The organism is Eleftheria terrae, from assembly GCF_030419005.1.
In the GTDB taxonomy this organism is placed as follows: domain Bacteria; phylum Pseudomonadota; class Gammaproteobacteria; order Burkholderiales; family Burkholderiaceae_C; genus Caldimonas; species Caldimonas terrae.
Genome location: NZ_CP106951.1, coordinates 684871 through 742541, shown reverse-complemented (window position 1 = coordinate 742541; position 57671 = coordinate 684871). Strand labels below are relative to the sequence as shown.

General features: G+C 71.8%; 36 protein-coding genes (2 of these 36 only partly in view). 23 read left to right on the top strand and 13 right to left on the bottom strand.

Annotated elements, in window-relative coordinates:
• The 5 genes from N7L95_RS03445 to N7L95_RS03425 form a co-directional block, all read left to right on the top strand.
• Positions 1 to 1303 carry the 3' portion of an AMP-binding protein gene (locus tag N7L95_RS03445; RefSeq protein ID WP_301258418.1) on the top strand. It extends 890 nt beyond the left edge of the window, so only the last 1303 of its 2193 coding nucleotides appear in the window; its start codon lies beyond the left edge, outside the window; its stop codon occupies positions 1301 to 1303.
• Positions 1300 to 6753 (top strand): type I polyketide synthase, encoded by a 5454-nt coding sequence (locus N7L95_RS03440; RefSeq protein ID WP_301258417.1) that lies wholly within the window; start codon positions 1300 to 1302, stop codon positions 6751 to 6753. Before N7L95_RS03445 ends, N7L95_RS03440 begins: the two co-directional genes overlap by 4 nt.
• Positions 6750 to 11438 carry a condensation domain-containing protein gene (locus N7L95_RS03435; protein ID WP_301258416.1) on the top strand — a complete coding sequence of 1563 codons (4689 nt, stop codon included), beginning with the start codon at positions 6750 to 6752 and terminating at the stop codon, positions 11436 to 11438. The genes N7L95_RS03440 and N7L95_RS03435 overlap by 4 nt, the downstream gene beginning before the upstream one ends.
• Before the next feature lie 30 nt (positions 11439 to 11468).
• Positions 11469 to 13571, top strand: coding sequence for a condensation domain-containing protein (locus N7L95_RS03430; protein ID WP_301258415.1), 2103 nt, complete (start codon positions 11469 to 11471; stop codon positions 13569 to 13571).
• Between the two features lie 332 nt (positions 13572 to 13903).
• Positions 13904 to 15790, top strand: a complete 1887-nt coding sequence (locus N7L95_RS03425; RefSeq protein ID WP_363324871.1) for an SDR family oxidoreductase — start codon at positions 13904 to 13906, stop codon at positions 15788 to 15790.
• A 193-nt stretch (positions 15791 to 15983) separates the two neighbouring features.
• Here N7L95_RS03425 and N7L95_RS03420 read toward each other — a convergent pair whose 3' ends face one another.
• Together N7L95_RS03420 and N7L95_RS03415 are read right to left on the bottom strand one after the other, a co-directional pair.
• Entirely contained in the window at positions 15984 to 16733 is a 750-nt protein-coding gene (locus N7L95_RS03420; RefSeq protein ID WP_301258414.1) for a helix-turn-helix transcriptional regulator, read from the bottom strand.
• Between the two features lie 778 nt (positions 16734 to 17511).
• The gene (locus N7L95_RS03415) at positions 17512 to 18945 is read right to left on the bottom strand and encodes a phytase (protein WP_301258413.1); all 1434 of its coding nucleotides are present in this window, start codon (positions 18943 to 18945) and stop codon (positions 17512 to 17514) included.
• Positions 18946 to 19167: 222 nt separating this feature from the next.
• On the opposite strand from N7L95_RS03415, the gene N7L95_RS03410 reads away from it, so the two are divergent.
• Positions 19168 to 20457 carry a DUF445 domain-containing protein gene (locus N7L95_RS03410; RefSeq protein ID WP_301258412.1) on the top strand — a complete coding sequence of 430 codons (1290 nt, stop codon included), beginning with the start codon at positions 19168 to 19170 and terminating at the stop codon, positions 20455 to 20457.
• Between the two features lie 307 nt (positions 20458 to 20764).
• On the opposite strand, the gene bcaP is transcribed toward N7L95_RS03410, so the two are convergent.
• Together bcaP and N7L95_RS03400 are read right to left on the bottom strand one after the other, a co-directional pair.
• Positions 20765 to 22204, bottom strand: a complete 1440-nt coding sequence (gene bcaP, locus N7L95_RS03405; protein WP_301258411.1) for a branched-chain amino acid transporter BcaP — start codon at positions 22202 to 22204, stop codon at positions 20765 to 20767.
• A gap of 83 nt (positions 22205 to 22287) precedes the next feature.
• Positions 22288 to 22977: a Rossmann-fold NAD(P)-binding domain-containing protein gene (locus N7L95_RS03400; protein ID WP_301258410.1), complete on the bottom strand. Its 690-nt coding sequence runs from the start codon at positions 22975 to 22977 to the stop codon at positions 22288 to 22290.
• Between the two features lie 183 nt (positions 22978 to 23160).
• On the opposite strand from N7L95_RS03400, the gene N7L95_RS03395 reads away from it, so the two are divergent.
• Positions 23161 to 23877 carry a Crp/Fnr family transcriptional regulator gene (locus N7L95_RS03395; RefSeq protein ID WP_301258409.1) on the top strand — a complete coding sequence of 239 codons (717 nt, stop codon included), beginning with the start codon at positions 23161 to 23163 and terminating at the stop codon, positions 23875 to 23877.
• Between the two features lie 7 nt (positions 23878 to 23884).
• Here the strand turns inward: N7L95_RS03395 and N7L95_RS03390 are convergent, their stop codons facing one another.
• Complete coding sequence (locus N7L95_RS03390; protein ID WP_301258408.1) at positions 23885 to 25942, bottom strand: ATP-binding protein; 2058 nt, start codon at positions 25940 to 25942, stop codon at positions 23885 to 23887.
• Between the two features lie 10 nt (positions 25943 to 25952).
• Positions 25953 to 26708 (bottom strand): winged helix-turn-helix domain-containing protein, encoded by a 756-nt coding sequence (locus N7L95_RS03385; protein ID WP_301258407.1) that lies wholly within the window; start codon positions 26706 to 26708, stop codon positions 25953 to 25955.
• A 243-nt stretch (positions 26709 to 26951) separates the two neighbouring features.
• Between N7L95_RS03385 and N7L95_RS03380 the strand changes: the two genes are divergently transcribed.
• The gene (locus N7L95_RS03380; RefSeq protein WP_301258406.1) at positions 26952 to 30437 is read left to right on the top strand and encodes a CHASE domain-containing protein; all 3486 of its coding nucleotides are present in this window, start codon (positions 26952 to 26954) and stop codon (positions 30435 to 30437) included.
• 40 nt (positions 30438 to 30477) lie between these two features.
• Positions 30478 to 30999 (top strand): endonuclease V, encoded by a 522-nt coding sequence (locus N7L95_RS03375; RefSeq protein WP_301258405.1) that lies wholly within the window; start codon positions 30478 to 30480, stop codon positions 30997 to 30999.
• Between the two features lie 25 nt (positions 31000 to 31024).
• Here the strand turns inward: N7L95_RS03375 and xylA are convergent, their stop codons facing one another.
• From xylA to N7L95_RS03360, 3 genes are all read right to left on the bottom strand, one after another.
• On the bottom strand, positions 31025 to 32341 hold the full coding sequence (gene xylA, locus N7L95_RS03370) for a xylose isomerase (RefSeq protein WP_301258404.1): 1317 nt from the start codon (positions 32339 to 32341) through the stop codon (positions 31025 to 31027).
• A 17-nt stretch (positions 32342 to 32358) separates the two neighbouring features.
• A complete protein-coding gene (xylB, locus tag N7L95_RS03365; RefSeq protein WP_301258403.1) occupies positions 32359 to 33837 on the bottom strand; it encodes a xylulokinase in 1479 nt (492 codons plus the stop codon).
• Positions 33838 to 34020: 183 nt separating this feature from the next.
• Positions 34021 to 35283, bottom strand: coding sequence for an ROK family transcriptional regulator (locus N7L95_RS03360; RefSeq protein WP_301258402.1), 1263 nt, complete (start codon positions 35281 to 35283; stop codon positions 34021 to 34023).
• A gap of 397 nt (positions 35284 to 35680) precedes the next feature.
• On the opposite strand from N7L95_RS03360, the gene N7L95_RS03355 reads away from it, so the two are divergent.
• From N7L95_RS03355 to N7L95_RS03330, 6 genes are all read left to right on the top strand, one after another.
• Positions 35681 to 37048: an SWIM zinc finger family protein gene (locus tag N7L95_RS03355; RefSeq protein WP_301258401.1), complete on the top strand. Its 1368-nt coding sequence runs from the start codon at positions 35681 to 35683 to the stop codon at positions 37046 to 37048.
• Positions 37045 to 38616 carry a DUF5691 domain-containing protein gene (locus tag N7L95_RS03350; protein WP_301258400.1) on the top strand — a complete coding sequence of 524 codons (1572 nt, stop codon included), beginning with the start codon at positions 37045 to 37047 and terminating at the stop codon, positions 38614 to 38616. The genes N7L95_RS03355 and N7L95_RS03350 overlap by 4 nt, the downstream gene beginning before the upstream one ends.
• Positions 38613 to 39692 (top strand): ATP-binding protein, encoded by a 1080-nt coding sequence (locus N7L95_RS03345; protein WP_301258399.1) that lies wholly within the window; start codon positions 38613 to 38615, stop codon positions 39690 to 39692. The genes N7L95_RS03350 and N7L95_RS03345 overlap by 4 nt, the downstream gene beginning before the upstream one ends.
• Positions 39693 to 39702: 10 nt before the next feature.
• Positions 39703 to 42162 (top strand): DUF5682 family protein, encoded by a 2460-nt coding sequence (locus N7L95_RS03340; protein WP_301258398.1) that lies wholly within the window; start codon positions 39703 to 39705, stop codon positions 42160 to 42162.
• A 32-nt stretch (positions 42163 to 42194) separates the two neighbouring features.
• On the top strand, positions 42195 to 43493 hold the full coding sequence (locus N7L95_RS03335) for a VWA domain-containing protein (protein ID WP_301258397.1): 1299 nt from the start codon (positions 42195 to 42197) through the stop codon (positions 43491 to 43493).
• 146 nt (positions 43494 to 43639) lie between these two features.
• A complete protein-coding gene (locus tag N7L95_RS03330; protein ID WP_301258396.1) occupies positions 43640 to 44479 on the top strand; it encodes a metallophosphoesterase in 840 nt (279 codons plus the stop codon).
• 346 nt (positions 44480 to 44825) lie between these two features.
• Here the strand turns inward: N7L95_RS03330 and N7L95_RS03325 are convergent, their stop codons facing one another.
• The 4 genes from N7L95_RS03325 to N7L95_RS03310 form a co-directional block, all read right to left on the bottom strand.
• The gene (locus N7L95_RS03325; protein WP_301258395.1) at positions 44826 to 45197 is read right to left on the bottom strand and encodes a hypothetical protein; all 372 of its coding nucleotides are present in this window, start codon (positions 45195 to 45197) and stop codon (positions 44826 to 44828) included.
• A 187-nt stretch (positions 45198 to 45384) separates the two neighbouring features.
• Positions 45385 to 46824, bottom strand: coding sequence for an aldehyde dehydrogenase family protein (locus N7L95_RS03320; protein WP_301258394.1), 1440 nt, complete (start codon positions 46822 to 46824; stop codon positions 45385 to 45387).
• A gap of 215 nt (positions 46825 to 47039) precedes the next feature.
• Positions 47040 to 47951: a 5-dehydro-4-deoxyglucarate dehydratase gene (gene kdgD / locus N7L95_RS03315; protein WP_301258393.1), complete on the bottom strand. Its 912-nt coding sequence runs from the start codon at positions 47949 to 47951 to the stop codon at positions 47040 to 47042.
• 666 nt (positions 47952 to 48617) lie between these two features.
• A complete protein-coding gene (locus tag N7L95_RS03310; RefSeq protein WP_301258392.1) occupies positions 48618 to 49352 on the bottom strand; it encodes a FadR/GntR family transcriptional regulator in 735 nt (244 codons plus the stop codon).
• A gap of 141 nt (positions 49353 to 49493) precedes the next feature.
• On the opposite strand from N7L95_RS03310, the gene N7L95_RS03305 reads away from it, so the two are divergent.
• From N7L95_RS03305 to N7L95_RS03270, 8 genes are all read left to right on the top strand, one after another.
• Positions 49494 to 50318 (top strand): NAD-dependent epimerase/dehydratase family protein, encoded by an 825-nt coding sequence (locus tag N7L95_RS03305; protein WP_301258391.1) that lies wholly within the window; start codon positions 49494 to 49496, stop codon positions 50316 to 50318.
• Entirely contained in the window at positions 50315 to 51196 is an 882-nt protein-coding gene (locus N7L95_RS03300; protein WP_435870084.1) for an SMP-30/gluconolactonase/LRE family protein, read from the top strand. The genes N7L95_RS03305 and N7L95_RS03300 overlap by 4 nt, the downstream gene beginning before the upstream one ends.
• Positions 51197 to 51299: 103 nt before the next feature.
• A complete protein-coding gene (locus N7L95_RS03295; RefSeq protein ID WP_301260055.1) occupies positions 51300 to 52235 on the top strand; it encodes a TRAP transporter substrate-binding protein in 936 nt (311 codons plus the stop codon).
• A 116-nt stretch (positions 52236 to 52351) separates the two neighbouring features.
• Entirely contained in the window at positions 52352 to 52819 is a 468-nt protein-coding gene (locus N7L95_RS03290) for a TRAP transporter small permease (protein ID WP_301260054.1), read from the top strand.
• Positions 52810 to 54093 (top strand): TRAP transporter large permease, encoded by a 1284-nt coding sequence (locus tag N7L95_RS03285; RefSeq protein ID WP_301258389.1) that lies wholly within the window; start codon positions 52810 to 52812, stop codon positions 54091 to 54093. The genes N7L95_RS03290 and N7L95_RS03285 overlap by 10 nt, the downstream gene beginning before the upstream one ends.
• A gap of 457 nt (positions 54094 to 54550) precedes the next feature.
• Positions 54551 to 56347 carry a protein kinase domain-containing protein gene (locus N7L95_RS03280; protein ID WP_301258388.1) on the top strand — a complete coding sequence of 599 codons (1797 nt, stop codon included), beginning with the start codon at positions 54551 to 54553 and terminating at the stop codon, positions 56345 to 56347.
• Positions 56348 to 56356: 9 nt separating this feature from the next.
• Positions 56357 to 57406 (top strand): polysaccharide deacetylase family protein, encoded by a 1050-nt coding sequence (locus tag N7L95_RS03275; RefSeq protein WP_301258387.1) that lies wholly within the window; start codon positions 56357 to 56359, stop codon positions 57404 to 57406.
• Positions 57403 to 57671 carry the 5' portion of a hypothetical protein gene (locus N7L95_RS03270; RefSeq protein WP_301258386.1) on the top strand. It continues 340 nt past the right edge of the window, so the window shows 269 of its 609 coding nt (coding positions 1-269); it begins with the start codon at positions 57403 to 57405; its stop codon lies beyond the right edge, outside the window. Before N7L95_RS03275 ends, N7L95_RS03270 begins: the two co-directional genes overlap by 4 nt.

Sequence of the window (57671 nt, the reverse complement as noted above, 5' to 3'; positions counted from 1 at the left end):
CTGGCAGCTGGCCTTCTGCGGGGCGGAGCCGATTGCGCGGCACACGGTGGAAGCCTTCCTGCGCAGCGCGGCTCCGCACGGGCTGCAGGCGAAGGCCTTCTGCGCCTGCTACGGCATGGCCGAGGCGACCGTGCAGGTGAGCGGCGCCGGCCGGGGCACGGGGCCGCGTTTCCTGTGTGTCAGCGGCAGCGAGCTGGCCCGCGGCCGGCTGCGGCCCTGCGCCGAGTCGGACCCCGACGCCCGCAGCCTGGTGGGTTGCGGCGACACCGGTGAAGCGCACGAGATCCTCATCGTCACCCCGGCCGGACGGCCGGTGGAGCAGGCCGGCGACATCGGCGAAGTCTGGGTGCGCGGCCCCAGCGTGGGACAAGGCTACTGGGAGCTGCCGCAAGTCAGCCGCGACACCTTCGAGGGCCGGCTGCAAGGCGACACCGACGGCCCCGCCTACCTGCGCACCGGCGACCTGGGCGCCCTGCTGGACGGGCAGCTCTACGTCACCGGACGACTGAAGGACTTGCTGATCATCCGCGGCCGCAACTTCTACCCGCAGGACGTGGAGGAGACGGTGCAGGCCAGTACCGAAGGCCTGCGGTCCGGCTGCGGCGCCGCGGTGGCCGTGCCTGTCGATGGCGAGGAGCAGCTGGTCGTGGTGCAGGAGGTGGCACGTGACCACCGTCGCCATCTCGATGCGGCGACGGCGCTGCGCAACATCGTGCGCGCCGTCGTCGACGAGCACGGTGTGATGCCTTACGAGGTGGTGCTGGTCGAACCGGCCACGATAGAAAAGACCTCCAGCGGCAAGATCGCGCGGGCCTGGTGCCGGCAGGCCTGGCAGCAGGGGCAGCTGCAGCGGGTGGCCAGCTGGCGCGAAGGGCAGCCGATGGAGCCCGGCAGCGCGCCCGCCTCGGCGGACCAGGGCCAATTCCGGCGGCGCGAGATGGAGGACCGGCTGGCTGGTGTGGTGGCCGCCTTCCTGGGCCTGGAGCGCTCGGCGCTGTCGCGCAGCGCGCCGTGGAGCGAGCTGGGGCTGGACTCGGTGCGCGCGGTGCAATTGCTGCTGCAGGTGGAGCGCGCGCTGGGCGTGCCGCTGGAAACCACCCTGCTGTGGGAGCGCGCCACCATCCAGGAGCTGGCGGAGGAGCTGCTGCTGCGCGAGGCCGGCCGCACTGCGGTGGCGGGGCCGCCGCCGGCCGCAGGCCATGGCGCCGTGCCGAACCGGGCCGCGGTCGCCGCCATGAGCGAGGCCGAGGCCGAAGCGGCCCTGCAGCAGATGCTGCAGCCGCAGACGGGGGTCAACGCATGACGACCGTTGCCGCTGGGGCACCGGCGCTGTCGCCCGTCAAGCAGGCCTTGCTGGAGATTCACTCGCTGCGCGAGCAGCTGCAGGCGATGCGGGAAGCGCAGGCCGAGCCCATAGCCATCGTTGGCATCGGCTGTCGCCTGCCGGGCGGCATCGAGAATGCCGCCCAGCTGTGGCGGCGGCTCGCCGATGGCTTCGATGCCGTGACACCGGTACCCCCCGACCGCTGGGACGCGCGCGTGCTTGCCGAGGCCGAGCCTGGCACGCCCGGGCGCAGCTACAGCCGGCACGGCGCCTTCCTGGACGGGGTGGACCGTTTCGATGCCGCCTTCTTCGGGGTCTCGCCGCGCGAGGCGGCGCAGATCGATCCTCAGCAGCGCCTGCTGCTCGAATGCAGCTGGCGTGCCGCCGAGGATGCCGGCTTCTCGCGCGAGGGCCTGCGGGCGCTGTGCACCGGCGTGTTCGTCGGCTCCTGCCTGGATGACTACGCGCGCGTCAGCGAGGCCGCCGCCGGCCCCGGCCGGCAGCTGGCGGCCACCTTCCTGGGCACCGCACGCAGCATTGCGGCGGGCCGCATTGCCTACCTGCTCGGGCTGCAGGGCCCGACGCTGCAGCTGGACACCGCCTGCTCGTCCTCGCTGGTGGCGGTCCACCTGGCCTGCCAGAGCCTGAGGGGCGGCGAATGCCAGCTGGCGCTGGCCGGTGGCGTCAACCTGATGCTGGCGCCGCATGCCAGCGTGGGCCTGAGCGAGCTGCAGGCCCTGTCGCGCCAGGGCCGCTGCCGCACCTTCGACGCCGAGGCGGACGGCTACGTGCGTGGCGAAGGTGCCGCGGTGGTGGCCCTGATGCGGCTCAGCGAGGCGCGCCGCCTGGGCCGGCCGGTGCATGCGCTGATCCGCGCGTCGGCCATCAACCACGACGGCCGCAGCAACGGCCTGACGGCCCCCAACGGCCGGGCGCAGCGCGAGGTGATGCGGGCCGCGCTGGCCCGGGCCGGCATGGCGCCGGCCGAGGTCGACTATGTCGAGGCGCACGGCACCGGCACGCCGCTGGGCGATCCGGTGGAGTTGCAGGCGCTGCACGAGGTCTACTGCAAGGGCATCGACCGGCCCGGTCCGCTCTGGGTGGGCAGCCTCAAGACCAACCTGGGGCACCTGGAAGGCGCCGCCGGCATCGCGTCGCTGCTCAAGCTGGTGTGTGCCCTGCGGCACGGCGAGCTGCCGGCCCACCTGCACCTGTCGCGGCCCACCGCGCATGTGGACTGGCAGCGCAACGGCATCCGCATCACCGAACGGCACATGGCCTGGCCGGCCTCGCCTTCGGGCCGGCGAGTGGCGGGCCTGAGCTCCTTCGGCATGAGCGGCACGAACGCCCACCTGCTGCTGCAGGCCTGGGTGGCGCCGCCCGAGGCGGCTGCGCCGGCGCCTGCGGAGGGCGGCGGGCCGGAGCTGATCCCGCTGTCGGCCCACACCCCCGGGGCGCTGCAACGCCTGGTGCAGGAGCAGGCGGCCCAGCTCGAGCAGCCCGAGCCGCCGGCGCTGCCCGAGCTGGCGCATGCGCTGCGCATGCAACGCGACAGCCAGCGCTGGCGCCATGCGGTGCTGGCCTCCAGCCCGGGCGAACTGCACCGCGAGCTGCAGGCGCTGGGCCTGCCCACCGCACCGGCCGAGGCCCAGCCGCCGCTGGCCTTCCTGTTCACCGGCCAGGGTGCGCAGTACGCCGGCATGGCCGAGGGGCTGTACCGGGCCTTCCCGGCCTTTCGCGCGGTGCTCGACACCTGCAGCGAGGCGCTGGTCGCCAGCGGAGGCGAAGGCCTGCCGGCCGTGCTGTGGGGCGAGCGCCAGGCCTGGCTCGACGACACGCGCTACACCCAGCCGGCGTTGTTCGCGCTGGAGCTGGGCCTGGCCCGGCTGTGGCTGGACTGGGGCGTGCGCCCGGCCGGGCTGCTGGGCCACAGCATCGGCGAATATGCCGCCGCCTGCCTGGCCGGCGTGTTCTCGCTGGAAGATGGCAGCCGGCTGGTGGTGGCGCGAGGCGAACTGATGGCCCGGCTGACGCCGCCCGGCCGCATGCTGACGGTCTTTGCGCCCGCCGCCGTGGTGGCACCCTGGCTGGAGGCGAGCGGTGGCGAGGTCGGCCTGGCCGGTGACAACGCGCCCCGCAGCGTGACCGTGTCGGGCAGCCCCGCGGCGGTGGAGCGCCTGGTGGTCCGGCTGCGCCAGGCGGGCATCGAGTGGCGGGCGCTGAAGGTTTCGCGGGCTTTCCATTCCCCCTCCATGGCGCCGATGCTCGACGCCTTCCGTGAGGTGGCAGCCGGCATCGACTACCGGCCCCCGCAGCTGCCGCTGCTGTCCAACCTCACCGGCCGCTTCGAGTCGGAGCGGTTCACGACGGCCGACTACTGGGTGGACCATGTGCGCCATACCGTGCGCTTTCGCGAAGGCGTGGAGGCCTTGCTCGCGCGAGGCATGCGCGCATTCGTCGAGGTCGGCCCCGGCAAGGGCAGCCTGGGCCTGGCCCGCGCGGTCGCCGCCGAGCGGCCGCCGGCCGTGCCGCCGCTGTGGCTGCCCTGCCTGGCGCCGGGCCAGGATGAGCGCCGCAGCCTGCTGCAGGCGGTGGGCGCGCTCTACACGCTGGGGCAGGAGGTGGACTGGGCAGCACTGGAGGCGGCCGGCGGCGCGTCCCGCACCGAGGTGGCGCGGCCGGTGGTGGCGCTGCCGGCCTATGCGCTGGAGCCGGCCAGCCACTGGATCGGCCCGCGCGGGCCGGTCGGGCTGCTCGGCCCCGCGCTGGCACCGGCCGCGCCAGGCGACGACAGCCTGCTGGGCATCGCCCTGCAGCTGCCCGCCATGGCGGAACGGCGCTATGAAAGCCGGGTGGGCCTGCAGCGGCACGCCTTCCTGGACGGGCACCGGGTGCAGGGCCACGCGGTGCTGCCGGCCGCTGCCTGGCTGGAGATGGCGCTCGACGCTGCCATGCGCTCCGGCCAGGTGCCGGCGGGCCTGCGCGAGGTGAGCTTCGAGCAGCCCCTGGTGTTGCCCGAGGAGGGCGACGCCCTCGTCGCCACCGTGGTGGCGGCCGACGGCCGTGCGCTGGAGTTCTTCTCCCAGGACAGCGCTGCCGGCCAGGCCGACTGGCTGCGGCATGGAGGGGCTTCGTTCGCTGCTGCGCCGGCCGGGCCCGCCGGGCCGGCGCTCTCGTCCTTCGAGCAGGCCTGTACCGACGAAGTCGCGCTGGCACCGCTCTACCGCCAGCTGGAGCAGGCCGGCCTGGCCTATGGCGGCGTGTTTCGCGCCTTGCAGGGCCTGCGGCGAGCCGGCTCGCAGGCATTGGCGGAGCTGGCCGTGCCGGAGCAGGGCTGGCGGCCGCGTGGGGTGCACCCGGCGCTGCTGGATGGTTGCTTCCAGGCGATCGCGGCCTTGCTCGGCGAGGACCTGGCCGGCTCGCCCTGCCTGCCGGTCGGGGTGGACCAACTGGTGGTGTCGCCGGCCCTGGCCGGACTGCGGCGCTTGCGATGCGGCATTTCGCTGCACAGCCGCCTGCCGCTGGTGAAGGCGGACCTGGCGCTGTTCGATGCGGACGGGCAGGCGGTGGCCACACTGCGCGGCTTGCAAATGGCTCGCGCTGGCGGGCTGAAGCGGGCAGCGCCGCCGCTGCAGCAGCACGAATGGCAGTGGCAGCTCGCCGCATCGGCGCCAGCCGCACCAGCCGGCCATGCGCTGCTGGCAGGCGAGGACGGCGCCGTCGCCCGCTCGGCCGCCTCGGCCCTGCAACAGGCCGGCTGGCACTGCGCGAGGCTGGGCAGCGGGGAACAACTCCCCCTGGCCGCCGGCTCGCCCTGCTTGCTGCTCTATGCGTGGCCCGCCACCGACACGACTGACCCGGCCGGGCTGCCCGCCGCCGTCGAGGCGGCGTACCGGGCATTCGCCGATTTCTGGCGCCCGCTGGAGGAGGCCGGGCTGCCGGCCGGCAGCACGCTCTGCTTGCTGACGCAACACGGCCAGTGCCTGCCCGGCGTGGACGAGGACATCGACCCCGCGCAGGCGGCTGCCTGGGGCCTGGGCCGCAGCCTGATGCACGAGGCCGGCGAGCTGCGCGTGCTGCTGCTCGACCTCGGGCAGCCAGGCGACGCTGCGCGGCTGCCGTCCGCCCTGGCCGTGGCCCGCCACACGGCGGAGCGGCAGTTCGCCGTGCGCGGCCCGCAGCTGCAGGTGCCGCGACTGAGTCCTGCCGGGCCGTTGCCGGCGGCGGCCCCGCTGGAGCTGGCGTCCGCCACGGTGCTGGTCACCGGCGGGCGGGGGGCGGTCGGTACCCGGCTGGTGGAGTGGCTGATTGTCCGCGGCACCGGCCGCACGATCTCGGTGAGCCGGCAGCGGCCGGACCCCGACGCGGCCGCTCGCCTGCAGGCGCTCGCCGCGGCCCATGGCAGTGTGCTGGAGTTCCGTTGCGCGGACGTGGCGGATGCCACGCAGGTGCAGCGCCTGATGGACGCGGCTGCCAGCGACCCCGACCGGCCGCTGCGCGGCGTGCTGCATGCCGCCGGCCACCTCGAAGACGGCTGGCTCGGCCGCCAGGCGGGCGACGCGGCAGCCCGCGTGCTGGCGCCCAAGGTCGCCGGCACCTGGCTGCTGGAGCAGGCCAGCGCGGCGTCGGGCCTGGCCTTCTTCATCGGTTTTTCGTCGGTGGCCGCCTGGCTCGGTTCGCCGGGCCAGGCGGCTTATGCCGCGGCCAATGCGACGATGGAAGCGCTGTGCCTGCGCCAGCGGCTGCAAGGCGGCTGCGCGCAAGGCATCGCATGGGGCCCCTGGGCGGGAGCCGGCATGGCAGCGCGGCTCGCCGCCGGGCCGCAGGCGCGGCTGCAGTCCTTGCCGCTGGCCGCCATTGATCCCGACGAGGCGGTGGCCGCGCTGGATGCGTGGCTCGGCGCGGCGCCGACGCCAAGCCGGCTGCTGTGGCGGGTGGATGTGAACGGCCTGGCGCAGCACGATGCGGGCGGTGTGCTGCAGGCCGTGCTGCAGACGTCGGCCGCCGTGCCGGCGCACGGCGAGGGCGCTGCGCCGTCAGCGCTGGCCGCCCGGCTGGCCGCGCTGCCGGCCGCCACGCGCCAGGCCGAATTGCGCCGCCACCTGGCCGAGGGGCTGGCCGCCACGCTGCAGCTGGCGCCGGAGCGCATCGATGCGGCGCGGCCGCTCATCGAGCTGGGCCTGGACTCGCTGATGGCGGCCGAATTCCGCGCCACCATCCGGCGCGCACTGGCGCAGGACATTCCGTTCGGCCGGCTGCTTGAAGGCGCAAGCCTGGATGACGTGGTCCGCCTGCTCGCCGAGCGCCTGGACGACGCGGCGGCGGCGCCCGGGCCGCAGGCGCATGGCCCGGCCGCCGCGCCGCCGAGCCTGGCGGCAGTGTCGGCCGAAGCGAGCTTCGGCGCTGAAATGGAAAGCGGGGATGTATGAGTTCGATCGACTACCTCAACCAGCTCGCCGCACGCGGCATCCAGCTGTGGGCCCAGGACGGCAAGCTGCAGTACAAGGGTCCCAAGGAGGCCATGACACCGGCCTTGCTGGCCGAGCTCCGGCAGCACAAGCCGGCACTGCTGGCGCTGCTGGAGCAGTTCGGCACCTCGGCCGGCACGGCGGGGCTGTCGTACTCGCAGAAGTCGCTCTGGTCACTGCACCGGCTGAATCCGGACAGCGCGGCCTACAACGTGATGTTCGCAGCCCGGCTGGACGAAGGGCTCGACCTGCCGGCCCTGGCCCGCTGCTTCGACTACCTGGTGGCCCGCCACCCCATCCTGCGCACCCGCTACGAGATGGGGCCGCAGGAGCCACAGCAACGCGTCAGCCTGGAGGCGAGCGCCCGGCTGCAGGTGGAACCGGTGCTGGAGGCCGACCCGGCCGGCGTGCTGGCCTGGATCGAGCAGGTCGCCAACCAGCCCTTCGACCTGACACAGTCGCCCATCCGCGCACGGCTGCTGGTCAACCGCGGCGCCGCCGGCGAGGCGCCATCGGCCGGGCCGCGGCATGTGCTGCTGCTCAATGTGCACCACATCGCGGCGGACTTCTGGTCGCTCGAGATCCTGGTGCGCGAGCTGGGCCAGCTCTACCAGCTGGCCTTGCGCGGCGAGCCGCTGCGCCTGCCGCCGCTGACGCTGCAGTACCAGGACTGCGTGCAGCGCGAGGCCGAGCGCCTGCAGGGCCCGCAAGGGCGGGCCCTGGCCGCCTTCTGGGAGCGTGAGCTGCAGGGCGGCCTGCCGCCGCTGGCGCTGGCCACCGATCGTCCCCGGCCGCCGGTGAAGACCGAAAACGGCCGCGTGCTGGAGCTGCCCCTGGGCGAGCGGCTGTCGGCCGCGGTGCGCGAGGCGGCGCGCAGCTGGCAGCTGACGCCGTATGTGCTGCTGCTGTCGGTCTACCAGCTGCTGCTGTTCCTGCACACCGGCCAGTCGCGCCTGTTGATCGGTGCCCCCACCGCCGGCCGCAACGAGCCCGGCAGCGAGGCGCTGATGGGCCACTTCGTCAACACGGTGGTGCTGGCCTCCGACCTGCAGCGCGAGCAAGCCTTTGCCGATCTGGCCACCACCACCCGGGCACTGGTGCTGCGGGCACTGGACCACCAGGACTACCCCTTCCCGCTGCTGGTGGAGCGGCTGCGCCCACCGCGCGACGCGAGCCGGTCGCCGGTCTACCAGGTCATGTACAACTGGAACCAGCGCCGCCTGGCCGGCACGGCCGACGACGCAATGGCAGCGGGGGACGGGCTGATCCGCGAGATCCTGGCGGCCTCCAGCACCGGCACCCGCGGCGCCACCCACGACCTGACGCTGAATGTCCAGGATCGCGGCAGCGACTACCTCTGCGCCTGGACCTACAACACCGACCTGTTCGAGGCTGCCAGCATCGAGCGCATGGCCCGCCAGTACCTGGGCCTGGTGGAGCAGGTGCTGGCCGATCCCCGGCAGCGCCTGGACGACTACCGCCTGGCGCCGCACGCCATCCGGCTGAGGGGGCTCGAGCAGGTGGCCCTGCTCGGCCGGGCGGCCGACACGGCACCCGCGCTGGGCGCCGACTTCGAAGGCCATGCCTGCCGGTTTCCCGACCGGCCGGCCTTCCAGCTGGCCGACCGCTGGCTCAGCCACGCCGAGGTGCAGCAGGCGCTGCATCACCTGCGCGGCGAGCTGGCCAGGCAGGGGGTGGCGGCAGGCAGCGTGGTGGCGCTGGCGACCCGTGAGGTGGCCGGTTTGGCCGTGGCGGCGCTCGCGGCCTGGCAGCTGGGCGCCTCGCTGTGCCTGGAGCCCGAGGGCGGCGAGCTGGTGGTGGCCGACCTGCCGCTGGCGCCGGGCGGCACCGCGGCCGCCTGGCCAGCGCTGCAGCTGCAGCGGCAGTGGCCGGCCGGCGACCGGGTGGCCGTCAGCGCCGCCCGGCTGGGCCGCTGCGTCGAGGCGCTGGCCGGCGTGCTGGGCCTGCAGCCAGACAGCCGGCTGCTGGTGCTGTCCGGTGGCGATCCCCGCCTCGCCTTGCTGCAGGGCCTGGCCACACTGGCCCGTGGTGCCTGCCTGTGCACCCATGCCGCACTGGATGGCGACACGCTGGCCACGCCGGCGGCCGAGCTGCAGGCCTGGCTGCAGCGGCAGGCGCCCACCGCCCTGATGCTGCCAGCGCTGCGGGCGGCCGACCTGCCGGCCGAGGCGCCAGCATCGCTGCAGACGGTGTTGCTGGTCGGCGAGCATCCCCATGCCGTGAGGCAGCTGCTGGCCGCGCAGCCGCGGGTCCGGGTCGGCTTCCTGCCACAGGCGCTGGTCGACGGCTTCATCCCGCCGGTGGCCTTCCGGCCCGAGGGCGACGGATGGCGCCTGCAGGCGGCCCCGGCTGCGTACCCGAAGGCGCTGGCACTGGGCCCATTCCTCGACCTGGCGGACGAGCGCCAGCACGCCCGCCTCGCCTTGCTGGCGGAACCCCGGCGCGGCGCCGCGGCGGCCGATGCGTCGGGGCTCGGCGCACGCTTCCACGGTCACGGCGACCTGTCGAGCGCCTTCGTGCACCACACCCTGGTGGAGACCGGGCTCACGGCGGTGCTGCAGCCGGACGGCAGCCTGCGCTGCCCCGACCCGTCGGGCCGTGTCGCCTCCCACCGCTTCGCGCCGTTTGCGCTGGGGCCGGTCGAGGCGGTGCTGGCGGCCCATCCCCAGGTGCGCCAGCTCGCCTGCCTGGTGCGCCCGGGCGACAGCGGTCCGCGCCTGCAGGCCTTCGTGCAGCCGAGGGGCGGCCTGGCAGGGTTCGATGCAGCGGTCCTCGAGGCCGAGTTGCGCGATCGCCTGCGGCAGGCCTTGCCGGAAGACCAGCATCCGCAGGACCTGGTGTTCGTCGCCTCGCTGCCCCTGGACCGCTGCGGTGCGCTCGACGCCGGCCGCCTGCCGCCGCCCACCAGCCGGCCCACGGCCAGCCGCGCAGCCCCGGCCAACCCGGTGGAGGCCCGCCTGGCGGAGATCTGGCGCGAGGTGCTCGGGCTGCCCTCGGTGGGCATGCAGGACAACTTCTTCGAGCTGGGTGGTGACTCCATCCTGGCGGCCGTCATCGTTTCCAGGGCGCAGCTGGACGGGCTCTACCTGGAGCCCAAGGCGGTCTTCGAGCATCCCAGCATTGCCGCCCTGGCCCGGGCGGTGAGCGACTCGCCGCTGATCCGGGTGGAGCAGGGCGCTGTCACCGGTGAAGCGGCGCCGGGGCCGGCGGCGGCCTGGTTCTTCGAGTCGGTGCAGCAGGACCTGTCGCACTTCAACCTCAGCCTGCTGCTGCAACTGGCCGACGCGCCCGAGCCGGCCCGGCTGGACGAAGCGCTGCGCCTGTTGGCCGAGCAGCACGACGTGCTGCGCTCGCGTTTCGTGCGGGGTCCGCAGGGCTGGCGCCAGCTCTACGGCGCGGCCGATGCAGGCCGGCTGGTGCCGCGCCTGTCGGTGCGGCACTGCAGCCCGGGCAGTGCCGCCTGGCAGGAAGCCATCGCGGCCGAGCAGGCCGGCCTCGACATCGAGCAAGGCCCGCTGTGGCGCATCTGCTGGCTGCAAGCCGCCACGCAGGCCGACAGCCGCCTGCTGCTGGTGGCCCACCACCTGTTGATGGACCGCATATCGGGCACCCTGCTGTTGCAGGACCTGGGCCGCCTGTATGCCGGGCTGCTGCAGGCCGGCGCTGCGCCGCGCCTGCCGCTCAAGACCACCTCGTACAAGACCTGGGTGGAGCAGCTCGCCGAGCAGGCCCGCGGCGACGAGATGGCGGCCGACCGGCGCTACTGGCAGGCCGTCTGCGCAAAGGTGGCTGAGGCGGCCGACGCCGGCCCCGGTTTCGGGCTGCTGCCGCGGCGCCGGCGCGGCGGGCCGCTGTCCGCCGTTTCGGCCGTCGAGGCGGGCGGGCCCTCCCAGGTGGCCCTGTCGCCTGCCGCGACGGCCGCCTTCCTTGCCGCCCAGCAGGCTCACGCCAGCGATGCAGACGACCTGCTGCTGGCCGCCCTGCAGCGAGCGGTGCAGGCCTGGGGCGGCACCAGTGCCTTGTGGATCGAAGTCGAAGGCCATGGGCGGCATGCCGCCCCCGGCACCGACACCAGTCGCACCATTGGCTGGTTCAGTGCCATCTATCCGCTGCTGCTGGAGGCCCCGGCCGGCGAGAGCCTGGCGGCCGCCATCGCCCGCATCCATCGCCAGCGCCATGAAGTGCCGCGCCAGGGCAGCGGCTACGGCGCGCTGCGCTACCTGGCCGACACGCCGGTGGCTGCCGCGCTGCGCGGCTTGCCGCGTCCCGGCCTGCTGTTCACCTACCTCGGTGCGCTGGAGCAGATGGTGGCGGCCGACGGCTGGTTCACCGGCCAGGCCGAACCGGCGCCGGCCATGCGCAGCGCCCGCCAGGCACCGACCCACGGCCTCGACCTGTCGGTGTACCAGCAGGGCGGCAGGCTGGTGCTGGAGTGCCGCTTCGACGCCGCGCTCTACACCCGCCCGGAGGTGGATGAACTGCTCGCCGGGCTGGCCGGCCAGCTGGCCGAGCTGGAGCCACCGGCCAACGGCGCCGGGCCCGCGCCGGCCGCATTGCAGGCGCTGGAGATGGCGCCCGACGAACTGGCCCGCTTGCTCGAAGAAGTGCAGGCGCTGGACGCCTGAGCCCCGCCCGGCCGCCCCGCAGGACGCCCCATGACGCAGAACATCGACACTCTCTACCACCTGACCCCGCTGCAGCACGGCATGCTGTTCCACTCGCTGCGCGAACCGGGCTCGGGCGTCTATGTGGAGCATTTCTCCTGCCGCCTGCAGGGGCCGCTGGACGTGGCCCGCTTCCGCGCGGCCTGGCAGGGCGTGGTGCAGCGGCACGACAGCCTGAAGACGCTGTTCCTGCGGCTGCAGGAGGAAAAGCCGGTGCAGGTGGTGCGTCGCGAGGTGCCCCTGCCTTTCACCGAGCTGGACTGGCGCGATCTCCCCGCCGCCGAGCAGGACCGGCGCTTCGCGCAGCTGCTGCACGACGACCGCCAGCGCGGCTTCGACCCGGCGGTGGCGCCGCTGATGCGGCTCTACCTGATCGCGCTGGGGCAGGGCGGCTGGCGCTTCCTGTGGAGCTTCCACCACGCCATCCTCGATGGCTGGTCCACCCCGGTGGTGCTGCAGGAGGTGTTCCGGCTCTACGGCGGCGGCCCGGCGCTGCCGCCGCCGCAGCGGCGCTTCCGCGACCATGTGGCCTGGTTGCGCGGCCGCGACCGCGGCGACTCGCTGTCCTTCTGGAAGGCCCGGCTGAAAGGCTGGCGGCGGCCGCTGGCCTTCTCACCGGCGCTGCTGGCGCCCGAGTCGGCCCCGGCCGCCGGTCCCCGCCCGGTGCTGCGCCTGCGCACGGCCCTGCCGGCGGCCTGGAATGACGCGGCCACGCGCTGCTGCCGCGAGGCGCAGGTGACCCTCAACACCTTGTGCCAGGGGGCCTGGGCCTTGCTGCTCGGCCTGCTGGCCGACCGCGACGAGGTGGTGCACGGCCTGGTGTTCTCCGGCCGCTTTGCCGAGCTGCCGGGGGCCGACCGGTTGGTCGGCCTGTGCCTCAACACGGTTCCCCTGCGCGCGGCCTTGCCCGCCGGGCAGGGCCTGCACGAGTGGCTGCGCGCGCTGCAGGCCGACACCGTGCAGACCGAGCGGCATGCCGACTGCCCGCTGACCGAGATCGCCAGCTGCGCCGAACTGCCGCCCGGCCAGCCCCTGTTCGACGCCATCTACGTGTTCGAGAACTACCCCGGCCATGCCGCCTTCCAGGCGCTTGCCGGCGCCCACGGCCTGCAGGCCAGCGAAGCCTGCGCGCAGGAACAGACCCATTACGGCCTGGCCCTGGTGGTGCAGCCAGGAGAGGCCTTGCACTGCGAGCTGATCTGCGATGCCACGCGCACGCCGCCGGCGAGCGCCGAGGCGGTGCTGCACCATTACCTGCACCTGCTGCAGTGCATGGTGGACGGCGGCGACAGGCGGCTCGACCAGCTGGGCCTGGACGCCGCGCCGGCTTTCTTCGGCCCGCCCGCGCCGCAAGCCGCCACGGCGGTGTCCTTCCTGTCGCGTTTGCAGTCCCACCCCGGCGACGCCGGCTGCTGGGCCGATGCATCGCAGGCCCTGAGCTACAGCCGCCTGCGGCGCTGGCTGCAGCAGGCTTGCCGGCAGTGGCAACTCGCCGGCGTCCGCCCAGGCCAACGGGTGCTGCTGGTGGCGGACGACGAGCTGCAGTTGCTGGTGCTGCTGCTGTCCGGCATGGCCTGCGGAGTCGACTGCCTGGTGCCCGGCACCGACCTGCCCACGCTCCTCGGCGCCGGCATTCGCGCCTGGGGGGAATGCGGCCCCAGGCCACCGCCGGCTTCGGGCCACTGCCAGACGGCTGGCCCGGCCATCGCTTCGCGCCACTGGCCGATGACGACGACGCGCCCGTCGACCCCGACCCGGCCCGCGGGCCACCCGGTGCCTGCAGCCGGCTCTGTCGCGGCGGGCAGGGGGACTGGCAGTTCCTGCGCTACGGCGAAGGCCAGCTGCTGCAGGCGGCCGACAGCTTCCTGGCTGCCTGCCCGGTGGGCACGGCCCGGGCGGTGGCGCTCACCGGCCCGCTGGCGGAGGGCGCGCACCTCTGGCTGGCCCTGGCGGCCCTGGCTGCCGGGCTGGAAGTGCGCAGGCTGGCGCAGACCGGACCCTGGGGCCCCGGCAACGACCTGGCGCGCCCACTGGTGGCGCCCGGCGCACGCTGGCACAGCGTCGCTTTCGATGCGGCCCAAACCCGCCAGTTGAGCCGTCAGCCGCACTTGCCGGCGCTCGCCGCGGACCACTGGCTGCTCGACGCCGCCGGCCTGACCCCTGGCTTGCAGGGCCGCCTGGCGGCGCTGCCTGCCGGCAGCCGGGCCGTCAGCGAATGGCACTGGCCGGGGGCATCGCTCCCCCATGCCCGGCAAGTCGCCGGCACCGGCCTCGCCCACCCCGTGCCCGGCGGCAGCCTGCAGGTGCTCGATCGGCACCTGCACCCGGCCGGCACCGGCGCCCGCGGCTGCCTGGCCGCCGGAGGCCCCAGCGTGCCCGCCACCCTGCGGCTCAACGGCACGCCCTGGCACGCCGCCCATCTCGCCATGCGCGATGGCACGCTGCTGCTGGCGCCCGTGCACGGCTGGATGGCCCCGGACGGCTGCCATGCCGACTGGCCTGATGCCCATGCCGGCCTCGACACCCCGAGCCCGGCACGGGCCCACCTGCCAGCCGAGCTTCGGGCAGCCTGCCCGGGCCTGCGCGACGTGGCGGTGGTCGAGCGGCTCGACGGGCGGCGCGAATGGCGCTGCAGCGTGTTCTACACCTTGACCGAAGACGCCGATGTCGGCGTCGGCACCAGCGAGCGGCTGCGTGCCACCTGCGAGCAACTCGGCCTGGCAGACGCCGAGCTGATCGAGGTGGTGCCGCCGCTGCCTTCTGCCGCCGCCTTGGTCGAAGGGGACTGGCGGCCGGCCGTGCGCAGCGCCGCCACCGCGCCGCGCACGGCCACCGAGGCCACGCTGCACGGCATCTGGTGCCGCCTGCTCAAGCAGGATCGCATCTCGGTACAGGACAACTTCTTCGACCTGGGCGGACAGTCGCTGCTCGCGTCGGTGATGCTGTTCCAGGTGGAGGAGGCCCTTGGCACCGCGCTCGATCTCGAGACGCTGCTGGCCGCGCCCACCATCGCGGGCCTGGCCCAGGCCATCGAGCTCGGCGGCGAGGCCGCCGGCCCCGCCATGCCCGACCTGGCCACCGAGGCGGTCCTGCCGGCCGATATCCGCCCGCCCGGTCCTGTGCGCCCCACCCAGCCGCGCACGGTCTTCCTGACCGGTGCGACCGGCTTCCTCGGCGTGCACCTGCTGGCCGAACTGCTGCGCCACACCGAGGCCCGCGTGATCTGCCTGGTGCGGGCCCGCGACGCCCACAGCGGCTTGCAGCGGCTAACCGCCGCCTTGCAGTCGCACGACCTCTGGGAGCCAGAAGCTGCCGCCCGCATCGTGGCCCTGCCGGGCGAACTGGGCGAGCCGCGGCTCGGGCTCACCGCCGAGCGCTTCGCCCAGCTGGCGGAGGAGATCGACCTGATCTACCACAACGGGGCCGCCGTCAACTTCCTCTTGCCGTATGCGAAGCTCAAGCCGGTCAATGTGCTGGCCACCGAGGACATCCTGCGGTTGGCCTGCCAGGGGCGGGCAAAGCCGGTGCATTACGTCTCGACCGTGGGCGTGCTCGACCGCGCCCGGCCACGCCTGCCGGAGCAGCTGCAGGTGGAGCTGCATCCGCGGTTGCTGGGTGGCTACGAGCAAAGCAAATGGGTGGCCGAGCAACTGCTCTGCAGCGCCGCGGCGCGCGGCCTGCCAGTCAGCATCTACCGGCCATCACGCGTGGTCGGCCACTCGCTCAGCGGTCGGATGAACCAGGACGACCTGTTCAGCCGCCTCCTCAAAGGGGTGGTGGATTTCGGCATCGCTCCCCGCCAGGCCGGCCACGACAACATGCTGCCGGTCGACCGGGTCGCCGCGGCCATCGTGGAAGCCTCCCTGCAGGGCGAGGTGGTCTGGGGCCGTGCGGTGCATGTGGTCAACCCTCGCTGGCACACGCTCGACGCCGTGCTCGACCAGCTGGAACGCCGCGGCCACCGGCTCGAGCGGATGGATTTCAACACCTGGCTGGCAGGCCTGTCGGCCCGGCTGAAGACAGCGCCGGAACATCCGCTGGCGATGGTGCTGCCCGTGCTGCGCAAGCTCAATCCGATGCAGGACCCCTCGATCGGCGAGCCAATGGCGATCGACCATGCCGGCCTGCTGGAGCTGGCCCCGCAAGCCCTGGCTGGCCTCGGCAGGATGGAGGACTGGCTGGACCGCTACCTGGACCATTTCGCGGCCACCGGCTACTTGGGGTACTCCACGGGAAGGGCTGACGCCGGGCCTGCGTCGGCGGGGCCTGAGGCCGGGGCGGCGGAAGTGATGAGCGTGCCTGCTCGCGCTTGACGCAGGGCTGCTGTGGCCGCGTTTGCGGCGGCGCATGCCGAATAACAGGGCGGTGCCGCGTCACCCACACGGCCCGGCCGCACGGCCTTGCTGCGCTGCCAGTATCACCGCGCCGCGCGCTCCCTCCGTCCCCGGCGGCTGATCAGCGACAGGCGCTGGCGAGTCCGCGAGAACGCCCGCAAGCGGCCGGCCCTTATATCAGTCTCAAGCGGCTCGCCACGGTGACCGCCTGCGCGCGATTGGAGACATTCAATTTCGTGTAGACGTTCTTCAAGTGAAACTTCACGGTGCGCTCAGACATCGAGAGTATCCGGCCAACTTCCCAGGACGTTTTTCCCTCGATCACCCACTTCAACACCTCTTTTTCCTTGGCCGTCAGGTTCACGCCCGACGGTTCATCCTGCCAGGTCGAATCCACCACCCGCAGCGTGAAGCTGGAATGCAGGTAAAAGGCAATGAAGCTGACCATCAGCAGGTGCCGCATGCGCAGCGTGCCGCGCGTGCATTCCAGCTGGAACAGGGTGGCGACATCACCGGTGTCGGAACTGAGCGACCGGACGCTGCCCGCCACCCCTTCGCCGCCCTTCATCTGGTTCCTCAACTCGGCGACACGGGGATCGAAATCCCCATCCATCGTGCCGGTGTCGCGCCAGAAAAATGCATTGTCGAGTGCCTCGCTCTTCTCGAAGCAAGCCAGGTAGCGGCTGATTCCGATCGGCGGGCCGATCCATGAGCGGCCGCGGCTGCCTTCCTCCCGCTCCGACGGCCGGCCGTTGCTGCGATAGATGATGCCGCGCGAGATCGATTTGCCGTCTCGCTCGTGCAGCAACACGCATTTTTTGAATGGAATGACTTCATTGACCTTCGCGGAGAACTGATCGAGCTGGTCGAGCAGATCCCCGGTCGGTTTGATCTCATTGACGATTTTGGAAAGTGTCTCCAACTCCCCCGTCGGAGTAGTTGATCCGTCCATAACTCCTCCCGTGAACATCTTTTACCGGGTTCGCAAATAACTGGACCCGCCGACTAGCCGAATTTCCTGCAGGAGAAAAGATTCGCCGAGCGAGCGGGGATGGTCCCAGCGGACCGTGCCATGCAAACAGCTGCGTTTTGGATAATGTCCAAGTAGTTCCTCCTTCCAGTCATCGTGGATCGGCTGCGCGGGTGCGCCAATGGCGCGCGGCGGGCGGGTGTCTGCCAGGAACCGGCCCGATGGTGGCCGGCACATCGCAGGTTGCGTGTGGCTCGGCCATCCGGAACAGCGCCACGTTGTCGAGGTGGACCTGAAAATCAGGATTCCCCGTGCAGGAGGACACCGGGTGTTGGGGTATGGCAAAGCTTCAAGCAAGTATCCTGACTACGGCCCAAAATAACATCACAACAAATGTTTCCGCAGTGCAGGTTACGCTTGGTGTAATTTTGTAGGCCACAAACTTGCTAGGTGCCTGTGTTGGTGCGGGATGCAGGGAATTGTTGCCTCATTGTCCTGCCTCGACGGGGTGGACAAGTCCTGGCAGCGCCGGGCAGTGAGCACAGACGCTGCCAGCATGGGTAAATTCTGTGAAGCACTCCCATTTGGCGTTGGAAGCGATTCACCTTCCTGTCCTAAGGGACAGGTGCAGACCGCCCGAAGTTCGGCCTGCGCCCGTCAGTTTGCCGTCAGGAAGGCCGCCACGGCGGCGGCCTTCCTTTGCGCGGGCTGGCCGCGCCAGTTGCCAGCGTCAGGGCCGGCGCGGGTTGTAGCCGGTGTCGACCGTCAGCGGGCCGCCCGGGAAGCGTGTGGCAATCGTGTCCCAGGGCACCAGCTTCAGGTTGGTGGCGGTTTCCGAGCCGTCGAACACATCGTTGTCATAGCCGTCCTGCGCGATGAACAGGCCGTGCTTGAAGCCGGGCAGCGCGACATTGCTGACATCCGAGCCATCGGACTCCTGCACGCCGTCGATGCCCTTGCCGGCCTGGGGCTCGACCCTGAAGCTGCCGAGCAGGCGGTTCTGCCCCTGCCGTTCGAAGACCACGAAGGTGTCGTCCAGCCCGGGGGTGGCCTGGGTCGGCGGCTCGCCATGGGCCTTGCCCTGGCTGGAGGCGAGCAGGTAGCCCTTGCCGCCCGCGGCGTAGTAGATCGTCAGGCCTTCGACGTCGCGCGCCACCCGGCTGTTCGGATCGAAGGCGCGTGTTTCGTAGAAGGGGCGGTCTTCAGCGACGCCGGTCTTGACGTTGATGCGCCAGATGCCGACGTCTTCCTGCGCTGCATAGAGGATGCCGGTCTGCTGGTCGACCACCATGCCTTCGAACTGCGGGCTGAAGTCGCGTGCAGGATCGTTCTCGTCTTCCTGCGTAAGGTCCTGGCCGCGGTGGGTGTACGGGAAGCGCCATTCGCGCACCAGGCGGGCGCTGATCTTCTTGTGGCCGTCGTCGACCAGCTCGTACTGCGCGATCACTGCCTCGTTGTTCTGGTTCACGAAGGCGTAGACCTTGCCGCTGGCCTTGTCGCGGTAGAGCGCCAGGCCGTAGGCGGTGTGCTTGCCGTCATTCGGGTTGGGCACGCTGCCATGCTCCCGGTCGTCCGGCGCCGGGCGGGTCGGGAAGAGCCGCGGCATGGTGGCGGAGGTGGCGTCGACCAGGGGCGGCTCCCCGTCGTCCAGGTCGTAGTCCTCGTCGATGCGCCAGACGCGCAGCTTGTCCTGGATGCGGTCGCTGGCCACCGCAATGTCCACATGCTTGCCGCCCAGCTTGAAGCGGTAGGCGACGTCCACGTTGTTGAAGCGGTTCAGCGGCTCGCCTTCGGCATCCAGCTGCGCCGCAATGGTCTGCACCGGCCGGCCCTTCAGGTCGTAGACGCGCAGCCCGCCTTTCTTGGCGGCAGCGACGATGAGCGAGTCTTCCGCATCGTCCTCGTCCGGGTGGACCCACACGGCAGGGTCGTCCATGTCAGCGCCCCCGGTCTCGCGCGGCGTCTCGTGGCTGGCCTGGATGGGGCCGACGGCAGCATGCTGCGCCTGCGCCTCGGCCGGCGCGCCGGGCCCGGCGTCCTGGGCGCTTTCCGCCGTGCCACCGCCGCCGCCGCAGGCGGCCAGCCAGGCTGCGAGCGTGCTGGCGGCCAGCAGCGGAAGGCGGCGCCGCCGGGCGGGGGGGGTGCTGGAATACTGCCGTTGCATTGAAGACTCCTTCGGTCAAGTGCGATGCCGGCGCCCGCCGGCCCTGCACGGGTGGTGGAGGCGTTGCCTGGTGCAGGCAACGGTGGGAAGGCCGGCGCCGGGACGGCTATCCTGGCGCCGGCTGTCATGCCGGGCGAGCCGGCGTGCCGCACCGGCCGGCCCCGCCAGGGTGACAGGCCAGGCAACGGTGATCTACGCAAAGGGATGGAGAAGGTAGAGCGAATGGATGTCAACGGTGTGAATGCCGGCGCTTCGGACGACAAGGCCAGCGGCCTGGCGCGCATGAAGCGCCTGGCGCTGGGCCTGCTGCTGCTGGCGGCCTTGCTGTACGGGCTGTCGACCGCGCTGCAGGGCCGGCATCCGGCCTGGAGCTATGTGGCTGCCTTCGCGGAGGCGGCGATGATTGGCGCCATCGCCGACTGGTTCGCGGTGGTAGCCTTGTTTCGCCGTCCAATGGGCCTGCCGATTCCTCACACGGCCATCGTGCCGGCGAACAAGGCGCGCATCGGCGCGAACCTGGCCAATTTCATCTGCAGCCATTTCCTCAGCACACCGCAGGTGCTGGAGAAGCTGCGCAACTTCGACGCCGCCGGCCGGCTGGCCGGCTGGCTGGCCGCCGAGGGCCATGCCGAGCAGGTGGGCGGCCACCTGAAGGCGGCCTTGCGCTACGGGCTGGATGCGCTGGACGATGAGCGCGTGGGGCATTTCCTGCGCAACAGCGTGCAGCAGCGGCTGAGCCGGGTGGACGTGGCGCGGTTGGCTGGCCGGCTGCTGGATGTGCTGACGACGCAGCGCCGGCACCAGGCGCTGCTGGACGAAGTGCTGCAACAGGTGGCTGCCCTGCTGGAGGAAGAAGGGGTGCGCGAGAAGATCGCCGCCGTCATTGCGCGCGAGGTCAAGTACCTGCGCTACCTGGGGCTGGACCAGCTGGCCGGGCAGGTGGCGACCGGCAAGATCGTCTCCGGCGTCGGCCGCATCATCGGCGAGATGGGGCAGGACCCGGCGCATCCGCTGCGGCTGCGCTTCGACGAATACATGGCCGGCTTCATCGAGCGGTTGAAGGAGGACCCGCAGTTCCGCCTGAAGGGTGAGCAGCTGCGCGAGGAGGTGCTGGCCCACCCGGCACTGGCCGACTACCTCCGAGGGCTGTGGCACGAGCTGCGCGCCTGGTTGCACGACGACCTGTCGCGCGAGGACTCGGGCATCGGCCGCCGCCTCACCGAGGCGGCGCGCACGCTCGGCGCCAAGCTGCAGGCAGACACCGCGATGCGCGAATGGATCAATGCGCAGGTCCTGGCGGCGGCGCCGCCGTCCATCGAGCGCTACCGCGAGGACATCCGGCGCTACATCGTGGCCCGTGTCGATGCCTGGAACACACAGGAGCTCACCCAGGAGCTCGAGCGCAACATCGGGCGCGACCTGCAGTTCGTGCGGATCAATGGCACGCTGGTGGGCGGCCTGATCGGCCTGTTGATCCACACCGTGACGCAGTGGCTGCCCTTCCTGAAATAGCACAGCCGGCCGGAGATCGGCCGGCGCAAGGAACACGGGTGGCAAACACTTCCCCTGTCTGAGCCCGACTGCTCGGGCCGGAGGGCCGTGCACAGTCGCCGAGCTGGCAGACTAACGGGGCCTGCCTTTCGGGCAAGTTACGGAATGAAGGCGCTGTCAGTGCCGGACGATGCGGCCACAGGCGGCCGCAAGCGGCAGCCCGGGCGCCACCCCGGGGACACGCGCCGCAGAGCGGGCCGGCGCGGGGCTGTTACGCCCCGCCGCAAGAGTCACTCCTCGTGCGGCAGGGCAAACGAGGCCGGCCGCCTCAGCGGGCGTCGCGGGCCGTGGCGGCTGCCGCGCCGCCAATGGCCGGTGCGGTGTGCAGCAGCGAGCGCCGCCGCGCATAGCCGAAGTAGACCACCAGGCCCAGCACCAGCCAGATGCCGAAGGCCTTCCAGGTGGCGGGCGTCAGGTGCGCCATCAGCATCACGCAGAAGGCGATGGCCAGCAGCGGCACCACCGGCACGCCGGGGCAACGGAAGGCACGCGGCAGGTCGGGCCGGGTCTTGCGCAGGATCAGCACCGCCACCGAGATCAGCGTGAAGGCCGCCAGCGTGCCGATGTTGATCAGCTCCGCCAGCACGCCCAGGGGCACGAAGGCGGCAATCAGCGAGAAGACGATGCCGACGGTCCAGGTGGCGAACACCGGTGTGCCATGGCGCTCGTTGACCTTGGACAGCCGGGCCGGCAGCAGGCCGTCGCGCGACATCGCGAACAGCACGCGGGTCTGGCCATAGGCCATCACCAGGATCACGGTGGTCATGCCGAGGATGGCACCCAGGTCCACGAAGCCGGCAACCCAGTTCTCGCCGGCATACTGCAGCGCCAGTGACACCGGGTGGTCAATGCCGGCGAACTTCTGGTAGGGCACGATGCCGGTCATGATGGCCGCCACCAGCACATACAACACGGCGCAGACGCCCAGCGAGCCGATGATGCCGATGGGCAGGTCGCGTTCAGGCCGCTTCACCTCCTCGGCGGCGGAGGTCACCGCGTCGAAGCCGATGAAGGCAAAGAACACCAGGGCCGCGGCGCTGAAGATGCCGCCGGTGCCGAACGGCATGAAAGGCTGCCAGTTGGCCGGCTTCACATGGCCGATGCCCACCACGATGAACAGCAGCACCACCGCGACCTTGATGGCCACCATGACGTTGTTGGCCCGCGCCGACTCGCGGATGCCCAGCGACAGCATGGCGGTCAGCACCAGCATGATCAGCAGGGCCGGCAGGTTGAGCCAGGTGCTGACGCCGGGCACCGAGCCGGGGGCGGCTGTCAGCACCACGGGCAGCTTGACCCCGAAGCCGGCGATCAGCGACTGGAAGTAGCCCGACCAGCCGACCGAGACGGCCGAGGTCGCCAGGCCGTATTCGAGCAACAGGTCCCAGCCGATCATCCATGCGACCAGTTCGCCCAGCGTGGCATAGCTGTAGGTGTAGATGGAGCCGGACACCGGGATGGTGGAGGCGAACTCGGCATAGCACAGCGCCGCGAAGCCGCAGGCCAGGGCGGCAATCAGGAAGGACACCGTGAGCGCCGGCCCGGCGGTCAGTGCGCCGGTGCCGGTGAGCACGAAGATGCCGGTACCGATGATGGCGCCGATGCCCATCAGCACCAGGTCCACCGGGCCCAGCACTTTCTTCAGGCCGCCCGGCGCCTGGCCGGTGGCGATCATGGCATCGATGCTTTTTGTTCTGAATAAGCTCACTTCGGGGTTCTCCTCGGTAGGAAGTCGAGGGGCCGCATTGTCGGCCCGTCGGCAGGGAAGGAGAAGCCCTGGGGACTTTGACTTCAGCCGAGCGTCATGAGCAGCAGGGCCTGCAAGGTGTAGTGGCGCGGCTCTGCCGACACCGGCGCGGTATCTTCCCCGGCCAGCGTGAGCCGCCACGGCACGTCGTCCGCGGGGTCGGGCGTGGCGTCGGCGTCGGCCGGGCCGTCGTGGCAGGGCTGCACCCCGGCCAGCGCGGCCAATGCGGCCAGGGCGGAGGCCGGGGGGCTGAGCGCGTCACCCCGGATGCGCAAGCGCAGGCCGTCGAGCGGCCGGCCTGCCAGGGCCCGGCGCTCCTGGAGCGCCAGCAGGACGGCCAGGGCAGCGCTCGGATGCGCGGCCGCCGCCAAGCCGTTGTAGACCGGCACGCCGGCATCGGCATCGATGTCGCGCAGCTCGGCCGCACTGGCCGGGCCGCAGTCGACCGCGTCGTAGAGCCGTCCCAGCAGCCGGGCGGTGTCCTGCGGGGGGCCGGCCGGCTTCAGGTGGGACACCCGGGCCCCCAGGGCCGCCGCGGCCTTGCCGAGCAGGATCGGTTCAGCCTGGCCGAGCACCGCCAGGTGCTTGCCGGCCAGCGGCGTGCCGCTGCCCGCGCGGCGACCGGCCTGCTGCAGGCGGTGCGCACCATCGAGCAGGCCCAGCACATCGGCCCGCGACAAGACGCCGCTGGGCCAGAGCTTGCGGTGATCGAGAACGGGGACGGGTACAACCATGGCTCGCAGCCTAGCGACGCCAGCGCCGGCCGCCTTGAGCCGCGTCAAGTCCGGCCACGGCGCCGCCGCCGTTTACAAGGCCGACACAATGGGTTGACCGAGTGTTACCGAACGCGCTTTGCGGTTGATAGAGCGTTTGCAGGCGCTGCCTACAGTCTCTCCATCGACGCAAGAGAGCCCGCCATGCAACACAGCACCGACAACAACCAGACCGTGAGCCAGCGCATTGCCCAGACCCTGCAGCTGCTGCAGGACAACCTCACGCTGCAGCGCCGCGTGGTGCGCGCCGGCGATCGCATCTACCAGAGCGGTGACTCGTTTGCCTGCCTGCATGTGCTGCATTCGGGCTTCATCAAGATGGTCAACCTGGCGGCCGATGGCCGCGAGCAGGTCGTCAGCCTGCATTTCAAGGGCGACTGGCTGGGTTTCGACGGCATCGCCAACGGCCGCTACGGCTGCGACGCGGTGGCCATGGACACCGGTGAGGTCTGGAGCATTCGCTACGACGAACTGCTGCAGGCCTGCACCCGGCAGCCGGCCCTGCTCGGCGTGCTGCACGAGGCGATGAGCCGCGAGATCGGCCGCGACCGCGATTCGATGATGTCGCTGTGCACCCTGCCGGCCGATGCCCGGGTGGCCGACTTCCTGCGCAACTGGGCCGAGGCCCTGGCCGCGCGGGGCCTGCGCACCGACCAGATCACGCTGCGCATGACCCGCGCCGAAATCGGCAACTACCTCGGCATGACGCTGGAAACCGTGAGCCGAGCGCTGTCGCGCCTGGCGCGTGGCGACATGATCCGCTTCAGCGAGAAGGGCCGGCGCGACATCGAGATTCCGCACGTCGGCGCCCTCAGCGCCTTTGTCCAGCGCAGCGCCGCGCCAGCGGCGGCCATGCACTGAGCACGGCTCAGGCGGACGCCAGCACCTTGCCGATGGCCCGCGCGAGCTCGGCGCGGGTGTAGGGCTTGCGCAGCAGCTCCCAGTCGGGGACGCTGTCCAGCAGGCCGCTGGAGAAGCCGCTCATCAGCAAGACCTTCAGCGCCGGCAGGCGCTCCCGGGCCAGCCGGGCCAGCTCGGTGCCGCGCATGCCGGCGCCCAGTGCAATGTCGGTCAGCAGCAGCTCGAAGCCCGCCTGCGGCTCCAGCAGCGCCAGGGCCTGCTCCGCGGTGACGCAGGTGGTGACCTTGCAGCGCAGGGTGGCCAGGAAGCGCTGCACCACCGCACGCACCTCGGCATCGTCTTCCACCAGAAGGACCTGCAGGCCTGCCGGGACCTCGTGGTCGGCGCCTTCTGCCTCGTCGGCCGGCTCGGCCTCGCGCACGCGGGGCAGGTAGAGCGTGACGGTGGTGCCGGCGCCGGGTGCGCTGTCGAGCGCCACCGCGCCGTGCGACTGCCGGGCGAAGCCGTACACCGTGCTCAGGCCCAGCCCGGTGCCGCGTCCGGCTTCCTTGGTGGTGAAGAAGGGCTCGAAGGCCCGCTCCCGCACCGCTTCGGGCATGCCGGTGCCGGTATCGCTGATGGCGATGGCGATGTAGCCGTCGGGCGCGGCCGGGCCGGCCTCGCGGTCCTCCTGCAAGGCCAGGGGCAGGGCCGGCAGGGTGCGGCAGCTGAAGCGCAGGGCGCCGCCTTCCGGCATGGCGTCCCGGGCGTTGATGGCAATGTTCAGCACCGCCGACTCGAGTTGTGACGGATCGGCCAGGCAACACGGGCCTTCGCGTGCCGCATCCAGGTGCAGCTCGATGCGCTGGTCGAGCGTGCGGCCCAGCATGTCGGTCAGCGAGTGCAGCATGTTGCCCACATCGACCGGCACCGGCTGCAGCACCTGGCGGCGCGAGAAGGTCAGCAGCTTGCCGGTGAGCTCGGCACCGCGCCGGGTGGCCCGACTGGCGGCGGCCACCAGTTGCGGCGCGAAGCTGTCACCGGCAACGGCCGGCAGGTCCTCCAGCACCTGCAAGTTGCCGGAGATCACGGTGAGCAGGTTGTTGAAGTCGTGCGCGATGCCGCCGGTCAGCTGCCCCACGCTGTCGAGCCGCTGGCTGTGGCTCAGCGCTTCCTCGCTCTGGGCCCGCTGCAGGCTGGTGGCCAGCAGGCTGGCCAGCGAATCGAGGAAGCGCAATTCGTCTTCGCCGAAGGACTGCGGCTGCGCGGCACGCACCGCCAGCGCGCCGACGATGCGGCCGCGGTCCGACAGGGGCACCGCCAGGCCGCTGGCCCGGCCTTCGGCCGGCCCGCTGCCCCAGGGTTCGAAATACTCGCGGCCCGGCTCGCCGTGCAAGGCCACGGCCGAGGCGTGCGCCAGCACGAAGCCGGGCAGGGTGCCCGGCTGGTTGGCGACGGACTGGCTCGCGCCACTGCCCGGCGGCAGGCCAACAGCGGCGGCGATGCGGAACTCCAGCCGCTCGGCATCCAGCAGGAAGACCATGGCGGTGTCGAGCTGCAAGGCATCGGCCGCCACGCGCGGTGCTTCCTCCACCAGCACCCGCGGGTCGCGGGCATCCACCGCCAAGCGGCCGAACTGGGCCACCTGTTCGCTGTAGCGCGCGCGCTGCAGCGCCTGGCGCACCCGCGGGTAGGCGCCGATGCCGCGGATGGCCGCCACCACATAGGGCAGGCCCTGGTCCTGCAACGGACTGAGGGCGATCTCGACCATCACCTCGCTGCCGTCACGTCGCTTGGCCACCAGGTCCATCTGCGTGCCCATCGGCCGGGTATGCGGGCTGCGGCCATAGGCCTCGCGGTAGGCCGCGTGGCGCGGGCGGATGCTGTCGGGCACCAGGGCATCGACCGGCTGGCCGACCAGCTCGGGCAATTCGTAGCCCAGCAGCGAGCCGGCGGCCGGGTTGGCCAGCAGGATGGTGCCGGCCGCATCGACCAGCAGCAGGGCGTCGGGGTAGGCGGCGAAGAGCGTGCGGTAGACGTCGCTTTCGTCCAGTCCGGGCGGCAGGGAGGGCAGGTGCTGGGGCATGAAGGCGGCGTCAGGCAGGGGTGACCGGCGGCACGAACAGGTAGCCGGCGCCGCGCACGGACTTGATCAACTGGGGGTGCTCGGGGTCGGTTTCCAGCTTCTTGCGCAGCCGGCCGACCTGGACATCGATGGTGCGGTCGAAGGGACCGGCCTCGCGGCCGCGCGTCTGCTCCAGCAGGAAGTCGCGGGTCAGCACGCGGCCCGGGCTGCGGGCAAACGCCAGCAGGAGGTCGAATTCGCCGGTGGTCAGTGCCACCTCGCGGCCGTCGGCGGCCAGCAGGCGGCGCGCATCCAGGTCGAGCTGCCAGCCGGCGAAGCAGAGCCGGCTGGCCGCCGGCACGGCCGGCGCGGCTGCGGCGGCCGGCGCCGTGGTGGCAGCCGCCGCGCCTGCGGCTGGCTCCATGCGGCGCAACACCGCCCGGATGCGGGCCAGCAGCTCGCGCAGGTCGAAGGGTTTGGTGACGTAGTCGTCGGCACCGATCTCCAGGCCCACCACCTTGTCCACCGCATCGCCGCGGCCGGTCACGATGACCAGGCCACAGCGCCAGTGCTCGCGCAGATGGCGGGCGATGGCAAAGCCGTCTTCGCCCGGCAGGCCGAGGTCCAGCAACACCAGCTGGGGCGGATCGGTGTTCATCAACTCCGTCAGCTCGCGCCCGGCATGCAGCTGGCTCACACGGAATCCCTGGCTTCCGAGATAGTTGGCCAGCAGCAGGGTGATGTCGACTTCGTCGTCGAGGATGGCCAGGTGGATGGGTGCGGTCACGCGCTGATGTTAACGGCGGGCGGGCGACGATGCTGGCCGGCGGGCTTGCGCACCGCCGCGCGGCGCCCGGCGCGCCGTTTGCTCGGAAGGCTGCGGCGCCGGCTGGCGCCGGCCGGTTGCTAGCAGTGGGCGAGTCGAAGTGTCTGTTGTCTTTGCATGTCGTGGATCCCGCGCCCCCGGTCGACCGGCCGGCCCGGTCTTGCGCGCTCGGGCGGTCGGGCGGGGCGAAAGCGGAGGTCACCGTTGAGCGCGCCGCGGCCCCGCCGGCCGTACGCGCTGGCCGTGCTGGTGGCCGGCCTCGCGATGGCGGGCACGGTCGGCTGGTGGCAGCGCGAGCAGAACCTGCACGTGGAGCGGGCCCGCTTCGACGCGCTGACGGGGCGCGCCGCCGAGCAGGTGCTCAACCGCATGCGGGGCTACGAGAAGGGCCTGCGAGGGGCCCGCGGCGCGGTCATCGCGGCCGGCAAGGAGGCGTTGACGCGCGAGCGTTTCCGTGAATACAGCGATTCGCGCGACCTGGACCGGGAATTTCCCGGCACCCGCGGCTTCGGCTTCATCCGCCGGGTGCCGGCCGCGCATGAGGCGGCCTTCCTGGCCGAGGCGCGACGCGACGGGGCGCCGCATTTCGCGATCCGCCAGCTGCAGACCCATGGCGGAGACCGCTACGTCATCCAGTACATCGAGCCGGTCGCATTGAACCAGGAGGCGGTGGGGCTGGACATTGCCTCCGAGCCGAACCGGCTGGCTGCTGCCGAAACCGCCACCCGCACCGGCCGGCCCACGCTGACCGCGCCCATCACGCTGGTGCAGGCCAGCGGCAAGCACCTGCGCTCCATGCTGCTGCTGCTGCCCATCTACCGGCAGGACCAGCTGCCGCCGAGCGTCAGCGCCCGCGAGGCCAGCGTGTTCGGCTGGGCCTACATGCCGCTGGTGATCGACGAGGCGCTGGCGGACTTCGACTATGCGGACGAGGAATTCGCCCTGGCGCTGTCCGACACCCAGGCCGGCGGTGCCGGGGAGCCCTTCTTCAGCTCACCCGGCTGGGCCGGCGCCCCGCCGGGCGCGCTGCGCCGGCAGCTGGCACTGCCGATGTACGGCCGCGAATGGCATCTGGACGTGCGGGCGCTGCCCGGTTTTCGCGAACGCCTGAACCTGCGCGATCCGGGTGCGCTGGCGGCCGGGCTGGCCGGCGCCGCGGTGCTGCTGGCCGGGCTGGTGCAGGTCTGGCTGCTTGCGGGGCAGCGGCAGCAGACGGTGCGGCTGCAGCAGTCCCGCATGGCAGCCATGGTGGACAGCTCGCACGATGCCATCGTGGGCGTCACGGTGGACGGCCGGGTGACCGACTGGAACGCCGCCGCCGAGCGCATCTTCGGCTACACCGCAGCCGAGGCGCTCGGCCGCAGCCTGCAGGAGCTGGTGGTGCCGCCGGACAGCCAGGCGCAGGCGGCCGAGGTGCTGGTGCGCGCTGCCCGCGGCGAAGAGGTGCCGCGCTTCGACGCGGTGCGCCGCCGCCGCGACGGCAGCCTGCTGGACGTGTCGGTCTCCATCTCGGCCATCCGCATGCCGGGGCTGGGCATCGTCGGGGTGGCCACCACCGTGCGCGACATCAGCCTGCACAAGGCGGCCGAAGCGAAGATCCTGCACCTCAACGCCACGCTGGAGCAGCAGGTGCAGCAGCGCACGGCCGAGGTTCGTGCGCTGGCCGCACGCGAGCGGGCCATCCTGCTGAGCGCGGCGAGCGCGGTCATTGCCTGCGACACCGAAGGCCGGGTGACCTTGTTCAACCCGGCGGCCGAAGCGATGCTGCGCTATCCGGCGCAGGAGGTGATCGGCCGGCTCTTCATCGAGCAGTTCCACGATCCGGTGGAACTGGATGCGCGCGCGGAGGCGCTGTCGGCCGGGCTGGGCCGGCCGGTGTCACGGCGTGAGGCACTGCTGGCGCGCGCCAGCCCGGGCACCAGTGACCGTGGCGAGTGGACCTACGTGCGGCGCGACGGCAGCCGGCTGCCCGTCCTGCTCAATGTGGCGGAGCTGCGCGACGATGCCGGCCATGTGCTGGGCAGCATCGCGATCGCGGCCGACCTGAGCGAGCGCAAGCGGCTGGAGCGCGAGCTGGTCGCCCTGAACGAGGCACTGACCGAGCGCAGCCGGCAGGCCGAGTCGGCCACGCGGGCCAAGAGCGCCTTCCTGGCCAACATGAGCCACGAGATCCGCACGCCGATGAATGCCATCATCGGCCTGACCCAGTTCCTGCTGCGCGACAGCCGCGACCCGGCGTTGCGCGAGCGGCTGCAGCTGGTGTCGGAGGCGTCGCACCACCTGCTGTCCATCATCAACAATGTGCTCGACCTGTCGAAGATCGAGGTGGGCAAGCTGGAGCTGGAGCAGGCCGACTTCGAGCTGGAAGAGGTGCTCACCCGGACCCTGGCCCTGGTGCGCGGCGCCGCACGCGAGAAGGGACTGGAGCTGGTGCTCGACCTCGACCACCTGCCGACCCGCCTGGTGGGCGATCCGACCCGCCTCGGCCAGGCCGTGCTCAACCTGCTTGGCAACGCGGTGAAGTTCACCCATGCCGGCTCGGTGACCCTGCGCGGCGTGTGCTGCGAGCAGGACGAGGCGCAGGTGTTGTTGCGCTTCGAGGTCCACGACACCGGCATCGGCATGGCGCCCGGCGTCATCGACAAGGTGTTCCACGCCTTCGAGCAGGGCGACAACTCCACCACCCGCCGCTACGGCGGCACCGGCCTGGGCCTCACCATCACCCGCGAGCTGGTGCAGCTCATGGGCGGCGAGACCGGCGCCTCCAGCCGGCAAGGAGAGGGCAGCACCTTCTGGTTCACCGCCCGCTTCCAGCGGGCAGCGGCGGAACAGGTCGGCGAGGCGCTGGCGCCGTCGCTGCAGGGCCGGCCCGTGCTCCTGCTGGAGCCGCTGCCGCCAGCGCGGGAGGCCTTGGCGTCGCTGCTGCGCCGCTTCGGCCTGCAGCCCGCCGCGGCGCACGAGGCCGCTGAGGTGCCGGCCCAGGCGCAGGCGGCGCGGGCGGCCGGCCGGCCCTATACGGTGGTGGTGCTGGCCGCCGAGCTGCCCCACGACGAGGATGCGGTGGCACTGGCCCGCCGGCTGCTGGCCGAGGCCGGCGACGCTGCAATGCGCTGCCTGCTGGTGACCCGCCGCAACGTCGCCGACCTGGCGCCGGGACTGGCCGGCGAGGAGCGCATCCGCGTGCTCGAGAAGCCGGTGGCGCCGGCGACGCTGCGCCTGCACCTGGAGGAGCTGCTGGGCGGCCGGCCGCGGGCCCAGGCCGGTGCGGGCAGTGAGGCGGCGAGCTTGGCGGCCGCCGAGCGCAACCGGCCTTTCGAGGGCACCCGGGTGCTGCTGGCCGAGGACCACCCGGTCAACCAGCTGGTGGCCATGGAGCAGCTCGGCAGCCTGGGCATGGCCATCGACCTGGCGGAAACCGGCGTCGAGGCGGTCGAGCAGGCCCGCTCGCGGCGCTACGATCTCATCCTGATGGACTTGCACATGCCGGAGATGGACGGCCTGAAGGCCGCCCGCGCCATCCGCGGCCTGCCCGAGCATGCCGCGACACCCATCCTGGCGATGACTGCCAGCGCCTTCGGTGAAGACCGCGATGCCTGCCTGGCGGCCGGCATGAACGACCACATCCCCAAGCCGGTCGAAACCGACGTGCTGGTGCGCACCCTGGGCCGCTGGCTGCGGCCGCTGCATTGAAGAAGAAGGGCCTGACCGGCCGCAGAGGAGGGAACCCCGCATGATGATGGCCGTCGACGTGGACTACCGCGAGCCGGGTGCCGTGGTGGCCGGCGTGAGCTTCGAGCACTGGGAGGACGCGGTGCCGCTGCACGAACACGTGGCGAGCTTGGCCGAGGTGGCGCCCTACGAGCCCGGCGCCTTCTACAAGCGCGAGCTGCCGTGCCTGCTGGCCCTGCTGAGGCAGGCCGGCGAGCTGCCGCAACTGCTGCTGGTGGACGGCTATGTGCACCTCGGCGCCGAGCAGCGCGACGGGCTGGGCATCCACCTGTGGCGCGCGCTGCACGGCCGGGTGCCGGTGATCGGCGTGGCCAAGACCGCCTTCGCCGGCACGCCGGCCGAGGCTGCGCTGCTGCGGGGCGACAGTGCCCGGCCGTTGTTCATTTCGGCCGCCGGTATCGCGCTGGCCGAGGCACGCGAGTGCGTGGCGCGCATGCACGGCCGCCATCGCTTGCCCACCCTGCTGAAGCGGGTCGACCGGCTTTGCCGCGAGGCCTCGGCAGCGCCGGCCTCGGCGGCCTGAGCCGGCCCCGGCTGCGGCGCCTGCCTCAGCAGAAGCGGTTCACCAGGTTCTCCAGCCATTCCTGGCGGCCCGACACCGGAGCTGCGTCGACATTGCGCTGCAGGGCGCGGTCGGCCACCTCGGCCAGGCCGAGCTGCCCGGCCAGCACCGCGCGGCCGAAGTCGTCCTGCCAGCCGGCATACCGCTGCGCCAGCTGGCCGGCAAGGCGGCCGTCCTCGATCATGCGCTCGGCCGCCAGCAAGGCGCGGGCGCACAGGTCCATCGCGCCAATGTGGGCCACGAAGAGATCGTCCCTTGCAATGGACTGCCGCCGCAGCCGGGCGTCGAAATTGAGCCCGCCGTGGGTGAAGCCGCCGCCCTGCAGCACGTGGTAGAGCGCCAGCGTGGTCTCGGGCAGGTGGTTGGGGAACTGGTCGGTGTCCCAGCCGCATTGCGGGTCGCCGCGGTTCATGTCCAGCGAGCCGAAGATGCCCAGCGCGATCGCGGTCGCAATCTCGTGCTCGAAGCCGTGGCCCGAGAGCGTGGCGTGGTTCGCCTCCAGGTTCACCTTGACCTCGTGCTCCAGCCCGTGCTGGCGCAAGAAGCCGTAGACGGTGGCGGTGTCGAAGTCGTACTGGTGCTTGGTGGGTTCGCGTGGCTTGGGCTCGACCAGGATGTGGCCCTTCAGGCCGATCTTGTGCTTGTGTTCCACCACCATCTGCAGGAAGCGGCCGTATTGGCGGGCCTCCTGCTTCAGGTCGGTGTTGAGCAGCGTCTCATAGCCTTCGCGGCCGCCCCACAGCACGTAGTTCTCGCCGCCCAGGCGGTGGGTCGCCTCCATGGCCTCGCGCACCTGCAGCGCCGCCAGCGCGAAGATCTCGGGGTCCGGGTTGGTGGCCGCGCCGGCCATGTAGCGGCGGTGGCTGAACAGGTTGGCGGTGCCCCACAGCGGGCGCAGCCCGGTGGCCTCCTGCTTCTCGCCAAGCCGGTCCACCATGCGGCGCAGGCGGTCCACGCTTTCCTTCGGCGTGGCGCCTTCGGGCGCAACGTCGCGGTCGTGGAAGCAGTAGTGGCGCACCCCGAGCTTGGCGAAGAACTCGAAGGCCACGTCGGCCTTCGCCTGCGCGGCCTGCATGGGATCGGCCAGGCGCTGCCAGGGCTGCTCGAAGGTGCCGTCGTAGCCAAAGGGATCGAAGCCGTTCCAGCAGAAGCTGTGCCAGTAGCACACCGCAAAGCGCAGCTGGTCTTCCATGCGCTTGCCCAGCACGAGGCGGTCCTTGTCGTACCACTTGAAAGCCAGCATGTCCTCCGCTTGCGGGCCAGCGTAGCGGATGGGGGGAATGGCGTCGAAATGCTCGGACATCGCAGCTCCTTGGAAGGTCAGCGGGGATACAGGTCCTGCACCCGCCGGTAGAGGGCCTGGAAGCGCCGGTGGCGCTCGGCCAGGGCGTCATGGCGCGCCGGGTCGGGGGCGTAGCGCTGCCGCACTGGCGGCGCGACGCACACCACCGCCTCCGGGCCGCCGTCGGCCAGCCAGGCCAGGCGGGCCGCGCCGAGCGCGCCGCCGGTCTCGCCGCCATCGAGCGTCTGGATCTCGACTTGCAGCACGTCGGCCAGCAGCTGTGCCCAGTAGGCACTGCGAGCGCCGCCGCCCACCAGGGCCAGGCGCTGTACCGCCGTGCCGGCGGCCTGCAAGGCCTGCAGGCCGTCGAGCAGCCCGAAGCTCACGCCTTCGAGCACGGCCTGGCCCAGGCGGGCCGCGTCGGTCTCGTGGTCCAGGCCGAAGAACAGGCCTTGCGCCTGTGCATCGTTGTGCGGGGTGCGCTCGCCGGACAGGTAGGGCAGGAAGATCGGCGCGCGCTGCGCGGCGGCCGGGCCCAGCGCGGCCACCCGCTGCAGCAGGGCCGCCTCGCTGTCCATGCCGGTGAGCCGGGTGACCCAGCGCAGGCAGCTGGCCGCCGACAGCATCACGCTCATCTGGTGCCAGCGGCCGGGCAGGGCATGGCAGAAGGCATGCACCGCCGAGGCGGGGTTGGGGCGGTAGCGGTCGGTCACGACGAACAGCACGCCGCTGGTGCCAAGCGAGACGAAGCCGTCGCCCGGCGCGACCGCGCCGATGCCGACCGCGCTGGCCGCGTTGTCGCCAGCGCCGCCTGCCACCAGCGTGCCCTCGGCCAGCCCCAGCGCCCGGGCTGCCGCCGCATGCAGCCGGCCGCCGGCAGCCGAGCCTTCCACCAGTTCGGGCATCTGCGACAGCGCCATGCCGGTGGCTTCCAGCAGCCGGGGCGACCAGGCGCGCCGGGCCACGTCCAGCCAGAGGGTGCCGGCGGCGTCGGACATGTCGCTGAGCTTGCGGCCGGTCAGGCACCACCGCAGGTAGTCCTTGGGCAGCAGCACGCTCGCCACGCGGCGGAACAGCTCCGGCTCGTGGCGTGCCACCCACATCAGCTTGGGCGCGGTGAAGCCAGGCATGGCCAGGTTGCCGGCGAGCGCCGGCAGCTCGGGCAGCCGCTGGTCCAGCTCGGCACACTCGGCAGCGCTGCGTGTGTCGTTCCACAGGATGGCCGGGCGCAGCACACGGTCCTGGTCGTCCAGCAAGGTGGCGCCATGCATCTGGCCGGACAGGCCGATGGCGCGCACCGAGGCCCAGGCCTGAGGCAGCTGCTGCCGCAAGGCCGCCGCCGCCTGCTGCGTTGCCTGCCACCAGGCCTGTGGCGACTGCTCGGACCAATGCGGCCGCGGGCGGTCCACCACCAGCGGCGCCCCGGCGCTGCCCAGCAGCCGGTGGTCCGTATCGAGCAGCACCAGCTTGACCTCCGAGGTGCCGAGGTCGATGCCGAGGTAGCTGGCGCCTGTCATGCGATGCCTCCGCGGTCCGACGGCGGCCGGTACGGCGAGGCGCCGGAGGGCTGGGCGAGCTGGGCTGCGGCCTTCATGCCGGCCGACCTTGCCGGCGCCGGGCGGCCGCTGCGGCCGGCCGGGTGGGGTGGGTTGTCATTGCGGGTCTCCATGGGAATGTGAGGTGGCGCGCCCGGCCGGCGCTCAGCGATCGGCCCGCAGGCCGGCATGGCCCTTCGGCTCGGACTCCAGTCCATGGCGTGACATGGAGGCCAGGATCTCGGCCGATTCGTCCAGCCGTTGCAGCACCAGCGAGGCGGCGCCTTGTGCCCACACCTCGTCGCCCTGCGGCAGGATGGCCAGGCGCACCCGGTCGCGGTGCGGCAGCGCCATCGCGTCGTGCATCGCCTCGTGCAGCGCGGTTTCGTAGAGGTCGCTCGCGCTGGTGCCGCCACCGCCCAGGATCACCGTCTGGGGCGACAGCAGGTTCACCACGTTGCCGATCCATTGGCCCAGCCAGCGTCCCTGGCGCTCGAAGATCTCGCGGGCCCGGGGATCGCCTGCGCGCGCCTGTGCCGCGAGCTGCCGGTACGCCTGCTCGATGTCGTCGCCGGGCCGGGCCGGGTCGGGCGGCGGCAGCAGCCCGGCGACCCGCGCCTGGCGCACCACGGCGTAGTGCGCGACATAGGCTTCCAGGCAGCCCGACTTGCCACACCGGCAGGGCTGGCCGTTGGGCACCACCTGCAGGTGTCCCAGCTCCGACGCGAGACCCGCATGGCCGCGATACAGCTCACCATTGACGATCAAGCCCAACCCCACGCCGTGCTCCAGCGTCACCACCGCTGCGTTGGCCACGCCGGCGGCCGGCCCAAACCACTGCTGCGCCAGTGCCAGCATGTTGGCGTCGTTCTCGATGAACACCGGCACCTTCAGCAGCTGCGACAGCGAGGCGCCCAGCCCTTCCACCGGGCGGCTGCCGGCGTCCAGCACCGGCGACCACCACAGCAGGTCAGCCAGCGAATCGACGAACCCCGGCAGTGCCACCCCGACGCCCGCCAGCCGGCCGGCGACCGGCGTCGGCGCGGCAGCCAGGCAGTGGTCAACGGCCGATGCGAGCTGCGCCATCAGCTCGGCCGGTGCCATCGGCGCGCGCAACCCGGTGGTGAAGGTGTGGCGCACCCCGCCGGCGAAATCGGCCAGCGCCATCGTCAACTGGTGCATCGAGGCTTTGACGCCGAGCACCCAGGCGAAGTCGGCATTGATGGCCAGCTCCCGCTCGCGCCGCCCGCCGAGGGAAGGGCGGGCCCCAACCTCCACCAGGGCGCCGTCTTCCAACAGCCGCCGGGTGAGGCCGGACACGGCACCCTGGCTGAGGCCGGTCGACTCGCAGATCTGTGCCCGCGAGATCGGCTCGCCTGCAAGGCGCACGGCGTGCAGCACCTGGTACAGGTGAAGTTGCGAGATCAACCGTGCCTGGAGCCGCGCCACCGAGTTCGCCCATGAAGTTTTTCGCCATTTTATTTTGACGAAATTTAATGCGAAGCAAGGGTATACCCGTGCGTCCACAACCCCTCGCATCGAGCGATGTTCCCTGCCTCCGGTGGGGATGAGGAGGGCGGCCGCAGAGGCCGGCACGCGGCCCCTGAGGGGCCCACCTCCGTTACACTGCCGCACTTCGAAAGCGGCGCCGCTGCTTGCCACCTGGCGGCGGACGGCGCAAGACACAAAAGAATGCCAGGAGGGACGCAATGCAGTCGCGCCATGCGTGGAGGCAGGCACCGCAGGGGAAGGCCCGTTCACCCCGCGAAGAAGCGGGCGCAAGAGCCGCTGGGCGGGACGATACCGGCCGGAAAGAAGCGCTCGCATGAGCTTCTTCAGCACCGAAGCCGTGCTCGCGCTCGCGCCGGACGACAGCTCCGCCAAGGCCGCCCGCGGCCTGACCTCGCCGGCCAAGTGGCCCACCCTCGGGCACAACGATCAGGCGGTGTGGGGGGAATGCCAGGGCAGTGGCAGCAAGCCCTACCAGACCCAGGTGGACCTTGCCGGCCCGGCGTTCCGCTGCTCCTGCCCCAGCCGCAAGTTCCCCTGCAAGCACGGCCTGGCGCTGATGCTGATGCGCGCCGACGATGCTGGCCGCTTCGCCACCGGCGAGCCGCCTGCCTGGGTGGCGGAATGGCTCGCGTCGCGACGTGACAAGGCCGAAAAGAAGGAACAGCGCGCAGCCCAGCGTGCAGACGCGCCTGAAACCGACGTGGCTGCCGCCCGTGAAGGCGTCCTGCAGCGCCAGGCGCGCCGCTGGCAGCGCATCGAGGCCGGCCTGACCGAACTGGAACGCTGGATGGGCGACCTGCTGCGTCAGGGGCTGGCCGCACTCGACGCCCAGGCCGGCACGGCCTGGCGCAGCGTTGGCGCCCGCCTGGTGGACGCCCAGGCACCCGCCCTGGCTGCCTGGCTGGAGGACACGGCCGCCCTGATTGGCAGCCGCCCGGACTGGCCGGCCCCGGTGCTGGCCCGGCTGGGCCGCTTGCAATTGCTGGTCGATGCGGTGCGCCGCCGTGACAGCCTGCCGCCCGCCGTGCAAGCCGACCTGCGGGCCACCTTGGGCTGGCCACTGGACCGCGACGAAGTGCTGGCCGGCGGCGAGCGGGTGGGCGACTGCTGGAGCGTGCTCGGCCAGGTGTGCGAGGAGCGCGATCAACGCTTGGCCGAGCGCCGCACCTGGCTGGCCGGGCAGCGCAGCGGCCGGCGCGCGCTGGTGCTGGAGTTCGCCCATGGCGGCCAGGGCTTCGAGACCGCCTGGCTGACGGGCAGCGGCGTCGAGGCGGAACTGTGCTTCTACCCGTCGGCACACCCGCTGCGGGCGCTGCTGGTCGCGCCGGCCGCGGTCGCGGCCCCGGACACTGCCTGGACAGAGGCCGAATGGGCGGCGCTGGCGCTGCCTGACGAGTGGCTGGCGCTGCGTGAGGCATTCGCACGCCATGCCTGGCTGCCGGTGGCGCCGCTGCTGTTGCGGACCGCGCAGCTGCAGCGGCGCGACGATGCTTGGCAGCTGCTGGCCGGCGGCCGTGCGCTGGCCCTGGCCCTCGACGAGGCGGACCTGTGGCAGTTGCTGGCCTGCAGCGGTGGCGCGCCCTTGCAGCTCGCCGGTGAGTGGGACGGGCAGCGCTTGCGGCCCTTCACCGCCTGGTGCGCCGAGGGTGTCTGGACGCTGGGCCAGGGAGGTGCCCGATGAAGGGCTTCAAGGCATTGCTGCCGGCCGCCCTGGTCGGTACCGACCGGTCCGGTGAGCTGGCCGGCGTTTTCGGCCAGGCTGCCGGCGGCGCTGTCGCCGCGCTGCTGGCCGAACTGCAGGCGCAGGACGGCGCGGCCGGCGAGGCCGGCGCGCTGCTGCTGCGCGCAGCCGGCGTGCTCGCGGTGTGCGAGCGGGCCGGCTTCGAGCCCCCGGCGGCACCCGACAGCCCGCTGGCGCAGCCGGCTGCGCCCGAGACCCGGCCGGCGCTGCGCCTGCCAGCTTGGCAGGGCTGGTTGCGGCGCGTGCTTGGCGATGCGCCGCGCCCGCTGCAGCACCAGGCCTTGCGCACTCTCGCAGAACGCGGCTGGCGCCTGCCCGCGCCGCTGTTGCCGGCGGCCCTCGAGCTTGCGGCCGGCGATGTCGCGCTGCGGCCAGCCGTCACCGGCGTGCTGGGCGAGCATGGGCTGTGGCTGGCGGCGCAGCGGCCGCGCTGGCGGGCCGCCATCGCGGCCCCCGCCGTCGCCAGCCTGGAAGATTGGGAACACGGGCCACTCGCCGCCCGGGCCGGCTGGCTGCGCCATGAGCGCCTGAGCGACGCGGCCGCTGCCCGCGACCGCCTGGTGCAGGCGCTGCCCGAGCTGGGCGCGCGCGAACGTGCCGAACTGGTGGCCGGCCTGGCCAGTGGGCTGTCGATGGACGACGAGCACCTCCTGGAGTCGCTGCTCAAGGACCGTGCCGGGGACGTGCGCCGGATCGCCGGCAGCCTGCTGCAGGCCTTGCCCGCGAGCCGCCAGGCCGCCTGGCTGGGGGACCAGCTGGCCGCGTTGTTGCAGCGCGACCCGGCTGCCGGCTGGCGGCTGGAGGCGCCCGCGCAGGCACCGGCCGAGGCCAAGGCCCACCTGGTCGAGGCAGTGCGGCCCAAGCATGAATCACTGGGGGAGCGGGCCTGGTGGCTGTACCAATTGGTGCGGCTGACACCGCTGCCCTGGTGGACCGCCCACACCGGCCTGGCGCCGGCCGAACTGCTGGCCTGGGCGGGGCAGGGCGACTGGCAGGCCGCGCTGCTGCGCGGCTGGCGCGATGCGGTGCTTGCCACGGCCGAAGCCGCGCCTCAGGCGGACTGGGCGCTGGCCCTCCTGCAGCACTGGCCGGCCCACCTGCTCGGCTCGGACCGCTCCGGCGTGCAGGCCCTGCTGCCGGTGGCGCAGCGCGAGTGGCTGTGGCGCGTCCGGCTCGCCGAAGGCAAGGGCGCGCTCAGCGACCTCGTCAGCGAGATCCTCGGCGCCTGTGCGCTGCACGACCGCCTCAGCCCCGATTTCGCCGCCCCGCTGGCCGACGCACTGGCCCGGCAACTGGCCGAGGACCAGCTCGGCTGGGGCAGCTTCTGGCGCCAGTCGGCACCGGCGCTGTGCGCGCTGCTGCCCGACGCGGCGTTGCCCCGGCTGGCCGGCCTGCCACGGCACGACGGGCAGCTGCCGCAACTGCAAGACACCCTGGCGCAGCTCGATGTCGTCATCGGGCTGCGCCAAGCCCTCACCACCCTTCCGAACGCAAGCGCAACCCCATGAGCACCTTTCTGCGACTCCACGCCGAACAGCAGTACGCCGAGGAACTGGACGAACTGCGGCGGGCCGACAGCCGGCCGCGGCCGGCCAACTGGCAGTTGTCGCCCTGGGCAGTGGTGACCTACCTGCTGGGCGGCCGCCTGGACAACGGCTACACCGTGAGCGCCAAGTACATCGGCAGCCGCCGGCTGATCGAGATTGCGGTGGCCACGCTGGCCACCGACCGCGGCCTGCTGCTGTTCGGCGTGCCGGGCACCGCGAAGTCGTGGGTGTCCGAGCACCTGGCGGCTGCGGTCTGCGGCCAGTCCACCCTGCTGATCCAGGGCACCGCCGGCACCAGCGAGGAACAGCTGCGCTATGGCTGGAACTACGCCCAGCTGCTGGCCCACGGCCCATCGGAAAACGCGCTGGTGCCCAGCCCGCTGATGCAGGCAATGAAGCGCGGCCAGATCGCCCGCATCGAGGAGCTCACGCGCATCCCGGCCGACGTGCAGGACACCCTGATCACTGTGCTGTCCGAGAAGACACTGCCCATTCCCGAGCTGGGCAGCGAGGTGCAGGCCAGCCGCGGCTTCAGCGTGATCGCCACCGCCAACAACCGCGACAAGGGCGTCAACGAGCTGTCCAGTGCACTCAAGCGCCGCTTCAACACGGTGGTGTTGCCGGTGCCGTCCAGCGAGGAAGAGGAGGTGGCCATCGTCGTCAAGCGGGTGGCCGAAATGGGTCGCGCGCTGGAGCTGCCGGCCGAGCCGCCGGCGCTCAAGGAAGTGAAGCGGGTGGTGCAGATCTTCCGCGAGTTGCGCAACGGCCAGACGGAGGACGGCAAGACCCGCCTCAAGTCGCCCAGCGGCACGCTGTCGACCGCGGAGGCGATCTCGGTCATCAACAACGGCATGGCGCTGGCCGGCCACTTCGGCGACGGCGTGATGGGCTCGCAGGACATTGCGTCCGGCCTGATCGGCGCGGTCATCAAGGACCCGGTGCAGGACGCGGTGGTCTGGAACGAGTACCTGGAAACCGTGGTGAAGGAGCGGGCCGACTGGAAGGACCTCTACCGCGCCTGCCGCGAGCGGCTCTGAGCGGCTGTCCATGACGACCCCTGCCGACACCCCGCAGGTGCGCCTGTACGGCATCCGCCACCATGGGCCGGGTTGCGCCCGCAGCCTGCTGCAGGCGCTGCAGGACTGGCAGCCCGACTGCGTGCTGATCGAAGGCCCGCCGGAAGCCGACGAGCTGCTGCCCTTCGCGCTGGACGCGGCGATGGCGCCGCCGGTGGCCTTGCTCGCCTACTGCCCGGACGAGCCGCGGCGTGCGGTGTTCTACCCGTTCGCCGAGTTCTCGCCGGAGTGGCAGGCGCTGACTTGGGGCGTGCACCATGCGGTGCCGACCCGCTTCATCGACCTGCCACGGGCCCATGCGCTCGCGCAGGAGAAGGCCGCCGAGGAGGCGGCAGCAGCGGCGCTGGCCGGCGCATTGCCCGATGATGATTTGCCGCCCGCAGTGCAGGGCGACGGCGGCAGCACCGGCGAGCCAGCCAAGACGCAGGCCGAGACGCAGACCGAGGCTGGCGCACCGACCACCGGCCATGACGTGACACCGCCCGCCGACGAGGCCGATGCCGCCCCGCGCAGCGCGGCGGGCGACGATGACGCCCGCCCGGCCGATCCCCTCGACTGGCTTGCCCAGGCCAGCGGCCATGCCGACGGCGAAGCCTGGTGGAACCACCTGGTGGAGGAGCGCGCCGACGCCACCGACCTGTTTGCCGCCATCGCCGAGGCGATGACCGAAGTGCGCAACGAATGGGAGCGCCGGGCACCGGCGCGCCCGCTGTCGCCGCGCGCCGAGGCGCGCCGCCTGCACGAGGCGCAGCGCGAGGCCCACATGCGCCAGTGCATTCGCGCTGCCCGCAAGGAGGGCCACCGCCGCATCGCCGTGGTGTGCGGCGCCTGGCACGTGCCGGCGCTTGCCGCCGAGCCGCCAGCCAAGGCCGACCAGGCCTTGCTGAAGGGCTTGCCCAAGCTCAAGGTGCAGTGCACCTGGGTGCCGTGGACACATCGCCACCTGAGCCTGGCCAGCGGCTACGGGGCCGGCGTGCAGGCGCCCGGCTGGTACGGCTTCCTGTGGGGGCACGACCATCCGCAGGTGCCGCGCTCGGTCGGCTGGCTGTCACGGGTGGCGCGGTTGCTGCGCGAGCGCGACCTCGATTGCTCCAGCGCCCACGTCATCGAAGCCGCCCGCCTGGCCGATGCGCTGGCTGCCCTGCGCGACCGGCCCGCGCCCGGCCTGGAGGAATTGAACGAGGCCACCCGCAGCGTGGTCTGCATGGGCGAGGACGGGCCGCTGCGCCTGATCGAAGACGCGCTGACCATTGGCGACCGCCTCGGCAGCGTGCCCGAGGGCGTGCCCGGCGTGCCGCTGCAGCGTGACCTGGAGCAGGCCCAGAAGCGGCTGCGCCTGAAGCCCGAAGCGACGCAGCGCACGCTCGACCTCGACCTGCGCGAGCCCAACGACCTGGCCCGCAGCCACCTGCTGCACCGCCTGCGGCTGCTCGACATCGGCTGGGGCGAACCGGTTCGCGGCGGGCGCGGCTCGCGCGGCAGCTTCCGCGAATCCTGGCGGCTGCAGTGGCAGCCGGACCTGGCGGTGTCGCTGATCTCCGCCAGCCGCTGGGGGGCCACCATCGAGCAGGCCAGCAGCGCCTGCGTGCTGGACCGCGCCGCCCGCGCGCAAGGCCTGGACACGCTGGCCGAACTGGTCGACGAGGTCTTGCTGGCCGAGCTGGCCGCGGCGGTGCCGGGCGTCACCCGCGCGCTGGAAGACCGCGCCGCCGTCACCGGCGACACCTTGCAGCTGCTGCGCGCCATGCCGCCGCTGGCCCAGGTGTTCCGCTACGGCAGCGTGCGCAACATCGACACGCGGCTGGTCGCCCAGATGCTCGACAGCCTGCTGGTGCGCGCCGCCATCGGCCTGCCGCTCGCCTGCGCGGCCCTCGACGAGGAAGCCGCCCACGGCCTGCGCGCCTCGCTGCTGGAGGCCCATGCCGCCGTGGGCCTGCGCGACGCCGAGGTGCAAACCACCGCCTGGCAGGATGCGCTGGCCCGGCTGGCGGACGCCGCCGGCAGCGCCGCACTGCTGCGCGGCCTGGCCACCCGGCTGTTGCTGGACGACGGCGTGTGGGACATCGAGGCCGCCGGGACCCGGCTGCACCTGAGCCTGTCTTCGGCCAGCGACCCGGCCGAGGCCGCCGCGTGGCTGGAGGGTTTCCTCAACCGAAATGCGCTGGTGTTGCTGCACGACAGCCGGCTGTGGGCGCTGGTCGATGCCTGGCTGGCCGGCCTGCATCGCGAGCACTTCGAGCGGGTGCTGCCACTGGTGCGTCGCACCTTTGCCGATTTCAGCGCCACCGAGCGCCGCTCGCTCGGCGAGCGGGCCCGCCAGCCGGTGCCCGACGCCGGCATGGCCGACAGCGGCACCGCGCCAGCCTTCGACCTGCAGCAGGCCGAGCGCGCCTTGCCCTTGCTGCGCCAGCTGCTGGGCTTGCCGGCATGACCACCGCAGGAGGCCCGCCGCCGGGCGACCCGATGACTTCGACTCCCGTATCACCCGACCGCAGCCCCCCTGCAGGCGACGACGCGGCCGGCCCGCAAGACCGGGCTCCGGCCGCGGTGGCCGCTGACGAGCCTGCCGGCGCAGCCGCCGCCCCGCCGTCCCCGGAGGCCGAGCGCCTGCAGCGCTGGCGCCTGGTGCTGGGCAGCGAGGCGCAGCCCAGCTGCGGCGCTCTGCAAGGCCGCATCGCCGAGATGGACCGCGCCTTGGCCGCCCTCTACGAGCCGAACGGCCCGCAAGGACTGGGCGGCGACCGGCGCGGTGGCCGCGGCGGCTCCGCACCGCAGGTGGCGCGCTGGCTGGGCGACATCCGGCAGTACTTCCCGTCCTCGGTGGTGCAGGTGATGCAGCGCGACGCGCTGCAGCGCTTGCAGCTCACCGAGATGCTCACGCAGCCGGAGATGCTGGAGGCGGTGCAGCCCGACGTGCACCTGGTGGCCAGCCTGATCTCGCTGGCCAGCGTGATTCCGGCCGGCACCCGCGAGACGGCACGCGCCGTGGTGCGGCGGGTGGTGGACGAGCTGATGAAGCGGCTCGAGGAGCCGCTGCGCGCAGCCGTCACCGGCGCGCTGGACCGCAGCCAGCGCAACCGGCGTCCCCGCCATGCCGAGATCGACTGGCATCGCACCATCCGAGCCAACCTGCGCCACTGGCAGCCGGAGCTGCGCACGCTGGTGCCCGAGACGCTGATCGGCTACGGCCGCAAGGCGCGGCGGCCGCAGCGCGAGGTGATCCTGTGCATCGACCAGAGCGGCTCGATGGCGGCCAGCGTGGTCTATTCGAGCATCTTCGGCGCGGTGCTGGCCTCGTTGCCGGCGGTGGCGACGCGGCTGGTGGTGTTCGACACCGCGGTGGTCGACCTGACCGAGCAGCTGCACGACCCGGTGGACCTGCTGTTCGGCGTGCAACTGGGTGGCGGCACCGACATCGAAGGCGCGGTGGCCTATTGCCAGAGCCAGATCCGCGATCCGCGCAACACCATCCTGGTGCTGATCTCCGACCTCTACGAAGGCGGCGTCGAGGCCAAGCTGCTGCGCCGGGCGGCCGAGCTGGTGGAGTCCGGGGTGCAGGTGGTGACGCTGCTGGCCCTCAGCGACGAAGGCGCGCCGGCCTTCGACCGCGACCTGGCGGCCAAGCTGGCGGCCCTGGGCGTGCCCTCGTTCGCCTGCACGCCGGACGCCTTCCCGGGCCTGATGGCCGCCGCCATCAGGCGCGAGGACGTGTCCGCCTGGGCCGCTGGCCAGGGCCTGGTCACCAGCCGGGCAGGGCGCTGAGGCGCGTGCGCCACATGGCGGGCGGCCGCGACGCCGGCCCGCCTGCTGCCGCCCCGACGCCGCCCGCAGTCCCAGGCAGGGCGGGCGGCGGAGCGCCCGGGGGGCACCCGGCCGCCAGCACGCGCTGCCGATAGACTGGCAGCGACATGCGCATTCAGATCCTTTCCGACCTTCATCTCGAAAACCAGCCCGGCTTCGTCGCCCAGGCGGTGCCCGGTGCCGATGTGCTGGTGCTGGCCGGCGACATCGGCTCCTACCAGGCCGGCTCGCGGCTGGCAGAGGACGACTTCGGCCTGGGCCGTTTCTCGCCGCGGCGCGGTGCCCCCTGGCCCACCGTGCTCTACGTGCCGGGCAACCATGAATACGATGGCCTTGAATTCGACGCCACCCACCGCCGCTTGCGCGATTGCTGTGAAGCGCTGGGCATCGTCTGGCTGGAGCGACAGGTGCACACCCTGGGGCCGGTGCGCTTCATCGGCACCACGCTGTGGAGCGATTTCGACGCCCTGGCCTCGGCCGGGACGGGGCCCGGCGACCTGGCGCACACCCTGCGCCAGCGCGGCAAGGCCTTCCGGGCGGCCAACTACTACCTGTCGAAATACTCGGCCCTGCGTGACGGCCGGCCGATGCTCGCCGAGGACCTGCGCGAGCTGGCGCTCGAATGCCAGGCCTGGCTGCGCCACGCACTGGCCGAGCCCTTCGATGGCCGCACCGTGGTCGTCACGCATTTCGCGCCCAGTCTGCGCAGCGCCGATCCGCGCTATGGCCTGGTGCCGGGCACGGCCGGCTTCTGCAATGCGCTGGACGAGCTGTTGCAGCACGCCGAGCTGTGGATCCACGGCCATGTGCACTGCGCGCTCGACTACCTGGTGGCGCGGCCCGCAGCCACCGGTCCTTGCCGGGTGCTGGCCAATCCGCTCGGCTATGCGCACAAGGGGGAGCAAGCGACCTTCCGGAGCGACTTCAGCGTGCTGCTGGCCGACTGAGGGGGCAGCCGGCACCCAGCGACATCCTGGGCGCTGCGGTCCTCGGGGCCGCTGTACATTCGCGCCTGTACATCCGCGCCTGTACGTCCGGCCTGTACGTCCACGCCGGGGCGGCCCGGCCACTGCCGCGGCCAGGTGCGGCCGGGTGCGCCCTTGCTCGTGCGCCGTGCTGACAGCCGGGCGCCATCACCCTGGTTGCCCCCGAGTCGCCCGCTGGTGAGCCTGGCCAGGAGGCGGCCGTGCCACAGCCGGCCATCGTGCTCGACGCAGCGCCCGAGCGGCAGCCGCGCCATCAGCGGTCCCGCTGGCGCCCGCCGTTCGCGCCTTCCGCACCGAGCCGTCCGGCTCAGTCTTCCTCGGCTTCGATGATCAGCTCACGGCGTTCGGCATGGCGCACAGCGGTCTTGGCGGTGATGCGCAAGGGCTGGCCGCTCGGCACGGTGCGGCGGAAGCGGTAGTCGAGCGAATCGGTGCTGCCGGGGTTCTCGGTGGCGAGCTGGCGTGACCATTCCAGGGCGCCGTCCACATCGATGCGCAAGCTGTGCCAGGCGTCGTCTTCGGGGCCGCCGCGGCGGGCCACCACAAAACGGCAGGCAATCTCGAAACGGCGGTCGCGCTGGGCATCGGCCGGGATGACGAGGGTCGCAACGTCGCGCGATCCCGCATCGACGGACCAGTGTTCGCGGGCGAGCTGGGCGGGAGCAGGGCGGTCTTTCATCGGCGGTGTCGGGCCGGGCGGCGCGCGGCCCCCGGTGAAGTTGTTGACGCGCAGGGCAGCCGCCGGCTGGCGGCGCACCTGTCGGGCGTCATCCTCGCACAACTGGGCGTGGCGGACCGCCGCCGGCTGCCCCCACCGGGCGCCGGTCCGCCGGCCGGTGTGCCGCCGCCCCTGTGCCGCGGCTGGCTCAGGCCAGCGTGTAGGCGGTCTTCACCGTGGTATAGAACTCGGCCGCATGGCGGCCCTGCTCGCGGGGCCCGTAGCTGGAGCCCTTGCGGCCACCGAAGGGCACGTGGTAGTCCACGCCCGCGGTCGGCAGGTTGACCATCACCATGCCGGCCTGGGCATGGCGCTTGAAGTGCGTGGCATGCTTGAGCGAGGTGGTCGCGATGCCGGCGGACAGGCCGAAGCTGGTGTCGTTGGCCACGGCCAGCGCTTCGTCGTAGTCGCGCACGCGGATCACGCCGGCCACCGGGCCGAAGACCTCTTCCCGGTTGAGCGTCATGCGGGACGTCGTCTCGGTGAACAGCGCCGGCGCCAGGTAGTGGCCTTCGGTCTCGCCGTGCAGGCGCTGCCCGCCCCAGGCCAGCGCGGCGCCTTCGTTCAAGCCGAGCTCGATGTAGCGCAGGTCCTGGTCCAGCTGGCTGGCCGAGACCACCGGACCGATGTCGGTCCCCGTGGCCAGGGCATGGCCCACCCTGAGCTGGCGCATGCGCTCCACCATGGCTGCCACGAAACGATCGTGGATGCCTTCGGTGACGATCAGCCGGCTGGCCGCAGTGCAGCGCTGCCCGGTGGAGAAGAAGGCGCTCTGCACGCACAGCTCCACGGCGGTACCGAGGTCCGCATCGTCGAGCACCACCTGCGGATTCTTGCCGCCCATCTCCAGCTGCACCTTGGCACCCCGGGCAACGCAGGCGGCCGCCACCTGCCGGCCGACGGCCGCCGAGCCGGTGAAGCTCACCGCATCGATCCCCGGATGGTCGACGATGGCCTGGCCAACTTCCCGGCCGCGGCCCATCACCAGGTTGAAGGTGCCGGCCGGCAAGCCGGCACGGGCGATGATCTCGGCCAGCGCCCAGGCCGAGCCCGGCACCAGGTCGGCCGGCTTGAACACCACGCAGTTGCCCCAGGCAAGCGCCGGTGCGATCTTCCAGGCCGGAATGGCGATCGGGAAATTCCAAGGGGTGATGAGCCCGACCACGCCCACCGGCTCCCGGGTGATCTCCACCCCGATGCCCGGCCGCACCGAAGGCAGCAGCTCGCCGCCGCTGCGCAGGCACTCGCCGGCGAAGAACTTGAAGATGTTGCCGGCCCGCGCCACCTCGCCGATGGCCTCCGGCAGGGTCTTGCCTTCCTCGCGGGCCAGCAGGGTGCCCAGCTCTTCGCGGCGCGCCAGCAGCTCGCGGCCGATACCGTCGAGCGCATCGGCCCGCTGCTGGATGCCACTGCCGCTCCAGGCCGGCAGCGCACGGCGCGCGGCGTGCACGGCCTGGGCCACGTCGTCGGTGCTGCCGCTGGCATACAGGCCGACGGTGTCGGCCAGGTCCGAGGGGTTGAGGTTGGCCGCGAAGTGCTCGCTGCCCACCCATTCACCGCCGATGTAGTTGAGGTGTTCCCTGCTCATGTCCGTCCTTGGGTCTGAAGGATGAATCGGCCCCGCGGGGCATCGTGGCGAACGCCAGCCAGGCAGGGCTCGCCGGGCGATACAGCGGGCCGGCGGGGGCGCAGCGGGCGGCGGCCAGGCGGCCGCCATCCGCTTCCTGCCCGCCTGCCCGAACCGGGTGCTGCTTCGCCATCCGGGTCCTGCCGTGCTGCCGCACGCCTTGCGAGCGCCGCAGCTTACTGCGGGCCCAGTTGGTCGATCAATGCGGCGAGTTGCTGGCGTTCCTCGGCCTTGAGGTCGGTCAGGGGCGGCCGCACCGGGCCAGCCGGGTGGCCCACCAGGTTGGCGCCCGCCTTGACGATGCCCACCGCATAGCCGGCGCAGCGGTTGCGGATGGCCAGGTAGGGCAGGAAGAAGGATTGCAGCAGCCGGCTCTGGGTGGCCCGGTCGTCATTGGCCACCGCCCGGTAGAAGTCCATCGCCGTGCGCGGAACGAAGTTGAACACCGCCGACGAATACACCGGCACGCCCAGCGCCTTGTAGGCGGCGGCATAGACCTCGGCCGTCGGCAGCCCGCCCAGGTAGGTGAAGCGCTCGCCCAGGCGCTCGCGGATGGACACCATCAGCTCGATGTCACCGATGCCGTCCTTGAAGCCGATCAGGTTGGGGCAGCGCCCGGCCAGCGCCTCGAGCTGGGCCGGGCCCAGCCGGCACACCGCGCGGTTGTAGACCACCACCCCGATGTCGACCGACCGGCAGACCGCTTCGACATGGGCCATCACGCCCTCCGGCGGCGCCTCGGTGAGGTAGTGCGGCAGCAGCAGCACGCCGTGCGCGCCCAGGCGCTGCGCTTCCTGCGCATAGGCGATGGCCTGCCGGGTCGGGCCGCCCGCGCCGGCCACGATGGGCACCTTGCCGCGGCAGGTCTGCACCGCGGTGCGGATCACGGCCGTGTACTCCTGTGGCACCAGCGAAAAAAACTCGCCGGTGCCGCCCGCCGCGAACAGCGCAGTGGCGCCGTAGGGCGCCAGCCACTCCAGCCGCCGGGCATAGGCCGCCGCAGCGAAGTCGCCCTGGGCATCGAAATCGGTCAGCGGAAAGGACAGGAGGCCGGACGAGAGAAGCTGCTGGAGTTCGTGGGGCGACATGAACAAGAGTCCTGGTGGAAGGAAGGCGCCAGAAGGCGGACGACCCGCTGCCAAGCGCGAGCCGGCGTTATGTTGTCAGTCATCGTACAACTAAGCAGGCGCCGCCACAAGCTGGGAGCATCGCGGTGCGCATCGCCGGGCGCTTGCGGCCAGGGCCGGCCACTGCTGCACCCGGCCGCCTCACCAGGCGCTTTACCGGCGTGCAGGAGGCGCCTCGTCCCATGGCTCGATCTCAAGGAGAAGCGCGCGGGCGGGGCAGCGCGGTCACGCGCGGCGTGGTGTCACGCGGCGCGAGGCCGAAGCAGAACGCGGCCGGGAAGGCTGGCGCGGCGAGGGCAGGACGGGCAGCAGGGCAGGCCGGCGACCTCGTGCCGCCAGCCTGGGAGGTCGGTGCGCGGTCGGCTTCCGGCGGGGTAGCGCCTGGTCTCCCGCGCTTCAAAGAAGGCGCATGCCCGGCGGTGCGTCTGCCGCTCGGCAACCGCCCCCGTTCCGTCGCGCTCTACATGCCGGCTTTCCTCCCCGGAACCCGCCAACTCGCCAACTCGCCAACTCGCCAACTCGCCAACTCGCCAACTCGCTAACTCGCCAACTCGCTAACTCGCTAACTCGCTAACTCGCTAACTCGCTAACTCGTCGGCCAGCCGGGACCCCTCACCAGGGCCGCCTTCAAGCCCCCAGGCTGGCCGGCTGGGCCCGGCGCAGCCGGTCGCGGCTGTTCGACAGGTGGGTGCGCATCGCCGCGCGGGCCGATTCCGGGTCGCCATCGGCAATCGCGTTGTAGATGTTCTCGTGCTCCGCGTTGACCCGCCTCAGGTACTCGCGCCGGTCGGTGTGGGCGGCCCGTGCGGTGTTGACCCGGGCCCGCGGAATCAGCGTGGTGCCGACATAACCCATCAGGTCCGCGAAGTGCGGGTTTTGGGTGGCCCGGGCGATCTCCAGGTGGAAGGCGAAGTCGTGCGCCACACTGTCGCCGTCCTGCTCCACCGCGGCAGAAAAGGCGGCGAGCGACTCGCGCATCACCGTCAGGTTCTCGTCATTGCGCCGCAGCGCGGCCAATGCAGCCGCCTCGGTCTCCAGGCTGATGCGCAACTCCAGCACCGCAATGACGTCGCGCACCGTCGCCAGCTGCTCGGGATCGATGCGAAACGCCGGCGCGTCCACCAGGCCCACCACAAAGGTGCCCACGCCGTGCCGCGTGCGCACCAGGCCGGCCGCCTGCAGCTTCGAAATGGCCTCGCGCACCACGGTGCGGCTGACACCGAACTCGCGCATGATCTCGGCCTCGGTGGGCAGCTTGTCGTCGGCCTGCAGGCGGCCCTCGCGAATGCGCTGGCTGAGTGCGTCGACCAGGCCGATGGCCAGGGTGCGGGGACGGCGCACCGTGTCGGGCGGGATGTTCATGGTGGACTCGGGCAAACCCTGAAGGCTTGTTGTTGACACTGCCGTCTGCCTGCACGACGATACCGTGCCTTGTACGACAACTGACGACAGCACATCGTCAGTCGGACTGTAGCAAACCTCCCGCTTGCTTCGCACCCTGTCATGCCACCCGCCCATCCGACCTCCTTGCGTTTTTCCCGCCTGCTGCTGACCGGTGCCGCCGGGGGCCTGGGCCAAGTGCTGCGGCCCCGGCTCAAGGCCTACTGCGACCGCCTGCGGGTCAGCGACATCGCGGCGCTCGGCGAGCCCGCCGCCGGCGAGGAAGTGCAGCAGGTGCGGCTGGAAGACCCGGCCGCCGTGCACGAGATGCTGGCCGGCGTCGACGCGGTCGTGCACCTGGGCGGCTATTCGGTGGAGGGGCCGTTCGAGCCCATCCTGCAGGCCAACATCGTCGGCCTGTACCACCTCTACGAGGCGGCGCGCCGGCATGGCGTGCGGCGTGTCGTCTATGCCAGCTCCAACCACGTGACGGGCTACTACCGGCAGGACGAAGTCATCGACACCCGCGCCTTGCCGCGTCCCGACGGCCTGTACGGCGTCAGCAAGGCCTTCGGCGAAAACCTGGCCAGCTTCTACTTCGACCGCTACGGCATCGAGACCGCCTGCCTGCGCATCGGCTCGTCCACGCCGCGGCCGCTGGACCGGCGCATGCTCGCCACCTGGCTCAGCCATGACGACCTGGAGCGGCTGGTGGTGTCCTGCCTGACGGCGCCGGTGGTGGGCCACAGCATCATCTACGGCGTGTCCGACAACGGCACCCGCTGGTGGGACAACCGCCATGCTGCGCACCTGGGCTATGTGCCGCGCGACAGCGCCGACGCCTGGCGTGCCGAGGTGGAGGCGCGCCAGCCGGTGCTCGACCTGCAGGACCCGGCGGTGCGCCACCAGGGAGGCGTGTTCCTGCACGCCGGCCCTTTCGGGGACTGAGCGTGGACGTCTTGTGCGACCGGCGTGATGCAGTGGGCGAAAGCCCGCTGTGGTCGCCCGACGAGCAGGCCCTGTACTGGGTCGACATCGAGGCACCCGGCCTGTCGCGACTCGACTGGTCGAGCCGCCGGCTCGAGCACTGGCGCTGCCCGGAGCGCATCGCTTGCATCGCGTTGCATGCCGGCGGCGGCCTGGTGGCCGGCATGGAAAGCGGCATCTTCCACCTGCATCCGCGGCCGCACGGCGTGCTGGAGCATCGGCGCCTGGCCAGCGTCGCGCATGCCGCAGCCGACATGCGCTTCAATGACGGCCGCTGCGACCGGGCCGGCCGCTTCTGGGCCGGCACCATGGTGCGCGACATGGCGCTGGCCCGGCCGGCCGGCGTGCTGCACCGCTTCGATGCCGATGGCCTGAGCGCGCCGCTGGTGGACGGCCTCATCACCCCCAATGGCCTGGCCTTCAGCCCCGACGGACGGCGCATGTACTTGTCCGACTCCCATCCGCAGGTGCGCCGAGTCTGGGCTTTCGACCTCGACGAGCAGGGCCGGCCCGGCGGGCGGCGCGAGTTCATCGACATGAACCGCCACCCCGGCCGGCCCGACGGCGCCGCGGTGGACACCGACGGTGGCTACTGGATCTGCGCGAACGACGCCGGCCAGGTGCACCGCTTCACGCCGGACGGCCGGCTTGACCGCTCGCTCAGCGTGCCGGTCAGCAAGCCCGCCATGTGCGCCTTCGGCGGCCCCGCGCTCGACCTGCTCTTCATCACCACGATACGACCGGCCGTGCCGCCGCCGGGGCAGGCTGCCCTGGCCGGCGCGGTGTTCGTCACCCGCCCCGGCGCACAGGGCATCGCCGAGGTTGCGTTCCGCGGCTGACCCGAGGCACGACAAGCACCGCCCACAAGGAGACCCGACCATGTTCACCCTGCCGCGCTTCACCCACCCCGCCAAGGCCTTGCCGCGCCTCGCCGCGCTCGCGATGTCGGCCGCCCTGTCGCTGGGCGCCCACGCCACCGAGTTCCGCTCCTCCGACATCCACCCCGACGACTACCCCACGGTGGCCGCCGTGAAGTACATGGGCCAGGTCTTGCAGAAGCTGACCAACGGCAAGCACAGCGTGGCGGTCTTCAGCAACGGCCGGCTCGGCAGCGAGAAGGACGCGATCGAGCAGACCAAGCTGGGTGCGATGGCCATGACACGGGTGAACATCGCGCCGATGAACAACATTTGCCCGGCCACCGTGGTGCCGACCATGCCCTTCCTGTTCCGCAGCAAGGAGCACCTGCGGGCGGTGCTGGACGGGCCGATCGGCGAAGAGATCCTGAAAAGCTGCGAGCCGCAGGGCTTCATCGGCCTGGCCTTCTACGACAGCGGTGCCCGCTCGGTCTATTCGGTGAAGAAGCCGATCCGCACCCTGGCAGACGCGCGCGGCATGAAGGTCAGGGTGCAGCAGTCCGACCTGTGGGTGTCCCTGCTGGAAGCGATGGGCGCCAACGCCACGCCGATGCCGTTCGGCGAGGTGTACACCGCGCTGAAGACCGGCCTGGTCGACGCGGCAGAGAACAACTACCCCTCCTACGAAAGCTCGCGCCACTTCGAGGTGGCCCGCTACTACTCCAAGACCGAGCACTCGATGGCGCCCGAGATGCTGCTGTTCAGCAAGCGGGTGTGGGACAAGCTCAGCGCCGACGAGCAGAAGGCGCTGCGCCAGGCGGCCCGCGAATCGGTGCCCTACATGCGCCGGCTGTGGGACGAACGCGATGCCCGCTCGCTGGCCGCCGTCAAGGCCGCCGGCGCCCAGGTGGTCGAGGTCGACAAGGCATCCTTCCAGGCGGCCATGAAACCGGTCTACGACAAGTACGTGACCGACCCGCGCCTGAAAGAGATGGTCAAGCGCATCCAGGACACCCAGTGAGCGAGGCCACCATGAATCCCACTCTCGCCAAGGCGCCCCTGGGGCGCGCTGCGCCGCAGGCGGCCGGCAGCGGGCTGGCCGTGCGGCTGTGCACGGCGTACAGCCGCCTGTGCGCCATGCTGGCGCGGACCTGCATGGTGCTGGGCGTGGCCGGCCTGATTGCGCTGGTGGCGGCCGTCTCCTGGCAGGTCTTCGGTCGCTATGTGCTCAACAGCACACCCACCTGGGCCGAGAGCCTGGCCCTGGTGCTCGTGCTCTACGTCACCATGCTGGGCACCGCGGCCGGCGTGCGCGATGCCGGCCACATCGGCCTGGAGTCGCTGCTGGTCCTGCTGCCGGCGGCCGTGCGGCGGCGCTTCGAGATGCTGATCCACCTGCTGGTGGGCAGCTTCGGTGCCCTGATGAGCATCGGCTGCCTGGAGCTGGCCCAGTCGGTGGCCGACTACCGGCTGCCCACGCTCGGCATCTCGGAAGCTTTCAAGTACTGGCCGGCGGTGATCGCCGGCGTGCTGATCGTGATGTTCTCCCTGGAACACCTCATCGCCCTGGTGCGCGGCACCGACGTGGAGCCCGCATGGCACTGAGCGTCCTCACCCTGGCCTTCTTCGGCCTGCTGATCATCGGCGTGCCGGTGGCGTTCTCGATCGGGCTGTCGGCCCTGGCCACCATTGCCTGGGAGGGGCTGCCGCTGGCGGTCGGCTTCCAGCAGATGACCTCGGGCATGAACGCTTTCTCCTTCCTGGCCATTCCCTTCTTCATCTTCGCCGGCGAGTTGATGCTGCACGGCGGCATTGCGGACAAGATCGTCGATTTCGCACGCAGCCTGGTCGGCCACATCCGGGGCGGGCTCGGCATGTCGAACGTGGTGGCCAACACCCTGTTCGGCGGCGTCTCGGGCTCGCCGGTGGCCGACGTCTCGGCCATGGGCGCGGTGATGATCCCGATGATGAAGAAGGAGGGCTACCACGCCGACTACGCCGTCAACGTCACGACGCACGCGGCGCTGGTCGGCGCCCTGATGCCCACCAGCCACAACATGATCATCTACACCCTGGCCGCCGGCGGCAAGGTGTCGCTGGCGGCGCTGATCCTGGCCGGCATGCTGCCAGCCTTGCTGCTGACGCTGTGCAACCTGGCGGCGGCCTACCTGGTGGCGGTGCGGCGGGGCTATCCGGCCGGCCGTTTCCCCGGCTGGGCCATCGTCGCGCGCAGCTTCGCGGCCTCGCTGCCGGGGCTGCTGGTGGTGGTGGTGATCCTGGGCGGCATTCTTTCCGGCGTGTTCACCGCCACGGAGTCGGCGGCCGTGGCAGTGCTGTACGCGCTGGGACTGACCGTGCTCGTCTATCGCAGCCTCAGCTGGGAGCACTTCCTGAAGGCCGGGGCCAAGGCGGTCAAGACCACCGGCATCGTGCTGCTGCTGATCGGCATCTCGGGCATCTTCGGCTACCTGATCAGCCTCTACGGCGTGGCCGAGCTGACCGGCCGGGCGCTGGCTGCGGTGACCGAGAACCCGTGGCTGATCTTCCTGCTGATCAACGTCATCCTGTTCCTGCTCGGCACCTTCCTCGACATGGCGGCAACCATCCTGATCTGCACGCCCATCTTCCTGCCCATCGCCCAGCACTACGGCATGAGCGAGATCCAGTTCGGCATCATGCTGCTGCTCAACTGCGCACTCGGGCTCAACACGCCGCCGGTCGGCACCGTGCAATTCGTCGGCTGTGCGATTGGCGGTGTGTCGGTGGGGCAGGTGATGCGCACCATCTGGCCCTTCTACGGCGCGCTGCTCGTCGCGCTGCTGGGGGTGACCTACGTGCCCGCCTTCTCGATGTGGCTGCCGGAGCTGCTGCTGAAGTGAGGCGGCCGCCGCGGCGCGGGCGGCGGGCTCCGCCGCCGGCTTTCGGCGGGCAGCCACTAACTCAGGCTGACCCCCCGCGAACAAGCGGTTTGTTTCTTGTTGTTTCCACCGGGTCGCGGATTTATCGTCCGAACCGGGCAAACTCCCGAAGTTTCCGCCAGAGAACTGCCGGCCGCGACCGAGGTGACGGCGCCGGCCGGAGACAGGTGAGGACGGCCCTGCCGCCCCCCGGGTGTACCCCCGGCTCGGCGCTAGGCCCGGCAGGGAGGAAAGAGCAAGCAACATGTCAGAAGCAGGAAGTTCAAGCGGGCGTCGCCCGGACCCATTGACGGACACGCCGTCCCCGGCGGCTCGGCCGCACGAGGATGACGCGACCCGCATCTGGTCGACACTGGCGCCCGCCAGCACGCCGGCCGCGCCGGTGCCGCCCAGCGTGGCCGCCGCGCCGGTGGCGCCCATGGCCCCCGTTCCACCGGTGCCGCCGGTGCAAACCCCCACCGCGCCCGCCGTGCCGCCGGCGCCGCCGCTGGCCCAGCCGCAAAGGCCGATCGCCGGCACGTTGCCGGGCAGCGCCGCCGTAGGCAGCGCCGCGGTGCGCCAAGTCGGCCGCTACCAGATCCTGGAGCGCCTGGGCAGCGGGGCGATGGCCACCGTCTTCAAGGCGCACGACCCCGGCATCGGCCGCGACGTGGCCATCAAGTTCCTGCATGCGTCGTTGTGCGAGGAAGAGGGCTACCGGGCCCGCTTCCTGCGCGAAGCGCGGGCGGCCGGCGGGCTGTCGCACGCCAACATCGTCACCGTGCACGACGTCGGCGAGATCGAAGGCCGGCCCTACATGGCCATGGAGCTGATCGAGGGCCAGCCCCTCAACGAGCTGATGGACCAGGGCAAGCCGCTGCCGCTGCGCGACGTGCTGGTGATGGGTATCCAGCTGGCCCGGGCGCTCGACTATGCGCATTCGCGCGGTGTGGTGCACCGCGACATCAAGCCGGCCAACATCCTGCGCCCCAAGGGCAGCCGCACCATCAAGGTGACCGACTTCGGCATCGCCCACATGGAAAGCGGCGCCGACCAGCGCACCCGGGTCGGCGACATCCTCGGCACGCCACAGTACATGTCGCCCGAGCAGACCCAGGGCCACAAGATCGACGGTCGCTCCGACCTGTTCTCGGCCGGCATCGTGCTCTACCAGATGCTCACCGGCCAGCGCCCCTTCCTGGGCGAGAGCCTGGTGGCGCTGGCGGTACAGATCGCCAACCAGGAGCCGACCCCGATCGACAAGCTGCGCCCCGGGCTGCCGCCGGCCTTGCGCCGGGTGGTCGACCGCTGCCTGGCCAAGTCGCCGGACCGGCGCTTCCAGAGCGGCAAGGAACTGGCCGAGGCGCTCGGCAAGGTGCTGGCCGAGGTCGATGCCGCCGCCCGCGAGAAGGACCGCCCCCGCATCGTGCCGCTGCGCGTGAAGTGGGCCGCGATGATGGCGCTGATCGTCGCGGTGGTGATGGCCATCACCGCCACCGTCATCACGCAGCGGCAGTACGCCGCGATGATCAGCCAGGTCACCGACTACGGCGCCGCCTTGTCGCGCTTCATTGCCGCGCAGAACGCGGTGCCGGCGCTGTCGGAGGACTGGGCGGCGGTGGAGGTCGGCGTGCAGGAGGTCATGAAGACCCGCGACTTCGACAGCGTCACCGTGATCGACCGCGAAGGCATCGTGCGCGCGGCCAGCCGGCCGGCGCTGCTGGGCCGGCCCTACGAGCCCCCGCAGGGCGAGGCCCTGGGCCAGCGCGAGGGCGGCGTGGCCGTGTCGCGCTACACCGTGCAGGGCAAGACGGTGCTCGGCTTCCAGGTGCCCATCACCTTCCAGGACAAGCAGGTCGGCCGGGTCGCGCTCGGGCTGCCCGAGCAGCCGCTGGCGCAGGTGGCCCGGCTGTCGATGATCCTGATGGTGGTGCTGGTGGTCGTGACGGTGCTCGCGGTGGCCATCGCGATGTATTTTGTTGCCAACTGGTTCGCCCAGCCGATCAAGTTGCTGACCGAGTCGATGGGCGAGATCGCCCGCGGCCGCTTCGACCACCGCATCCGCGAACAACGCAAGGACGAGTTCGGCCAGCTGTATGTCGCCTTCGACCAGATGGCGCAGGCCCTGCAAGACCGTCAATCAGGCAACCTCGGCCTGACCACCGGCGCGCCGCTCGGCGCGACCCAGCACGGCACGACTGCGGCCGGCAGCAGCGCCTCCAAACCGGCACCCTAGGGAGTACAGATGGGTTCATCCACACCACGGCGGCCTGCCACGGGCCGCATCGCGGGGGCGCTGCGCGGCCTCGCGCTGGGCAGCCTGGCCTGCCTGCTGGCCGCCTGCGGCGGCCTGCCGACCGGCCCGGCGACCGGCAACGGCTCGGGCGAGATCCTGGGCCGCAGCCCGCGCTTCGTGATCTACCAGCCGGGCCCCGGCGACAACCTGCGCAGCATTGCCAGCCGCTTCCTCGGCGACGAGGACCGCTACTGGGTGATCGGCGACTTCAACAACATCGACGAGGCGCAAGCCGGCGAGCCGCTCGCCATCCCGCTGAAGACGCTGAATCCGTCCGGCATCTACGCCGACTACTACCAGACGGTGCCCATCCTCTGCTACCACCGCTTCGGCACGGTGGGCGGCAAGATGGCGGTGTCGGCGGCCAGCTTCGCGGCCCAGCTCGAATGGCTGGCCCGCAACGACTACCACGTGATCCGCCTGGAACAGCTGATGGCCTACCTGGAAGGCGGCCAGCCGCTGCCCAAGCGCTCGGTGGTCATCACGATCGACGACGGTTTCGAGTCGGTGCACCGCTATGCCTTCCCGCTGCTGCGCAAGTACAACATGCCGGCCACGCTGTTCGTCTACACCGACTTCATCGGTGGCGGCGAGGCGCTGAGCTGGCCCCAGCTGCAGGAGCTGGCCGATTCCGGCCTGGTCGACATCCAGGCGCATTCCAAGACCCACCGCAACCTGCTGGATCGGCCGCCCGGCCTGCCGGAAGCCGCCTACCGCCAGCAGTTGCAGGCCGAGGCCCAGGTGCCGCGCGAGGTGCTCGAGCGCAAGCTGAAGAAGGTCAAGGTGCGGCATTTCGCCTATCCCTACGGCGATGCCAACGAAGCGGTGCTCGAAGCCATGGAGCGCAACAAGTACGACATGGCCGTCACCGTCAATCCGGGTGGCAACGCCTTCTTCGCCCAGCCGCTGATGCTCCGGCGCAGCATGATCTACCGAGACGACAGCCTCACCACCTTCCGCGCCAAGCTGCAGGTCACGCAGGGAACACGCAAGCCATGACATCGCCTCTTCCTGCCTTCCGTCTTGCTTCCGTGCTGGCACGCAGTGCCCGCCTTGCGGCCGCTGGCGGCCTGTCCCTGGGCCTGCTGGCTTGCGCCGGCGGCCCGCCCAGTGCGCCGGAGGAGGCACCCGCGCCCTTGCCGGCCGTGCAGGGCTCCCGCAATGCGAGCTACGAAAGCGAGCTGCGCCAGCGGGCCCAGACCCAGACGCAGCAGCGGCGGCTGGCCGATGCGGCCGTCAGCTGGGAACTGCTCACCGTGTTGCG

What these genes read in the sequence shown, in the direction of transcription:
- N7L95_RS03275 (WP_301258387.1), top strand. Translation starts at nt 56,357, where the DNA reads ATGGGTTCATCCACACCACGGCGGCCTGCCACGGGCCGCATCGCGGGG.
- N7L95_RS03425 (WP_363324871.1), top strand. Translation starts at nt 13,904, where the DNA reads ATGCGCGATGGCACGCTGCTGCTGGCGCCCGTGCACGGCTGGATGGCC.
- N7L95_RS03295 (WP_301260055.1), top strand. Translation starts at nt 51,300, where the DNA reads ATGTCGGCCGCCCTGTCGCTGGGCGCCCACGCCACCGAGTTCCGCTCC.
- N7L95_RS03440 (WP_301258417.1), top strand. Translation starts at nt 1,300, where the DNA reads ATGACGACCGTTGCCGCTGGGGCACCGGCGCTGTCGCCCGTCAAGCAG.
- kdgD (WP_301258393.1), bottom strand. Translation starts at nt 47,951, where the DNA reads ATGTCGCCCCACGAACTCCAGCAGCTTCTCTCGTCCGGCCTCCTGTCC.
- N7L95_RS03345 (WP_301258399.1), top strand. Translation starts at nt 38,613, where the DNA reads ATGAGCACCTTTCTGCGACTCCACGCCGAACAGCAGTACGCCGAGGAA.
- N7L95_RS03400 (WP_301258410.1), bottom strand. Translation starts at nt 22,977, where the DNA reads ATGGTTGTACCCGTCCCCGTTCTCGATCACCGCAAGCTCTGGCCCAGC.
- N7L95_RS03430 (WP_301258415.1), top strand. Translation starts at nt 11,469, where the DNA reads ATGACGCAGAACATCGACACTCTCTACCACCTGACCCCGCTGCAGCAC.
- N7L95_RS03415 (WP_301258413.1), bottom strand. Translation starts at nt 18,945, where the DNA reads ATGCAACGGCAGTATTCCAGCACCCCCCCCGCCCGGCGGCGCCGCCTT.
- N7L95_RS03280 (WP_301258388.1), top strand. Translation starts at nt 54,551, where the DNA reads ATGGCCCCCGTTCCACCGGTGCCGCCGGTGCAAACCCCCACCGCGCCC.
- N7L95_RS03355 (WP_301258401.1), top strand. Translation starts at nt 35,681, where the DNA reads ATGAGCTTCTTCAGCACCGAAGCCGTGCTCGCGCTCGCGCCGGACGAC.
- N7L95_RS03290 (WP_301260054.1), top strand. Translation starts at nt 52,352, where the DNA reads ATGCTGGCGCGGACCTGCATGGTGCTGGGCGTGGCCGGCCTGATTGCG.
- N7L95_RS03390 (WP_301258408.1), bottom strand. Translation starts at nt 25,942, where the DNA reads ATGCCCCAGCACCTGCCCTCCCTGCCGCCCGGACTGGACGAAAGCGAC.
- N7L95_RS03330 (WP_301258396.1), top strand. Translation starts at nt 43,640, where the DNA reads ATGCGCATTCAGATCCTTTCCGACCTTCATCTCGAAAACCAGCCCGGC.
- N7L95_RS03375 (WP_301258405.1), top strand. Translation starts at nt 30,478, where the DNA reads ATGATGATGGCCGTCGACGTGGACTACCGCGAGCCGGGTGCCGTGGTG.
- N7L95_RS03350 (WP_301258400.1), top strand. Translation starts at nt 37,045, where the DNA reads ATGAAGGGCTTCAAGGCATTGCTGCCGGCCGCCCTGGTCGGTACCGAC.
- N7L95_RS03335 (WP_301258397.1), top strand. Translation starts at nt 42,195, where the DNA reads ATGACTTCGACTCCCGTATCACCCGACCGCAGCCCCCCTGCAGGCGAC.
- N7L95_RS03340 (WP_301258398.1), top strand. Translation starts at nt 39,703, where the DNA reads ATGACGACCCCTGCCGACACCCCGCAGGTGCGCCTGTACGGCATCCGC.
- N7L95_RS03435 (WP_301258416.1), top strand. Translation starts at nt 6,750, where the DNA reads ATGAGTTCGATCGACTACCTCAACCAGCTCGCCGCACGCGGCATCCAG.
- N7L95_RS03320 (WP_301258394.1), bottom strand. Translation starts at nt 46,824, where the DNA reads ATGAGCAGGGAACACCTCAACTACATCGGCGGTGAATGGGTGGGCAGC.
- xylB (WP_301258403.1), bottom strand. Translation starts at nt 33,837, where the DNA reads ATGACAGGCGCCAGCTACCTCGGCATCGACCTCGGCACCTCGGAGGTC.
- N7L95_RS03305 (WP_301258391.1), top strand. Translation starts at nt 49,494, where the DNA reads ATGCCACCCGCCCATCCGACCTCCTTGCGTTTTTCCCGCCTGCTGCTG.
- N7L95_RS03410 (WP_301258412.1), top strand. Translation starts at nt 19,168, where the DNA reads ATGGATGTCAACGGTGTGAATGCCGGCGCTTCGGACGACAAGGCCAGC.
- N7L95_RS03310 (WP_301258392.1), bottom strand. Translation starts at nt 49,352, where the DNA reads ATGAACATCCCGCCCGACACGGTGCGCCGTCCCCGCACCCTGGCCATC.
- N7L95_RS03395 (WP_301258409.1), top strand. Translation starts at nt 23,161, where the DNA reads ATGCAACACAGCACCGACAACAACCAGACCGTGAGCCAGCGCATTGCC.
- xylA (WP_301258404.1), bottom strand. Translation starts at nt 32,341, where the DNA reads ATGTCCGAGCATTTCGACGCCATTCCCCCCATCCGCTACGCTGGCCCG.
- N7L95_RS03325 (WP_301258395.1), bottom strand. Translation starts at nt 45,197, where the DNA reads ATGAAAGACCGCCCTGCTCCCGCCCAGCTCGCCCGCGAACACTGGTCC.
- N7L95_RS03285 (WP_301258389.1), top strand. Translation starts at nt 52,810, where the DNA reads ATGGCACTGAGCGTCCTCACCCTGGCCTTCTTCGGCCTGCTGATCATC.